Here is a 57,671-nt window from a genome sequence, read left to right as displayed (position 1 = left end):
GTTCACTGTCCTGAACAGCGTTATTAATGTATTTATTCAGGATACCGCTCGACGCAAGCGAGAAGAAAGTGTCGGGGCATTCAATTTTATTGATGCGCAAGTCGAATCCTATCGCCGACAGCTGGAAATAGCCGAAGAAAAATTGAAGCAGTTTCGCGCCCAGAATACCGACGGCACGGAAGCGCAGGTGACCAGTCGCATCAACCAGCTGCGTAACGATATTGAGACCTTGCGCCTGGAGATCCAGGAATCCCAGTCCCGGATTGAAACCATCACCAAGCAGTTGAGCGAAGAAAATCAATACCAGGTGGCTCGCGGTGAAGTGGATCGTCTGCGTGATCGTCGCCGGGAGCTGAGCCGTCAATTGGATCAGCTTCGGTTGCAGTATCAGGAAAGTTACCCGGACGTGATCTCCCTTCGTCAACAAATACAAGACCTTGATGAAGAAATTGCCGCTACCGAGTTCTCCGGTGGCGCATACGGCAACGCACAAACGGTGGAAAATCCACTGTATGAAGAACTGCGCAAACAGCAGTCTGTGGCGGAAGTCAGTCTCACCGCTCAACAGCGTCGCATGGAGTCGTTGGAAGCCATGTTGCAACGGGAATACGAACGCGCCGAGCGAGTGGCTACCAATCAGGCTGAGCTGTCGGAGCTGACAAGGGATTTGGATGTTACCCGCAATGTTTACAACGAAATGCTGGAACGTAAAGAGTCCGCCCGCTTGTCAATGACGCTGGATATCGAAGGGCAGGGGGTGAACTATCGTATTCAGGATCCGGCGACGTTCCCGCTTGAGCCGTCCGGGCTGCGGTTTGTCCATTTCGCCTCAGCGGGTCCGTTTCTGGGTATTCTGGCGCCGCTTGGGTTGCTGCTTATCTTCGTGCTGCTCGATCCCCATGTGCGCTCGGCGCGGACCTTGCAGGAACAGTTGCCGGAGAGGGTGGAACTGATTGGGGTGATTCCCCATTACCATACGCCCCTGACGGCGCGGCTGCTGCGCAAAGATATGCTGATATTATTCACGCTGTCGGTTCTGGCAATGGCGGGCTATGCGGCGCTGGCCTACGTCTGGTATGGGGTGAAAAACTGATGGAGACTCGGTATGAGCGATAATCACAGGGCACCCGGTCAGCCGGACAACAAGCTTCAGGAGGTGACCTTGAGAACGGTCGCTGACAAAAACGAAACGATGAAAGAGGACCGAGATCAGGACCCGCTGATCAAAAGTGCGGTGGCGGAGCACCGTAAGCGAGAACAGATCAAAGGCATGGCCACCCCGGTTATCTGGAACCGGGATGAGCTTGACGAGAAAAAAGTCATCTATACCGGTATGCGCCAGCGCGAACTGTTGAATGCCTTCCGGGAAGTGCGAATTCGCATTCTGCAAAAAAGTAAAACCGATAACGTGGTCGCTATGGTGTCGTCGCTCGCGGAGGGTGGAGGAGGCAGCTTTGTGGCCTTTAATCTGGCAGCGACCTTCGCGCTGGACCGGCACAAAACGGCGTTATATGTCGACTGCAACCCCTACAACTCGACGGCGGAGCAGTTTATCGTATCGCCCATGGATGCCGGCCTGACCCAATATCTGAACGACTATACCGTACCCCTGAAAAAAATAATCTACCCAACCGGCATTGAACGTCTGCGAGTGATTCCCTCGGGAACGGGCAGCGAGTCAGCGGCGGAGTTCTTTAATTCCCGGCGCATGGAGGTGCTGATCTCCGAAATCAAAGCCCGTTATCCGGATCGTTTTATCGTGCTTGATGCACCGTCGGTTCAGTCTTCAACCGAGGCACGTATTTTGTCGCAATACTGTGACCACGCCCTTCTGGTGGTGCCTTTCGGAAAAAGTACGCCTTCGGACATTCTGTCGGGAATCGACGCCGTAGGACGGGATAAGTTCTCTGGGCTGATTTTCAACCACTGATCCTCTGTGGGAGGTCACCATGTCAGTGCCCCAAAAGTCGTTGCTCGGTAAAATCTGTGCCCCTTCCGTTCGGTTGATGACGGGCGTGCTGCCTGTGTTGAGCTCCGTTATACCGGTCGCTGCGGTTGCTGCCAGTGACTGGGAAGCTGGCATTGATGTGCGCACCGCCTACAGCGACAACGCCAACCGTTCCGATTCGGACCCTCTCTCCGAGCGACAGGATGAAGTGGAACTTCAGCTCGGCGGCCAGTACAGCAACCGCTGGTTGAACGTCAGTGCCAACTATCGAGCGATGGAGCGTCGTTATACGGAAGGCTCTCAACCAGATCGAAGCCTTCTCGTCGGCAACAGCGAATTGCTGCTGGGGCGTCAGGACCAGCCATTTGACCTGCTGGTGTCTCATAGCCGACGCACCGTACTAAACGCCCCGGATGAGATTGACCTGCTGCGCAATAATGACGAAAGAACGATTCTGTCGGCGCTACCCAGCGCCCGTTGGCGACCCACCGACACCGATTTATTGATGCTGAGAGGTCATTTCTCTGACATTGAATACCGTTACCGGGCCGACCGTGACGCCACGCGCGAGGGCGGCAGTATTGTCTGGCGGCGGGACCTCTCGCCAGTGGACTCTTTAAGTCTGACGGGCCAGCAAATGGCGGTTCGTTTCGACGCCATCCCTTCGGCCGACTATGACTACCGTGCGGTGAACGTGGGTTTTGAATCGACGTTGCGTCTCTTATCTTACCGTGTGCAAGTCGGGGTGAATGAGAGCGACTCTGCTCAGGGCGAGAACCTCTCCAGTCCCGCCTATTCACTGGAGGTTGAGTGGGGGCAGGGGCCGGGGACCTGGGAGTTCAATGCGCAGCGTTTCATTACGGATAATTCGGCGGGTAGCGGTAACCGGGGCGACCTTGACGACTTTAACCCGGGGGATTCGCTCACAGACCGGATCGACCAGTTGGAGCGCACCCGTGCCGAAGTGCGCTGGACGCACGAAACCCTATGCCAGCGTTGCCGCCTGGACATCTCGGCTTTCTGGCAAAGTGATGATTACCGCAGAGAAGCTGAGGATAAGGATGAAACAGGTATTCAGGTGGCCGGAGCCTACGATGTTAGCCCCCGTGCCTCTGTGACGTTGAGCTGGGAGGTCCGGGAACACAACTTTGATCCATCCACCGCCCGGACGGACTATCAGGTTCAACGCTGGCGGTTCCGGTATGATTACCGCTTCGCGGGGGGGCTGAGGGCTGGCCTGTTTGCCACCTTCCACGACCGCCAGTCGGATACCGGTTTTCGTGAATACGACGAGCTGTCGGGGGGTGTACGGCTCGGCTACCAATTCTAAATCGGCGCTCAATGGATCCCATATAACCGTAACTTATAGAGCGAGTGCTGAGTAAGCGTTTCAATACACACACTTTTTGCGCGGCAACGCAAAAATTATAAAAAAACTTTTTCTTAGGCATGATCCAGCATAAATAAGGTGGTACAAGGACGTAAAATTTATCGACTCAACGATAAATATTCTAGACGTCGCCTTTTTAGCTGAGTAAGACATCATGCCTCATTTCCTTTCTCGCGGCACTTCACGGCGCACTTTCCGGGTCGCCGTGGCCATTCCCTTTCTGACCGTTATTCTTGGGTTAACAGCCTGTGGTGGCGGGGGCGGCGGTGACTCTCAACTGAACAATCGAGCCCCTGGCGCTTCGGGAGGCGGAACCCCGACATCGTCAGAGTCTACGACCGGCGAGCAAACCACGGAAAATGGTGCAGGGCCATCCGGCTCGTCGGGAAACGGGGTGACTGAAACGCCCTCTGGAGGTTCGGCTCGCCCGATCGACAAGTCCGGCTCAGAGGCTGATGACACTGTTGCACTGCCTGTTGAACTTCCTGACCTGCCGGTTTCTGAGGTGGCGGGCCTGGTTTTGCTGGAGTGGGATCGGCCGGATCAGCGAGAAAATGGTGACTACCTTGAGGGCGACGAAATTGGTGGCTATGAATTACGCTATCATCAGGTGGGTGACGATAAAGCCCGGGTCATTCTCCTGGATGATCCCTATCAAGAACGTATAGAGCTGGCGGATCTTGTCGGTCGTTATCAGTTCAGTATTGCGGTATTTGATACCGATGGCCTTTACAGCAAGTTTGTGCCGCTCTCCCCCGTGTCGAATCTGTTGTAAAGCGCTGTTTAACCCTGCCACCGGTAATCCTCCCGTTTGCGGCACTCAGTCTGACGTGTCGCAAACGCCGCCTCTGAACATCCTTCTCTCGTTGATTTGTCAAAATAATCGGCATGTTTCAAGGCATGCTGCCTAGGCGTATACTTCGTCGATACCCTCCTTGATAAAGTCAACTACCTGACGGGACCGCCATGCCGACAAAGCTGCTCAGCCTATTCATTACGTCGCTGCTTCTTATAACAACGATGCTCGCCGGATGTGGGCGAGAAGGCGGGGAGCAGCAGGCACAAGACTATGTGCAGCGCGCCAACGCCTATCGAGAGCAGGGGCAGTACCGGGCGGCGATGATCGAAATCACCAATGCGATGAACAGTGCACCCGACAATGTGGCCTACCCGGTTGCGTTGGCGGAGATCTACAACACCCTGGGAGCAGGGCGACGAGCCTCGCAATTGCTTGAAGATTACGCCGAGGAGCATCCACAAGAAGTGGCGTTGCCTCTGGCGAAAGCCTACCTGCTGCAGAGAAAATTTTTGTCGGCACAGGACGTGCTTGAAGCGTTTGCACCTCAATCAGAACAGGATCGACAAAAACAGGCGCTGTACGAGGCTGATATTCAGCGGTTAAAAGGCAATCTGGAGGAGAGTACCCGTGCCTATCAGCGGTTGATCGAAGCGTATCCTGATAGCGAGCAGCCCGAATTCCGGCTGGCAGAAAACTATCTCTTGATGAACGATGCCGAGGCGGCCGAAGCTCTGCTTGCAACCTTGCGGGAAAAATATCCGAGACAGCCGGAACCTTTCCATCTCAGCGCTCTGCTGGCGTTGCAATCCAACAATCTGGACCTGGCAGAGAGGCGCTTGAGCGAAGCGCTCATGCATATTCAGGGAACGGATATTATGCTTCCCATTCGCTCCGTGGTGCTCGGTCTTCTTGTGGAAACACTCACGGCCCAGGGAAGAACCGCAGAGGCTCTGGTGTACCAAAAGGTACTGGCGAAGGAATCGCCCGGTTCGGTTGCGGCACAGCAGCGGCTCCAGGAGGCGGCGGCCAAAGCGGAAGCCGGCGAATTTGATGACGCTGAAGCTATTCTGACAGAGTTGCTGAAAGATAATCCCGACAGTCAGTCAGCTACTACGATGCTGGGTATGGTTAGCCTGGGTAAGGGTGACTTCCAGGCTGCCGAAGCCTTGCTCACTCGCAGTGTGGATGTCGAGACGGCCGAAGCCGATGTGATTCGGGCCACGGCGCTGGCGCAGGCGGAGAGTGGTAATGCGGAAATGGCATTAGGTACGCTGCGCCGCTCTCTCGAAGCCAGACCCGATAACACGGTGTTGCTGTCACTCTATGGCGTTCTGGCGTTGGAGCAGCCTGAGCTGGAAAGGGAAGGGTATCTGAGTATCCAAAAGGCGTTGGCTCAGGATCCTCAGCGCGGCGCCTTACGGTTGCTTCTGGCCCGCTACCACTTTCAGCGGGGTGAACCCGAGCAGGCAATGGGCCAGCTCCGCTCGGCGTTTCGCTATCAACCGGCCAACTGGGCGGTGACCAATGTCTATATGGACCGCCTTTTCTCAGAGCAGGCATTGGACGAAATCGCCAGTGCGGTTGAGACTCTCAAGCAAGCGGCACCCAAAGCCCCCGAGACGACCCTGTTTGAGGCCCAATATCACTTTCGCGATGATCGGCGTGAGCAGGCCATAGAGCAGTTGTCTGATCTTCTGAAAAAGGAGCCGGGTTTTGCCCGTGGCTACGGCGTACTGGCCCAGATGTTCTACGAGCAGGCGCGCTACCGACAAGCCCTGGACGCGGTGGAACAAGTCGTGGCTTTGGAACCGGGGAATGAGCAGGTGTTGCGCACAGGCGTGCAAATTATTGCCCGCGGAGAACTGGCCCCGTCGCCTCACGCCTGGCTGCAGGGCCTGGTAAACAAAACGCCGGAGGTGGCTCCCAGTGCCGTGGCGTTGCGGGCGATGCTCTATCGCGATGAAGGCCAGATAGAGGACGCCGTTTCGTTGATGGACCGCTATAACGGTGAACAAACCGACTACGTCCGTCAGGTAAAAGCCCTGGTGTATCGGGACGGCGCCAGGCAGCGTGCCGAAAACGGCGATCTGGATCGGGCACAGCGCTTGTTGGAAAAAGCGATTCAGGAATTTCCCACGAGTAAAAGTCTTAATTTGGATTTGGCCCGATTGGAGATACAGCGTGGCAACATTGAGCAGGCACGCATTTTACTGGACAGCTTGAAACAGGATTTTCCGAACGATGCTGACGTGATGTTAACCAGCGTTCAGGCGACTCGGAGGGCCTCCGGGGAAAGTGCGGCCTATCAAGAGCTGGAGGCGGCCTGGCAGGCGATCATCTCCAGTGATAAAACGTCCAGTGATGACATCGCTCTCGCGCTCCTGTCTTCCGCGCAAATCGTTAATGAGGACGCGGTCCCCGGGATTTTGGAGCGGTGGGAAACCGTGGCACCCCAAAGCCGCGCTCGTTTGCTCTTCCAGGCAGAGATTGCGCAGCGGAATGGAAATGACGATGTGGCCGTGCAAGCGTATGAAACGCTGTTGAGCCAAAACGCCAATGACCCCGTTGCTTTGAATAATCTCGCCTGGTTGTTAAAAGATGGGGACTTGACTAGAGCCACGGCGCTTGCAGAAAGGGCAGCAGAGCTTCAGCCAGATTCGGCGGCCATACTGGATACCTACGGGTGGTTGCTTCATTTGAGCGGCGACAGGGAGGCGGCATTGACGCAGCTCGAGAGAGCGGCCGATCTTGCGCCGGGAGTGGAAGACATCCAGAGAAATCTCGAACAGGTTCGGCAAAGCCAGTGAATAACCTGTTTGTCGGGCGAGTGTAAGTGTCGTCGAAAAAGCTTACATGGCCTCTTGAAGATAAGGTAATTTTAATCGTTAAGATATTGAATATTAAGGACTTTTTGTTGTTGGTATGGCTGTTGCTTTGACAGGGCAAGGCTAAGCATTAAACGCTGCCTCAAACGCGAGACTCATTGCAACTTCATACCTACTCAAAGGAAGGACATTATGAAAACTTTTGCTAAATCCGTATTGGCAGGTGGAGCCCTTCTCACTGCTGGTATGGTTCAAGCCGCTAACATTAGTATTGGTATCAGTTACGATCCGAACGCGGAAAGTAACTTTCAGTCCCTGTTGAATCCCTCTTATGTCACTGAGGATTTCAATAACCTGGGAGTCCAAGGTTCTGGAGCTTCATATTACGGTGGCGTTGGGCAAGCAAAGCAACAGCTGTCCTGGGAAGATTCCAGCCCTCAGTTTTTCACCAAGGTGGGCACTTTCACTTTGGTTCAGGCCGGACAGACCTACACACATCCGGACCTCGACCCAAATGATGGCAACAACCTGAAAATTGAAAGCTCGAACACTGGTGAGTTCTCTCGAGAAGAGCTGGCCAGTGACAGCCAGGATTTCTGGCTGGACAGCAACGACGCCCAGCAAGTGACCTGGGACTTTACCACCGGTGATGTCGCTGGCGGAAACTATAACGCCTTTGGTTTCTACGTCGCTGACCCGGCGGATGTTGCGGCTCAGTTGACTCTGACCTTCTCGGACGGCACCTATTCCGACGCCTTCACGATCCCCTTTGGCCAGTCCAATGGTAACGTGGGCTACGTAATGGTGAAATCCGATATGTCGATTGTCGGTGGTACCTTAACGTTCGACAACAGTGCCAGTAACGATGGCTGGGGCATTGACGACGTAACCGTTGGCAAATTGCCAGAGCCGGGCACCTTGCTGCTCATGGGTCTGGGTCTGTTGGGTCTGGGTGCTGCCCGTCGCAGAGCGGCTAAATAAGCTGTCTGGGCCCCCAGTGAAAAAGGCCAGCTTTTGCTGGCCTTTTTTATGGATAAGCCATGGAACTTTCATTGCTGGTGAGTCATGAAAGTTTGCAGTATCATCCCGAAAACTATCATGACGGTCAGTGGTCCAACCCCGAATGGATATCGAGTCATCAAAGAGACACTCTCTTCCCAGGCCTTTGAGCCGATTCCTCCCGATTTTTATCGCCTGTGTCTGGATAGGCCTGTTCGCCTTCACTTTCTCTGACTTATGGGATCGCTGGATTCGCTGGAGCAGTGAACTTGCTCACGGTATCCCCGTTATTGCAATCTTTCTCGTATTACTCTGGAGAACTGGAGGTTGGGAGCGCGACACCTGGATAAACCCGAGCGTTGAGACCGTCTTCAGCACGCTTGCTCTTGTGGCTTCTTCTCTACTCTGGTTTTCAGCCTACGCGGTCAATATCCAGCTCATTGAGCAGTTATCCTTACTGCTTGTCCTGGTATCGGTTTACGCCTTGATCTTTGGATGGAAAACGATTTTTCGTTATCGGTTTCTGTTGTTGTTCCCGGTATTTGCCATTCCTGTCTGGGGGAGCTTGAACGACCTGTTGCTGGAAGGGGCCAGTGCCGTCGTGGGCGAGCTGGTCCGACTGGTCGAAATGCCGGCGCTGATTCAAGGTAACAGCATCTTCATTCCCTACGGTCATATTGTCATTGCAGACGGCTGCTCAGGCCTTCGCTACTTTGTCGTAGCGCTGACCATCGCCTTCCTTATTGGTTACCTGAATGGCTACCGGGAAACCAAGCTGATTCTCACGTTGCTGGTCGCGGCCGTGCTCGGTTTGGTAACCAACTGGATCAGAATCTTCATCTTGATCGTTATAGGCTATAACACCCAAATGCAAAGCAGCCTGATGAACGATCATGAGACATTTGGCTGGATATTGTTTGGCCTGATTATTCTTCCAGCGATTTACTTTGCCCCGGTACGCCGAACACCGGTTCGGTCCAGCGAAGAAGGCATCCAGTCACCGCGCATCTCTGGACAGCGGGTATCCGCATCCGTGCTGTTGATGGCGATTGGGCCGCTTCTTGCCCTGGTGTTGCACTGGGCATTTGATGAGACTCTGGCTGCTCCTGAAAGGGTGGGCAGTGGTCAGCTACGGGCGATGCCTTTGCCGGTGAGTGCGCCGCAGGGCGGGACAGTCAGCGTTGAACGGCTGTCGAACAATGTCATCTACAGAACGGATGTGTACCATCGCCGAGGGTTGCAGCAAAAGCTTGTGCCTTATATTCCGCGGCTCTACGATCATCAGGACTGGCTGCTGGAGACAGAGCGGCTGGAAACGGTCGGTTCTCATACGCTGGTATTGCAGCTGTTTTCGGAAAAGTCGGGGCGGGATCACGTGGCACAACTGCAGTGGTTCAATGTGGGAGGCCACCTCACCGACAGCCGTGTAAAAGCCAAGCTCCTGCAGCTGCCGGCGACCTTAAAGAATCAGAATCAGTTTTCAATCAACACCTTACAGGTTCGTTGTGACTCAGTGAACTGTGAGCACGCCAGGGGCTATTTAATGAAGGCGGCTGCGACGCTGTTGAACCCTTGAGCGTTCGATGCTGTCGGTTAGCCGAGTACTTTGCGGATGGTCCGTAGGGTTTCCTCAGTGTGCTCGGGTTTCACGCTCTCATGCAATGGCAGTGTTAACAGACGTTCCGCAAAAGCGTCAGCGCTTGGCGTGGCCAACGGCTGTTTCAACTGATCCACATTGATGTTCGCCACGCTGGTCAAGCTGGCCCCGTAAAGCTGACTGGCGCCGAGCCCCTTCTTATTCAACTGGTAAAGCAGCTCGTCGCGTTGCTCTCGGCATGGGGTAAGCAATGGGTAGCGCAGCAACCGCGCGGGCGTACTGTCAATCTGCGACCCCAATTGATTTTTCCGGGCGAGATGTTTTCGGTAAAAATGCTCAACGGCCCGGGTTCTTGTCCAGTAGGCACGCACGTTACTCGACAGCAATGATCTCGGCCCTCTGGACATGGAGAGCATGGCGGTGTGCGGCTGATAACGTGTTTCGCCTAATTTTAACAGTGGATTTTTGGAAACCATTTGATAAAAAACGGGTTGCCTCAGACGGTTATAGGCAACGCACTTTCCGTAATATTGCCAGGTGCTTGCGGCTTTCTCGGCGTCAATGCAGACCTCGTGGTCGTGTTTTACAGCGGAAACCAGAAGCCCACCACCCATAAGGTTGACGGGTTTGCCCCTGGCGAACGAAAACACCTGGAAGTCTGCCGGTGTGCGATAGGGTGCGGAACTGGAGGGGAACCATTGAGCGTTATCTTCGATAAGCGCGATACTGTGTTGATTGGCGATCGAGCGCAAAGCATGGATCGGTTCCGACAAACCGAGAAAATTAATGGCAATGATGGCGATTGTGCGACTTGAGATTAGCGTCCGCAGCCTCGGCTGGTCGTAGTGGCAGCTGCCGTCCGCCAAATCAGCTAGAACGGGGGTGATGCCGGCGTACACTGCGGCCGCGACCAGGTCAGGGCAACAGTATGCCGGAATAATCACTTCGGGCGCCGGCGTCCCGGGGTGCTGGCGGCGGATGAGCGTCAGTGCTAACGCCAATGCCGAAGTGCCTGAGTCCAGCCAGTAGCGCTGTTTACCCGGGAACAACCTGTCGATGGCTTCATCCGGACCTTGATCGTCGTCCTGCCGGAGCACGATACGATCCCCGGCGGGAGGTAATACCCCCTTGATCAGCGAGCTGAAGGAGTCCATTTCGTCATTCTTTGGCCAGATATAAACTTAATCGATGCTTCGAAAATAGCGACATTCACCTGCACAAAAAAGTAAATGATTTTTACCAGGGCAGTTTGTCTAAGGCCCGGAAGGAAGTGCGCGGCAATCGCCACGGTATAGAAAGCCAGCTGGGCCCAAAAAGCCAAGGCATAAATGGCAGCGTGTGTGGATAACGCCGCGCTGGTCAGAAACGTTCCGATCAAGAACCAGGGAACCAGCCAGCGCATCACTTTGTGAGAAAAGGTCTGGACCGCAAATCCTCCCAGTCTAAAAGGGTTGAGAACTTCTTTGTGGCGCGATAACCCAACCATCCCTCTGAGTACCGTACGGACTTTCCGTTGATATTCTTTTTGAGCATCTTTCAGGTCTTTGTAATAGCCCAGTACGTCCGGGGCCGTAACGGCACGCTTTCCGGCTTTGGCGGTATTAAGGGCGGTGTTGAAGTCGCTGGGCGAGTGTATATCCCAGTTATCGCAGATCGTCTTGCGGACGGCAAAAAATGAGCCGCTTAAACCGACCAGACCGTAAAGCCGGGACTCCAGGCGACGCAGCCACATTTCATACTTAACGTAGGCCCCTTCGCCGGCCACTTTCCCATCCTGGCTGACAAAACGGTCTTCGCTGGAAACAGCACCAACCTCCTCGTCCTGGAAATAACGTTCGAGCTTTATCAGTGCTTCGTCGGGAATTTCTGTTGCCACGTCCGAGAAAACCAGAATGTCACCACTGGCAGAGTTGATTGCTTCGCGTTGCGCATTTTCTTTGCCGAGCCGTTCCGAAGCTCTGACGAGCTTCACTCCTTGAGTGATATACTCTGCGACAATTTCGTCAGTACCGTCATCGGAGCAGTCTGATGCGATGACCAGTTCGAGTTTATCCTGAGGGTATTTAAGCGCTAGCGTATTAATGATTTTTTTTCGAATGCGCTGTTCTTCATTGTAAGCCGTGACGATAACCGTTAGTTTTTGAGTGGGTTCCCGCTGCTCGGTGTCGACTTTCTTTCCAAAAATCACATTGCCAGCGCTGAGCAACAATGGATAAATGAAATAACTAAAGACCGCTCCAAAAGCCAGCAGCCAGAACCAGAACTCCAACATGATGGTGTCTCCTTGATGGGCGGTTAGCGCCAAGTCACAATGTGGTATATTAACTGACGCTGTTACGGACGTAAACGAGGCAACTGATGCAATCCGCGTCGCATAAATTGCGTGTGCTTCACATTATATCGGGCGACCTGTGGGCCGGTGCGGAAGTGCAGGCTTACACGTTGCTGAGCCAGCTGCAACCGCACTGCCAGCTGAAAGTGATACTGATGAATCAAGGTCGGTTGCATCAGGAATGTCAGTCCCTGGGGCTGGATGTGGAGGTTTACGACGAGAGCCAGTTGCGTGGTCCTCAGATTCTCTGGCGCCTTTATCGGGCCGTGCGACAGTTTCGGCCTCACATTATTCATACGCATCGCCAGAAAGAAAACATCCTCGGTACAGTAGCGGGCCGGCTGGCCGGGTGTAAGTGCAGCGTGCGCACCAGTCATGGCGCCCCCGAATTCGAATCAAAGGGGCTGCGCCGACTTCGGGTCAGCCTGGATCACTGGATAGGCCGCTTTGCGCAGAACAAAGTTATCGCGGTATCGGAGAATCTCGCCGAGAAACTGGAAGCCCTCTTTCCACGCGAACACATTGCAGTTATTCATAATGGTGTTGACCCAGAGCGCTTGGCCACTCAGGCTGCCGCATCGCCATTTTCGTCCGATCACTGCCATATTGGAATCGTCGGGAGACTGGAGCCGGTTAAGCGCGTCGACCTTTTTTTGGAAATGGTGAGCCGGTTGGGAGACCTGCCCGATAAATGCCAATTACAGTTTCACGTGATTGGTGACGGCAAACTTCGCTCGGCGCTGGAAGCGCAGTCGCAAACCCTTGGGCTAACGGACAAGGTATGGTTTCACGGCCACCGGGACGACATCCCGAGCTGTCTGGCCGGTCTGAATGCGCTGATTATGTGCTCCGATCATGAGGGCACTCCCATGGTGGCGTTGGAGGCCCTGGCGCTCGGCACACCGGTTATTGCGCATAATACCGGCGGCCTCTCGGAAATACTCAGCGGGCACCCCGAATGTCTGGTTGAGAACCATACCGCCCAGGGTTACGCAACGGCGGTTAAGGACTTGCTCCCCGGATTGTCGGACAAGCGTATAACCCTTCAGGAGCGATATACCGCGCGTCACAATGCAGAGACCACGCTGTCGCTTTACCGTAGCCTGTAAGCGTATTGCCTTCGGTCGTCAACCCTCGTCAAGGACATGTTCCCATGATGGTACAACATGAAACCCCAGTACCGGTCGTTTCAGTCATCATTACCACCAATAATCGTAAAGCCTGGGTGGTGGAGGCTTTAGAATCAGTGTTTGCCCAAACCTATAGTGATTACGAAGTGATCGTGGTGGACGATGGCTCAAAAGATGGTACCTTCGAACACCTTCAACAACGGTTTGGTGAACATATTCGCCTTTTTAAAACAGAGGGAACGAATTGCCCGACCGCGAGAAACTACGGCGCTGAACAAGCGCTGGGTCGATACTTGGCCTTTCTCGATGACGATGACCGCTGGTATCCGCAGAAACTCGAAAAGCAAGTAGCCTTTATGGAGGCGTCGGGCACACAAGTGGGTATGGTGGGAAGTGCGTGTGACCATATGAACAGAGAAGGACAACCTATTTGGAAGCCGGCCTACCCGGATGCCGAGCTGACTTACGAACGGGCGTGTATAAAGCCTAAACTGCCTGGTGCGATTTCCGGGTGTTTGATACGCACCGCGGTGTTTCGTGAGCTCGACGGATTTGATCTTGGTTTAACGCGCAATCAGGACCGTGATCTGTGGATACGGCTTACCCGTCGTTATCGAGTGCCGATGCTGCAGGAAGTGTTATCCACCGTGCGCATTCACGGCACGCAGCGCCGAGGCGTGAACACTGACACGATCGAGCAATGCCGCTTAATGGTAAACCAGCGCATTCCAGAGCGCCTCCTTCGCCGCAAGGCCGACGCCTGGACTTACTTTCATTTGTTTAATCTGAACTGGGATGATCGAAAGCCAAAAGCGATACAGTGCCTGCTGAAGTCATTCTGGGCTTATCCAGCACCTCTTCCAATACCCGAACAGCGAATCAAGATTGCGTTGCGTCGATTGTTGGGTCGACACTAAACGGTTGGGTTATCCGGACGCATTAGGTCGTAACCATGGTACTGCAAACACGCCCCGGCGATCTGGGTAACCGTCCGAATCTGCTCCGGGGACAGCCGCTCAATACTCACTTGGTTGAGGTCTCTCACGGAGTCATGACGCTCATGAATCTTAAAAGAATCGGAGTACGCGGACTCTGGAAACGGTGGCAGATCCAGAAACGCCGCTAATTGATTCAGTGTGGTTCTGGGATCGGCTGCCAGATCTTCGTACTTCACCCAGGTAAACCGCTTCAGGTGGGCGGCATCCTGCTGCAGGATTTCGTTGCTTCTGGCCCACTGATGGGCGGATCGTTCAATGGGCCAACCCTCTTTGATGTGCTTGGGGTCGCCCTTGCGGCTGATGCCTTCCGACACGGCATACCCATTACGCACCAGACCGATAAAATACGCGTTTTCAAAGTGCTTTTGGAACCAGCGGGTACGAGCAGCGTTGGGTGGAGACTTTTCCAGTAATACCTTTTTCGATAAATTCAGGCGCATGCCCCATTCCTTCTTTAAGCGAATGACATCGGGCCCGGCATCATTCTCCGTCAGGCGAAACAGATCTTCGCGGTCTACCCACATCCTCGGCAAGCCAATGTCGAAATCCTTTACAAACTGATCTGTAATAAAGTGGCCCTCGGTAGGGATACCGGAAATATCGGGATGGCGTGACATCAACTCTGACAGCAACGTTGTTCCCGAATTGTAGCAGCCCACAATAAACACCCATTTGTCTGGCCTGGGTACGGGCGTTATGGCAATTTTGCATTCACGCCAAATGTTTCCCAGGCTTTCCCGTAGTACGGAACGAAACCGTGTGCCTTGCATGCGTTGTCTCTCCTGGAGAATGATCAGGCCGGTGTGGGTGGCTGATAGTTAAATTGTTCGACAATAAATGATTCTCGCTGCGCCACCAGCGCAATCGTTTCCTCATCGTAATAATGGTCCATGGTGCGACGCGTGGAGACGTTGGTTTTCTGGGATTTCCCCTGTCGAATAAACTGTCGATCTTGTTCAGTCAGAGTAACACCGGCCCGCTGTAGCGCTTCGATAAGATCCTCTTCAAGTGCTTCGTTGCGCACGATAAACTGAGTGAGGCGCTCCTTTTTCCACACTGCGTTAAGGTGCTTGGGCTTTTCGAGTGTCGGAGATTGATACAGTTGATGCCGAAGCCGCGTAAACAGTTTGAAAAATCGGTAGGTTAGAACACCACTGTGCTGGGAAATCGGGCTGAATCCATAGCCTTCCCCAAGATCGTAGCGGCGTTCGGCACTCAAGATCAGCTTAAGCCAGGACCGGAAGCAATCGGGATCGCTACTGTCACGATAAGCGTCTTGCCACTGGCTGACCGGCTTGCTTGCATCGGACATCACCTGTGTCAGATACTGGCTGGGCGAGAGCCAGGTGCGACCCATTTCCTTGTTTAGTTGGCGCCAGTAATAAGCCCAGCCGAATCGACGTGTGACCTGGTGGTACACACTGCCGTTACCGTCGCACCCAAAACCCCACAGTGAGACATACCAGTCCCACGGGTTGCGAATCGACCCGAGTATAAAACGGTCGTAAAGTTCGGGGGGCACTACATTATGTTTGCCTTCCTGGTGACCGTTTAGGATGTCGTTCAAGCAACGGCCGATATGAGAACCGGCGGTTTTATGGAGCTCCACAAACACCAGGGGATCGGAGATGAACATGAACGGATGGCGTCCTTGGATCAGAGTAGTTTTGGTACTGAATTTTCGTTAGTATACTCACCTTTGGAAGGGAGTCGAGTGTGAAGTCCACTCTGCGAAAACTATACAGGCGGATGCTCTCAAATGAAAGCCGGTACTGGCTTTATAAAATGCGGCACCCGAAGCAGTTTGAGCACCTCAGAAAAGGCGTCAACCAACACCCTGAAGGCAACTTTTCGCTCAGAGGCTTTACCGAGCGCGAGGCCATATTCGTGCACATCACCAAATCGGCTGGAACGTCCGTAGCGCTCAGCTTGTTCGGTGAGCTTCCGTACCATTACACGGCCTGGCATTATCGTGTCATTTTCGGGCGCAAGGCATTCAACCGCTTTTTCAAATTTACGTTCGTCCGGAATCCCTGGGACAGGTTGTACTCGGCCTATCAGTATTTGAAAAATGGTGGGTGGGATGACAAGGATAGAGTCTGGGCCGAACGTCATTGGGGCGACATCACCAGCTTCGAGCAGTTTGTCACGGAATGGTTAACCCCGGAGCGACTGAGCAGCCATCTTCATTTACGTCCGCAAAGCTACTTTCTGAAAGACGCGCGAGGCAGGGTCATGGTGGATTATCTGGGCTACTTTGAACATCTGCCGGAAGATTTTGCCAGGATTGCGAAACATGTGAATCCGGAAGCGCGTCTGGCGCACACGAACGCTTCAAAACGGGGCGATTACCGGGACGTTTATAATCGGAAAATGATTCACAAAGTCGGAAAATTATACAGTGAGGATGTCGATAGTTTCGGCTACGGTTTCGATACAGTGCAGCGCCGCAAGGTAGTTGACCAGAAACTGGTGGGCGATAGTGAATAAGCACAGTCCAAAAAAGCATCATTCCAAAAAACCCGGTTTACTGCTGGTTGCCAACTGGGACTCTGATGTTGGCTATGCATGGTGGCTCATGGAGAGCTACTGGGCGATCTTGGCGAACGAATATCAAGGGCAGTTCGAAAGCATTCTGGCCTACCCCAGCATCTCGACACTGCCTCAAGCCGTAAAAGATGCGCCGATACTACCGGTGGTCGCGGATTTTTCCCGTTTCAGCGTACGTATGATAGTGGCCCAGCTGGCTTTCATCCGGCGCCGCCGTATCCGTATCGTCTACCTGTCCGACCGCGCGCCTCGTCACTGGGCCTATCTGCTCTATCGGCTGGCGGGGGTAAAACACATTGTTATTCATGATCATACCCCCGGGGTAAGGACTGCCCCGAAAGGTGTAAAACGACGCCTCAAAGCGTTCTTGAATCGTATTCCCGGTTATTCGGCGAATATTTGCATTGGCGCGACGCCATACATTAAAAAGCGCTTCATTGATGTCGGCTGCGTACCCCCTGAAAAGTGTTTTTCCGCCGACAATGGCATCCCGCTGACACTCCCGCCGACTGAGGACCTGTACCAACGCTTTGGTATCAACCGGGAAAAGCGCATCGTTGTAACCGCCGCACGGGCCAACCGTTACAAAGGCGCGCTTTTTGCTTTGGATGTGTTCGAGAAGCTTCAACAAGATGGCGGAGCCACTCCCTGGCATTATCTATACCTCGGAGATGGGCCAGACCGTCAAATGCTAATGGATGCAGCCAAAGAGAAAGGCCTTGATCAGCAAGTCAGCTTCCCCGGCAGAGTCGCTGGGGTGACCGCTCTGTTGCCTGGCGCCACCCTGGCGTTTCATCCTTCAAAAGGGGAGGTGGGGTATTCGTTATCCATTCTGGAGTACATGCTGTGCGGATTACCGGTGGTGGTGCCCGATAACCCGTCGGTCTGCGGTGCCACCGACCACGGAAAAACCGGACTTATTTACACTGAAAACGATGTGCTTGCCGCTGCCGAAGCGCTAAATCGCCTACTCAATGATGCGAAGCTATGCGCCCAGATGGGGGAGCAGGCGAAAAAAACGGTGGAAAGCCACTATTCTCTGACGCAAACGCATCGTAAACTGCTGGATATCTTCCATCGGCTGGTTCCGAAGGTGAACGGTCATGGCCCCTCCTAGATCCGGCAAAAAGCAAGCCGCCAAGCATATCGCCATCTACTCCGCTGGGTCGATCATTCGGCAGCTGGCGGGTTTTATCATGCTGCCGATCTACACCTCTTACCTGACGCCAGCGGACTATGGTGTGGTAGGTTTGCTGGTCGTGATGATCTCACTTTTCGAGCTGGTAATGGGTGCTCGCTTCGCACAGGCAGTACCTAAGTTCTATTATGAATCTGATGAAGCTGCGTGGCAGAACACCGTAGTTTCCACCGCTTTGCTGGTAACATTGTTCATTAGTGCAATCTCTACAATGTTGGTGGCTTTTTTTAGCAAATCTATTGCGCAGATTCTTTTTGGATCAGACGGCTATCAAATACATGTAGCGATCTACTGTGTTCTACTATTTACCAGTGCTATAGAAGCGTATGGCTTGGCCTTTCTAAGATTAAAAGAAAAGCCTGTGCTTTTCATGACCAACTCGATTGCCAAGCTGATACTTCAGTTGGCATTAAACATTCTTTTTGTAGTTCATTACGAATTAGGAGTAATGGGCGTTATTTACTCAGCGCTAATTTCTTCATGTGTTATTTCGCTATGGGTCGCAATCTATATTGTTTACCATGCAGGAATCATAGTTGATTTTTCCTTAACTAAGCGGCTTTTTAGGTTTAGTTGGCCTTTATGGTTAGCAGGTATAGCGGGGCTTTACGTCGCGTCATCGAACCGTTACTTTATTCGAATCTTCAGTGATCTTGAGCAGGTTGGTCTATATGAGTTGGCAACAAAATTTGCCATGGTTCTTCCTATGCTAATTTGGAACCCGTTTTCGCAATGGTGGCAGACGGAACGGTTTAAAATCTACCGTTCCGCAGATAAAGGAGTTTCGGTATTTCCCGTAGTTTTTGAGGCGATGGTAATTATAATGGTTATTGCTGCAGCCACCATTTCATTGTTTAGCGGATCACTTATCAAAGCGATGGCATCACCCGAGTTTCACTCAGCGTCTAGAGCGATCCCCATACTTGTGTTCGGAGTTCTACTGAGTAACCTAAGGTTTTTCTTTTTCTTCAGCTTCTTAGTGACAGAAAAAACCATAATAATAACCTATATAAAGTACTTTTCCGCAGTTTTGGCAACGCTGCTTTATGTTGGATTAATACCAAATTTTAAGTTCTTGGGTGCGGCAGTTGCTGTTCTTCTGGCAGAGTTCACTGTGCTTATCGTTTCAAGTACGCTTTCCAAGCGGTACTTCGATAATCAGATAAAGCTTAAAAAGTCACTTCTTGTTATCTCCTCTGTTCTGGCTTTGTTGGTGGTTGAACACTGGGTGGAAGCAAGCCTTCAAAGCCCTTCTCTCATAGTGTTAACTCAAGTCGCGGCACTTGTCATTATTTTAAGCATATGTGCGGTTATGGTGCTGACGACACCCGAACTAAAAAACGCACTAAAAGAAGTAGTTGTTTATTTTAAACAACGATTAAAAACTAAAAAGAAGCTGATCTAGCTGGATTTTCCGATCAAATGACTATACATATCTATTAATGATTGGCTCATAGACTCTAATGAAAATCTCTTTTCTACGTCATGCCTTGCATTGGACTGCCACGTTCTCCATTGCGCTGTGTTCTTAAAAACATACTTTATAGTTAATTCTAAGGACTCAGAGGATTGTGGCTCTACTAGAAATCCGGTATGTCCGTGAATGATGCATTCTGGTATGCCCCCTGATCTGGAGGCGATCACAAGCTTTCCTAAAGCTTGTGCTTCTTGGAGGACGATCCCTTGAGTTTCTGCCCATGCCCCAGGCTCTGTAAAACTGGGCAAAAGAACAACTTGAGTACTAGCTAAAAATTTAATCAATCTTGGGCCTGTTAAAGGACCTATTACTTTTACAAAAGCACCCAAGTTCCTACTTTTTATGTAACTTTCAATCTTATCTTTATAAAGGCCAGCTCCAATTATTTGATAGTCTACGTTAAAGCCAACTTTATTAAGTGACTCTATGGCGTCAATGGCATAAAGGTGACCTTTTAAGCGATCCAGGCGGCCTACAGTGGAAACTGTAAAATGATGGTCGTCTGGTGCAATAGCTGGATAGAATGGGAACTCCTCTATGTTAATCCCTTGATTGATAACTTTAATGGGCGTGGCTGTATGTGTGATCTCTATCAGCTGTTTTCTAGCAAAATCTGTGTTGACAACTATCATATCAACCGCATTGAAATATTGTTTCCTTGCCGCTTGTGTTAAATCTGCTATGCCTTCCGGAGGCAATCCGTGGAAAGTGGCGATTATGGGTTTTCCATAAGTTTTTAATGCGGGTAATAGCAAGTATCCTGCTTTGTCTGAATGACAATGTGCCACGTCGTAGCTTTCTATACTTAAGACAGATATATAAAGTAGCGACTTCACCGCCTCTTTAACTGAAGCTGAATACTTAAAGCAATTGTAAATATAACGGTATGTTGCTCGGTTTAATAGATTTTTTAGAAGGTAAAGGGTTGAGCCCTTTAAAAGCGCTTTGAACGGCTGCCCTTTCCATTCAGCCCTAGCTTTCAATGTAAAAACCTTAGGGTGGCATGGGTTTTCTTCGTCGTAGAGTGAGCCAACCTTTACTGTATGGCCACTTTGCTCGAGCCCTTCTAAATAATTAATGAACCATGTTTGCAGGAGCGTAGGATACTTTGCAGATATGGCAAAAACTTCCATAAAATATATTCCATATTCCTTAACGTTATATGTGAATTTGTACCTTACTTTGTAGAGCATTATATAAGTAATCGGTTTAATTCCAAATTTATATTTGTAATGAAACTGAGTCTTTCATATGACATTATACGGCTTTTATACTCTTAACTGATGTTCTAGGCTCTTTTATGTTCAAAAGTTTACAGCTCATGGCTTTTTCTTTAGCAATCCTGCTCAGCGTGTCTTCTCACGCGTTCACTATTAACATCTCCTCTGACGGTGCTCCTGAGGGAGAGGGTGTAGAGAACAGAGGCTGCTCGCTGTACGGTGAGCAGGCATTTACGAGTTCGGCGGGGAACACGTTGTATTCGCAAAAGAGAGCCTATAGTGGATCAAGATCAATGGAGTTAACCATCAAGAAAGGCGGGAAAGGATTTGGGGGGCTGGGTGGAATTATAAATTTTGAAAATTGCTCTGAGTTTGGAGGCAAGGTCCTGAGGCAAGGTGACGAGATATGGATAAGAACAAGGCTTCTTTTTCCTGAGGGCTTTGAATTCAATAAAAATGGTATGAATAAGTTTTTAAGAGTTCGTGTTTTTCGGGATGAGGGAGGAAGAAGAGTTAGCGAAGGGTACAATGACCTATACATCGATTCCCATAGTTATAAAACTAACTACCATCCATTTAACTTCATTTTTGAAGGTGCTCAAAGGTGGTTCAGAATTGGATCTAAAGAGCATTTTTTTGAGCCCGAAAAGTGGAAGACCATTGAGTTCTACTTAAAATTTGACAGCTCCAGCAAAAATGATGGTGGGGAAGCCGTGGTTCGTGTATGGGTTGATGGAAAATTAGTGGGCGAAACTTTTGATCGAAGGACTATGAATACGCCACAAAGCTATGCTCAGGCTCTATATTTCTTCACCTATTGGGACAATGAGGGAGCCCACAGAACACAGTCTTTCTACGCTGATGACCTGACAATAACAACAAGTACTCCCCCGCAACGAGATGAGTTTGGAAACCCGTACATAGGGTCGTCGCAATTGGGTCGTGAAATATCGCCTCCCTCTGCTCCTCGGCCTTTGGATTAACCTGTGAGTTCTTCGGAGGTCATCATTGACCTCCGGGTGAGCGCGATATAATTTTTGGTACCGTTATTCAGATGATTGTGCGCTTTCTTTGCGCAATCTGTTGAATAAATCTTGAATACCTTTTCCTTGGTTCATGGATGTGTCAATATACTGAACTTCAGGGGAATTCACTTTTGTGTAAATTTTGCTATTCACTTCATTTCCAAATCTGTTATTGATTATACTCCGAAGTCGTTCGGTTGTAATTTCTGGAGAAATGTTATCAATGGCCCACTCTCTGGGATGGTATTTAAGATACTCTTGTTTAAGAGTTAGAAATGAATTAGAAAGCCGTCCTTCACAGCTGAGAAGCCCCGTAAACTCATTTATGTAACTCTTGTTTACTCCAATATTATTATACAAACAGATAACGGGAAGGTTCAGGAACATAGATTCAAATAGAACTCTGTTACTCCCCTCTTTGAGTGAGAGCAAAATGCTAAATTTGCATTGAGATGCAAGGGCTACCAAATCCTTCTGCGGCATTCCAGGAATAATCTTCACATTATCCGAAAGTCCGATAGCGTTAATATACTTTTCGTAATCTTTTGTGTCAGTCTTTCCCCACGATGCACACACTATCACAGCCTTAAAATCTGGGCATATAGAAACTGTTTCTTTAAAAGATTCAATGGCCCGAAATACGCGTTTTATAGGATTTGAGTTAGCGATATACAGTGCGTCATACAGCTTTCCATATTTTAGGTTAGGGCTATCAAACTTAGAGTAGTCGACCCAGTTGCTGGCACCGATGTCAGGGACCGGAACTTTTGGGAAGATAGAATTTAAAAGAGCTCGGTCAGTTATTTCTGTTGCTTGTACAATGCAGTGATTCGCTCGTTTTATAAACTCGATAATGTCCGGGTCAGCGTACCCTGACCAACTCGGTTCCAGAACAAAAAGATAACGCTCATTCAATATGCCCCATAATTCGTGTTTTAAGAAAAAAGTGAATGTATGGGAAAAACTAAGCAGGATAACGCCTTTTCTGAACTTGTTTTCAGTCTTCTCTGGATTACTTAAAATAATGGCTCGGGAAAAAGCGTCTTTCTCCGAACAGGGTTTTGATAAAAGACCCTCTAGGTTAATTCTTCCAGATAAGAAATTTTTGGAAAAATTGGAAATTGCATTAGGGCAGGCTTTGTAACGAATTGAGGTTAGAATAAGTTTTGCGTATAACTCTTTTCTTCCAATAAATAAAAAAATTCTTGATAGAATATAGAGAGCAACGGCTAAATTTGGGACTATTTTTGATTGTATATAAAATAAAGTGTACTCATAAGCTCTGCTTTTAAGAATCATAAATCTATCCTTTTTTATGTCGCTGAACAGCAGTTAATATTCTTTCTTTGCTTGTCGAGCTAAAGGCTTTGTGCCTTAAATTCTCAATCGAAATTTCCCTTTGAAGGGTCGGTAAGTTGTCCGCGATATGTCGCACTGCGTTTTCTATTAATAGATTGGTGTTCTTTGTGTATACAAATCCGTTTTTGAAAGTTTCTCTGTTAGCCGGAGTGTCAGAAATAAGGCATGGACGCTTCGCGGCGATAGATTCGTAAGCACCACAAACTAAACAGTTTTCTCGAGTGGTGAGATCTATGCTGGCTATGCAGTTTAATAGATAGTGCAGATATGTTTCTTCGTCTACAAATCCTAAGAGCTTTATATTGGCAGAAATATCTTTGGCATCTTGATGTTTTAAAACTTTTTTGTAGTTTCCAGTTACTAGAAGTTTGTAAGTTTCCCCCAGTCTGGAGAACGCCTCGATAACTTCTGAGAAAGGTTCATCGTTAGCCCAGCTGCATATAAAAAGAAAATAATCTTCATTTTCTGGTCGAAAATTTCTTTCTTCGTCAAAGGGTATGTTGGGGATTGGGTCTGTAGCAACGATTGGTGATCCGCCATGCTCTTCTACAATCCTAGCTAAGGAGGCGTTGGTGACGATTACGTGATCAGGTTTTCTCAGAAGGTAAGCCGATACTAGCTTCACAATCCTGTTTCCTGAACTTAGAGAATCTATAGCAGAGTTGTGCGCATCTACAAACAGCTGATACCGCATAAGTTTTCTGGCGATAGTGGCAATCAACGCGAGAGCCATTGAAGGGTTTTGTACAAAAATAACGGTTGGTTTCTTTTTCACTAAAAGAAAGATGGTGCGAAAAATTAAAATAGTATAGCGTAGATACCCACTTTTTTTGGTGATTAATTCATATAGAGGAACCTCTAGAAGTTTTGCCATGCTTCTATTTCTGGTTTGAATCTCCCACGTTATCCATAGTGCATTCAAATCTTTCGTGGTGACGGTGCTATGATTCAATGTTGAGGCTCCATGGTTAACTATGTATTTCTGGGGCGAAATGAATTTTGCAGCGATACAAGTAAAGCAAGGCCAATCCACATAAATGGATAGTATCCGACAGTTACGAACTGACCGGCAACAACAAATCCAATGAATCCTACATATAAACCTTTGTAGATTGAATTGGAGATGGGGTCGCTATAAGACTTTCTATTTCTGAAAAATCTAGCCATTAATACAAGGTAAATTGATAATCCGATAAGGCCTGCGTCAGTTCCTATTTGAATAAATATATTGTGAGGAAGTTCCGCGTTTCTATAGAGCATATCGTCTCTATAATTTGATTCGTAGTATGGAATGAAATTCCAGTAACCCACACCCAGATAAGGGTGGTCTTTGATCATTTCGATTCCATTTTCCCAGTATAGAAGCCGTTGTTGGGATGTTTGGTCGTCTCCAATAGTTGTGAAACGGTCTTTTTGTTCTTGAGGAAGGAATGTCATTCCCAAATAGATTAGTATCGCCACAAAAGCCAATGTTTTAACTTTGAAGATCTTCCTGTAAAACATTACCGCAATCTGAACTAGCAGGGCGATTTGTGCTCCTCTGGAGCTGGCGCCAAGTATCGTCATTACAGGGGTTACAAAGAACAAAATCAGAATTATCTTTTCCCAGACTCTGACCCTGTCCTTTAGAGACTGGTACAGATAGAATCCCAAAGGAAAAAAAACAAGCATCTGGATGCTTAGCTCTCCTGAATTTTGAAAAAAGCCAGGCGGTCCTGTAATGCCCCATCCGGCGAAACCGAAGCCTCTGCTTACCCATACATGTGCGCCGTGGAGGGAAAGTTTGAAGCTTGCGAAACAAAATAAAAGGAAAAAAATATAAAATCTTGAGGGTGTGTTAACAATATTGATTATGAGAAAGTAAATAATAATCCAAGTGTAGATAAATTCTAGCCGCTCAAATGAAATGGCTGGCCAGTACGCATTTATGCTTGATATCACTATAACAATTAAGAAAATAATCATCCATTTGTTGACTGGATCTGATACCCATTTTCTGTTTTTGTCAAATGCAAGGCCTACAAACGAAAGTACTATGAACAAAAATGTCCAGGGAAGAATATCTATTGAGTTGTATATTGATTGAGGTCTTACGTACTCAAAGAAGAGGTATCCACAAATCATCCAGAAAGAAAAACCCTCTTTCCAGAATTGTTGCCAGAGTGACTTTACTTTAATAGCGTAGAGGGGATCGGAACCTGCCATAATTACTGAGATACCCTTAGGACCAGTTCTTTGGTTGCACTAGCAACGTAACGTTCGCACTTTTCAAAAAAAACATCGTTTGTGTTATATGGGTCGTGGATGTAAGGTTTATATGGCGTGATCCATATTCCGGATAAAGTGATGATGCTGCTTTTCAAAAACATTTTACTTAGAGCGCGGGCCTGTTGCGGCTCCATTCCTACTAGAAGGTCTCCGGGCTCGGCGATGTAGTTTGATATATTTTTAGTATTATGCCCCTCAAGATCTAAGCCTATTGATTTGGCAAATTCAATAGCTCTTGGGTCTGCTTTATCCCCTCCGCGACAATGTAAACCGTACGAGTCTGAACGAAAGCCTAAACTTTCTGAAACTTTTTCCGCTAATGGGCTCCGGCATATATTTCCTGAACAAACAAATATTATCCTTTCTATAGATGAGTAATTTATTCGCTTGTAGCTATTGTAGTAGCCTAAATGATAAAGGATGCTGTGCCCAATATGACGAGCTAAACCTTTCTTTGAGCCAAAACGATCTTTGATTGGAAAGCCGCCAGTGTTGAGCACTATTTAATTACCTTTTCTGTATATAAAATAAAGTCGTTATACTGACATTTGTACTGGTCTAGAAGAGATGACATTGAAAATGACCTTTGTACATGTAGCTTTCCTTGGTTGGCCAAGTCAGTTCTTGATTGCGAATCGTTAACCAAGTGTAGAATGGCGTTAGATAACGCAGATGGCGATAAGGGTTGAACAAGTACCCCGTTCTTTCCGTCGATAATTATTTCTTCTGGTCCTCCACATCGTGTTGCGATTACGGCCAGGCCGCTTGCCATTGCTTCAATCGTGGCAATGGAAAATCCCTCTGAGGTAGAGGAGAGGACAAACATGTCCATTTGTCCGAGAAAGTCTGGGGTGTTTGGATGAAAGCCAATAAAATGAATATGTGACTCCAGCCCGCCTTGTTCTATCTGCTTTTCAAGGCTACTCATTAGCTCAGCTTTCTGGTGGCCCGCAATGATGAAGTGAATATGGGGGCTGTTGGGGCACAAGATTTCTGCTGTATCTACAAGAACATGGTAAGCCTTGGCAGGCCGGACGTTACCTAGACAACCGATTAGAAACGCATCATCGCCAAGCCCTAAGAGGCTTCTGATCTGACGGCTATGGCTCTTCCCATAGCGGCTTGTTTCGACACCATTGTGAATGACTTTAATTCGATTTTTATCGAATAGTTTTCTTTCGGAGATATGGTCAGCAAGCTGTTGACTGACCGCTACCAGACGATCAACACCCCAGCGCATGATCCGGTTTTTCAGATAGACGTGTCGCTCATTGGGGTTGATGTCCACTTGCCCGTGAAGAGTGGCCACCAACGGAATGCGTGTCAAAATCGACAAGATCGAATAGGTAAGCGTCGATCCGAGCAAGTGAGCCTGAATGAGTTTGACGTTCATACGCTTGAGTCGTCGAAACAGTTCCCAGTAATAACGTATGGAAAGAAATCCGCTCGGCTTGACGATAGCGTAGGGTATCCGTCTTGCTTTTAGCTGATCTTCCACCCAGCCCGGTCCTTTAATGATGGCAAAGTTGTTAAATCCTTCGACAGTCAGGTGCTGGGCCAAATCCAAAAACACCGTTTCAGCGCCCCCCGGCCCGGTTGTATCAATTGCATGTAAAATCGTGGGCGTTTGGTTTATCATCCTGGGTGTCCTGTCGAGTGCGCGCCGAGGCTTAATCTACTATAAAAGGTAGGTAGCTACCAGTAATCGGGGTGAATCGGCAGCCATTTATCGGGTGGTAAAAGTACCCAGGCTTCAGGGAATGTAATACCGTCGTGAAAAAGTCAGCGCTTGTTTTAGACGCTGCCCAGCGCAGCGCTTTGGCGGCTACCCGATCATTGGGACGCGCAGGTTTGCGGGTGACGACTGCGGAATCGACACCCCAGGCGCTGGCCGGGCATTCCCGCTATACGGCAAAGCATATTCAAAGCCCTTGCGCATTGACTGCACCGCAGGCGTATGTGGAGTGGCTTTTGGCTTTGCTGAAAGAGGAGCACTTTGATCTTGTGCTGCCGGTTACTGAGGTGACCAGCCAGCTGTTGCTCAGCGTTAAGGATAAGCCCCCTGAATTGAGCATGCCTTTCGCCCGTTATGAGACGGTCATGGCTCTGGCGGACAAAGGGCAGTTGATGAGACGGGCGGCGACGTTGGGTATTCCGCATCCGGAAACCGAGTGGTTTGAAAATGCCTCGGCGTTGATTGTTTCCCGTATCACCTATCCGGTGGTACTCAAGCCTTGTCTGTCGAAAATTTTCACAGGTAAGAAGTGGATTGCGACGCGCGTCAGGGTGCTTCACTCGGAACAGGAGTTGCGGCGGGAGCTCGAACGATCGCCCTACCTGCACCAGTATTCGTTCATGCTGCAGAGTTTTGTCGAGGGCAGTGGTGCTGGCATTTTTTGCTTGTATGATCATGGACAGCCCGTGACTTACTTTGCCCACCGAAGGGTGAGGGAAAAGCCACCGGAAGGCGGCGTTAGCGTTTTGAGTGAAAGTGTCGCTATTGACCCGCTCATGCGCGACTACGCCACAAAACTACTGGATGACGTGGGATGGCATGGTGTTGCGATGGTGGAATTCAGGGTCGGCCTTGATGGAACGCCTTTTTTAATGGAGGTCAACACCCGGTTTTGGGGCTCGTTGCAGCTGGCGGTAGATGCCGGCGTCGACTTTCCGTTGTTGTTGTGGCAAATCCACGGTGGCGACAACCCCGGAAAAGCTTTCAATTATCGCCAGGGGCAGCGACTGCGTTGGCTTCTGGGAGACCTGGATAGTTTGTACCTGTATTTACGGGGTACGCACACGATGACCGACAAAGTTCGCCGGCTGCTCGCTTTTCTGACCCCGAGGCTGGTTGGTGTCAGGCATGAGGTCAATCGGTGGGATGATTTGAAACCAGCCTGGTTTGAGCTGAAGTGTTACTGGAAAGATTTGACGGGTCGGTGAGGGAGGCAAGACGTGAACAAATTTCTTAAACAAGCCCTCAAGCCCCTGTTGGTATCGTCGGCGAGTCGCTGGGGCACTCATCGTAGACCCTCCTCGGAGCCGAGGCTGTGGGTCTTGATGTATCACCGGGTCTTGCCGGTGGATGATCCACGCTACCACCAGGAGGAACCAGGGATGCGTGTGACTCCGGAAACGCTGGGTATGCATCTGGAGGAGCTCAAACGTCACTTTGATATCGTCTCTTTAACATCGTGGGTGAAGGCGCACCAGCAAGGAAAGCAATTGCCCCGGCACGCCTGCGCGATCACGTTTGACGACGGATGGCTTGATAATTTCGAGTACGCGTTGCCATTGCTGAAAGCACATCGCGTGCCGGCTACGCTTTTTGCCGTGGCTGAAAAAATTGGCACGGACTTTCAGTTCTGGCCAAACATTGTGGCAGCGCTTTTATTGGAGGGCGCTGGTCATCAAATGGTCGAAGACAGGGTGTTGGGCGTGCCCGGTATCGATCAAACGGGTCGCTCTCCGGAGCGAATTGCCGCGTGCATTAAAAAGCTTAAGGTGTATACCGACCGGCAGATTTTCGACGCATTGGATAACATGCATTGGCGGCAGAGGCTTTCAACACCCATGTCGCCAGCACTGATGAGCTGGGCGCAGCTTCGCGAGATGCAAGCGTCGGGGTGGGTGGATATAGGTTCGCACACCTGTACCCACCAACGCCTGACGACCGCTTTATCGTCGTCGGAGCTGGAGCGTGAAATCGTGGAGAGCCGTGTTCGGCTGGAGCGGGAACTCGGCACATCGGTTAATTTATTCTGTTTCCCGAATGGAGACTACAGCGCGCAAGCACTCTCTCTGGTTAAGGCCCATTATGATGCGGCAGTGACGACCCAAAAAGGCATTAACAGACCGCGCTCGAATGGCTTGCACGAGCTGGTCAGGGTAGGTGTTCACAACGACATCTCGGATACGCGCCGTCGGTTCAACGCCCGACTCTCAGGGTGGCTGTAGGCCTGTGGTGCATCGTATGAGCCGATGGGTGCAACGAGTGGCGGAAAGCAGCCGTTTTCACCGCTGGCTGGTGCAGGCGACCGGGCCCTACGCTACGGTTTTTACGCTGCACCGTCCCAAGCCTGAGGATGGTCTGTTCAATGGCATTTCGGAAACGTTGTTGAAGCGCTGTCTGGAGTACGCCCACCGGGCAGGCTATGAGTTTGTTTCCATCGACGAGCTGGTTAAACGCGCGTTGTGCGGCGATTCTGCCGGTCACCGGATGGTATGTATTACTCTTGATGACGGTTACGCCGATCAGTTGACCCGTTTCGTTCCGCTGCTGCTGGAGTACGATGCCAAACCCACGCTTTTTGTTATCTCGGATTTTGCGGATGATCGGGACTGGCCGTGGGATGCGCAACTGGCTTATGCCATCAAACGTTGCGATAAAACCCCTTTGAGGCTGGAGACGGGTGATTTTCGGCGTGTGCTGGATCTTTCCACGAAAGCGGCGCAAATTGCGGCTCGTCGTACGATTGTTCAGTATGCCAAGACCTTGCCGTATGAGCAGTTGGCCGCATTTGTAGCGAGCGTGGCGACGGCTTGTGAGGTTGCTATTCCTGCCAGAGCGCCAGAAGGCTACCGCCCCGCGACCTGGGACAGGCTCAGAGAATGGGAGCAGAAAGGGCTGCGAGTCGGGTCTCACAATCGGTCACATCATATCCTGAACGCTTTGCCTCCAGACCGGGTAAGTGCAGAGCTTGCTCACTCCCTGGCGCGCCTTCGTTTGGAAATCAAGTCTCCTTCCAGTGTGTTCTGCTACCCCTCTGGAACGGCAAGAGACTTTTCGCCACTGCATGAACCGCTGGTGGAAACGGCTGGGTATGACTCGGCTATTACGACGTTATCGCGGGTGGCTTACTTTCGGGATATTCGCCGGAATCCCTATCGAATCTCCCGCATCGGCTTTCCGGAAACAGTAACGCAGTTTGCGCGCTATGCCTCATGGATGGAGGCGTTGCGCAGCAAAGCCCCCTTTTAATGTCAACGAAGGAATCTATCGTAATGTGCAACCATGAGGTGTGTGCTTGAGTCGCTCGAAGACAGACATCAAAGCCTTCCTGATAGCACCGGAAAAATGGCTGGCCGAGCAGCAAGTGAGCGGATCCAGCCATGAAGCGCTGCAGGCCTGCGCGTTGGCGAACGCCATACAGTCCGAAAAACAGGCTCTGAAGCGCGAAAAAGCTCGTAAAGCAGAAGTGGCTAAAGACTTTAAAACGGTTGCACCAGGGTCCCGCGAACATGATCAGCTCGTCGAAAATATGCGGGTGGCCTCCGACGCCTTCAAAGAGGTGGAGCGGCGATTGAAGGAAACAGAACGGGCCTTGCAGGAGGCGCTTGCCGCTCTGGTGGTCGATGAAATAACGCCACCTCCCTTGTTTCATATTCCGTCGAGTACCTCTGCTGCCGAGCCGTTTAAAGTCAGGGAACTGGCTGAGGGGGAATATCAGGCTTGGTCGGCGTTCGTACGCTCGCTTGAGAATGTGCCTAACTACTGTCTGCCCGCATGGAGTGGCATTATTGAAGAGGCATTTTCTCACCCCACTCGCGTATGGATTGCGGTATCCAATGATGGCCGCATCCTCGGCGGGGTCCCCTTGACGATACTCAACAGTCGTTTGTTTGGACGCTTTGCGGTTTCGGTGCCGTTTTTCAATTACGGCGGCGTACTGACCCGGTACAAGAATGTGGCTTACGGGATTCTGGAGCACCTAAAGGGGGTGCGCGAGCAAGAAGCGTGGAAGCATATTGAAATAAGGACCATGCAGCCGGGTTTAGCGCTGCCTTCGCTCAGCCGAAAGGTGTCGATGATTCTTCCGTTACCCTCCAATACCCCTGAAATGGACCGACGGCTGGGGGCAAAGGTCCGCGCCCAGTGCAAAAAAGCGGAGGCTGTTGAGCCCAGGATACGAATTGGCGGGCTGGCGCTTTTGGATGATTTTTACCGGGTGTTCTCGATCAATATGCGAGATCTGGGAACGCCGGTGTACAGCAAAGTGTGGTTCAGAACGATTTTGTCCCGCCCAGCGGTGCGCGCGTCACTGGCGGTCGTGTATGTGCAGGACAAACCTGTGTCGGCGGGTTTTTTGCTGGGCCATAATCGTATGCTGGAGATTCCCTGGGCGTCTACAGTTCGTTCGGCCAATGCGATGGACTGCAACATGTGGATGTACCGGCAAATTCTTGATTACGCGATAACCGAGGGATATTACTTTTTTGATTTTGGACGTTCTACCATGGAAGCGGGGACTTACCGGTTCAAGAAACAATGGGGAGCTGTGCCTTTCGAACACCACTGGTACTACATCCTACCAGAAGGAGGAGAGGTGCCTGCTATTAACCCGGATAACCCGAAATATCAACTGGCCATCGCTGTATGGAAAAGGCTCCCTGTCTGGGTGACGCGCCTGGTCGGACCGTCTCTCGTTAAATACATTCCTTAGACTGTCGCGAATGCCTGTCACGAAGGCCGGGTAGCCAGAGAATTGACAAACCTTCGGTACTCAGCCGCTCTTCGCTTAATATGCTGTTTTGACGTTCTGCCCCGGCTCAGACAGCTTTTATGGGAGGCGTAAAGCAGGTTGAGCAGTACCCGACGCTCCGGGGCCAGGTGCCGACAGTGAAACGCTTCGGTGTTCTCGAAAAACAACGTTCCGGCTTCACCGATAATGGGTGTTATCCGAGCGCCAAAACGGATATCGGCGTCGCCGTGGCTTAAGACACCCCTGAAAATATCTCGCAGCCGAATGTCGAGGTGGCTCCCTTTGATGACGGTATGATGTGCCGATTGTCGGCTGACGTTCGTGAGATACACGAAGACGTTGACGGACTCCCAGCCGGCATAGTCGAAATGAAAAGTGTTCTGGCTGCTGGCGTTCGCTCCCTCGGTCACCGAGAGCGTTGCTTCCAAAAGCACCGGCTCGCTTTTCAAGTAGTGTCGAAGCACGGATGTTATGGCCGAGTCCTCGGAAAGCTGGCGGATGTCTTCATCGATATGGTGCATCAATTTGTAGTGGTTAACAGGCAGATTCCGAGTCCGGTTTTTAAGGCGATCAATCAGTGGGTGCTTGATACAGCCCGCTACAACTACGCTCTCGCTTCTCAGAATACGAGCAAAGCGCTGTGGATTTATCGCTGGCAGCAAAACTGAATCTGTAGCTTGAAACGTGAGCGGTGGGCGAATCGCTTGAATGAGACGTTTTGCGACCGTTCGCCAGGGCCCGAAATGAATGAGGAGTCTGATCAGCCGAAAACCCGCTGTCAGTCGGGTGGCACGCAAGAGCTGCCGGAGTGTGACCGCGATGGTATCTGATAACGCAAAGCGGTCAGGCGGGAGAGGAGAGCGATCAGCCATGGATACACCCTTTTAGTCATTCTGATGAACGGCATTGTGCCGATCTCATTGTCGGCTGTCCATTATCACGCTGTAAAACTGTTCGACATCACGCAAGCGGTTTGCGCATTTTATAGACCACTTTAAGTAGCGGGCTCCGCACAACCCGGAGAGAAACCAGAGTGCTCGTGACGTTGGCAAGGGAGGATTTGTATTGGGTATGCTTACCTGAACCTGCCATAAAGTCATAGCAGTTTATATTCTGGTGGCTGGCGGCTTCGATCTGATAACCCAGGTGGAGAGTGCCTAGCGATACATCACGGCTCACACTGTCTGTGTAACCTGACTGAATGTTATAGCAACGGTCATGAGCAACAATATCCAGCACGACCGAGACAGGTTCGCCAGACAGGCTCATGACAGACAGGTCAATCTTATGCCCACTCGCGGCTAAGCCGGTAAGCAGCGCCTCCATAAATTCAAGATTGCGACCGCTGTAGCAGGGTTTACCCCAGCGCCTTTTGTGGAAGCGGTTCAGCAATTCAAAAAAACGGTGCTGATCCGGCCAAAGGTTTTCCAAAGAAACGGTGCCCAATTGCGCCAGTCGCTTTCGTCGGTGGTAGAGGCGTCGACGCGTATTGCCGCTGAGCGTCGCCAAATAGTCTTGAAAGCCAATGCCGTCCAGATCCACGCTGTAGGCCGTGTCTTGTTCCGCGGTGTACACGGTAAAACGGTGAGCGTCGGCAAACTGTTGTACACGGTCGTGGTCAGGGGAATGCTGGCAGACGTCCGGGATGGTGAATTGGTGCCAGGGCGTGGCCAGGGAGGCCAATAGGGTGGCATCGGTTAGGCAGGCATACTCGGCACGAATGCTCCTGGTGGCTGGCGAGGAGGCCCCAACCAGGGTCGCAGAGCGTGCGGGCAATAATCCTTTAAGCCGTTGTGTGTAAGTATAGAAGCCCCCTGGATACACGGTGATCGCAGGGTGGCTGGAAAAGGCTTTAAGCCAGGCCTGGTTCCAGGCGTCGGAATAAAACAGGCTGGCTCGTTGGTGAGAGGGGAACACTCCCGGGTTACGGCTCGAGGGTCGCACAACCATTATGGTTGCCCAACGGGATATCGTGCTTTTTGATCAGGTCGTAAAATGTGGGTCGGGTGATGCCGAGCAGTTTGGCGGCCGCGGAGATATTGTTGTCGGTCATGGCGACCGCTCTCAGGATGGCGTGCTTTTCAGCTTCCTGGCGGACCTGACGCAGATTAAATGAGAGGTCATTGCCATCGATGACCAGATCGAGGTCGTCGCGCGTAATGTGCTTTCCGTCGGCCATAATGACGGCGCGCTTGATCTTGTTTTCCATTTCCCGAATGTTGCCTGGCCAGCTGTAACTCTCAATGGCCTCCACGGCGTCCGGCGTAAATCCTTTGATTTTCTGCTTGTGTTCCTTGGCGAATTTCAGCATGAAGTGCCTGGCCAGTAAAACGTTGTCGCCCTGGCGCTGGCGCAGCGGGGGAATGCGAATGGTGACTTCGCTGATGCGGTAGAACAGGTCTTCACGAAAAGACCCGTCATCGACCATTTGCTGAAGGTCTTTATTCGTGGCGCAAATAACACGCACGTCCACGGGGATTTCCTCCCGACCGCCGACCCGCTCAATGACACGCTCCTGAAGAAAGCGCAGCAATTTGGATTGCAGGTTGAGCGGCATGTCGCCTATTTCATCAAGAAACAGAGTTCCTTCATGGGCGGTTTCTACCTTGCCCAACGTTTGCTTGGCGGCACCAGTGAACGAGCCCTTTTCATAACCGAATAGCTCGCTTTCGATCAGGTTCTCGGGAACGGCAGCGCAATTGATCGCAATAAACCGTTTTTGGCGGCGTGGGCTCAGCTGGTGAATAGAGCGAGCCATGACTTCTTTTCCGGTACCGCTTTCACCCAGCAAAGTGCAGGTCACATTAGTGGGCGACACCTTTTCCAGCATGCGGCATATTTTCAGCATCGTGGGGTCATGGGTTACCAGTCCCTCCAGCGGTGTCTGCTGAAGGCGGATGAGCCGGCGGTTTTCCTCTTCCAGCTCATAAATATTGAAGGCGCGCTGAACAATCAAATCCAGAGTCTGGGGGTCGACCGGTTTTTCGTAGTAGTCGTAGGCGCCCATGGCAATGGCGCGAATGGCATTTTCATGGTCGGTCTTGCCGGTCATCACGATAATTTTGCTGGTGGGTGACATCCGGATAATGTCCTGAATGCACTTGAAGCCCTCGTCCACACCGTCCTGATCCGGTGGTAGGCCAAGGTCCTGAATGATCACAACGGACTCGTGAAGCCTGAGGGCGGCAATGGCATCCTGGCGGTTTTCTGCAAACACGGTGTCGTAGTCGTCAAAGTGCCATCGAAGCTGGCTTTGCAGACCGCGGTCATCTTCAATGATCAGGAGAGTACGGTTGTTCTTGCTCATAGTTCCATTAGCCTTTGCGTTGCGGCAGCATTTCCCCTTCTCTGGCTCGTTTCATAACCGCAAGAGGTTAGCCTGATGTTACGGGGAGTGTGACCGTTACGGTAGTACCTTCGCCCACAGCGCTGGCCACATTGAGTGTCCCGTGTAGTTCATTAATATACTCTCGGGACAGGTATACGCCAATACCCATGCCCTTGCCGGACTTTGTGGTTTCAAAAGGCTTAAAGAGCCGGTTATGAATGAAATCCCAGTCCATGCCGCTGCCATTATCTTTGATAACAATGACGGCGATCTTTTGGTGGTTCTGAAGTGTAACATGAACTCGTCCTTCATCCGGTGTTGCTTCCAGTGCGTTCTTGATGAAGTGGGTAAATGTCATGACCAGGCGAACCTCGTCGGCATCAATAAAACATGGGGCTTCGCTGATGTCGGCGGTGAGCATCGGCTTCTGTCGCCAGCATTCGGCGACGGCTTTTTTTACAACTTCGTTCAGGGAAAGATGACTGACCATTTCTTTTCCATCGGTACGCAACTTTCTCAGCAGGTTGTTCATGCGATCCACAGAGTTACTGATCGTTTTTATCGCGTCATCAATGAACTCTGGATTGTCCTTGTGCTTTTCGGCGTTGCGGACGACCAGTGCCTGTTGCGCGATGAGGTTGTTGAGGTCGTGAATAATAAATGCGACCAGCTTATTGTAGGTATCAAACTGTCGTCCCTCGGCCAGTTGCTCTGCCTGTTGATGACGTTTCAGGTAGCTTGCCAGCTGGCGGCCCATCGTTTTCAGAAGGTCGAGGTCTTCCCAGGTTAACGTGCTGTCCCCCCGGGGTTTGGTCAGCGCCATAAAGCCCACTAGCTCATCGCCGACGATCAGCGGGAACAGCAGCCACAGGTCGGGAATGTTTCTGGTCCAGGCCGGCAAATGTTCGTTGAACTGGCTAAGTGCCTGATTGTCACCGCTCTCGGGAAAGAAGACCCACTCGGACTGTAAAAAAGTCTGACAGAAAACGCTATCTACCGGTTCTTCCCGCAAATCCACACGAGTACCGAGCCCGCTTTGGTAAACCGGTTCGTAGAAACCCTGTTTGCGAATCCATATAGCGCCGCCGGTCGTTCGGGTTACGGAAGCCACGGCGAAAAAAGCACGCTCATTGACTTCGCTGGCGTCTGCCGGTTGTGCTAAATAATTAATAAGGCGAAGCCATTCGCTTCGGTAGTCGTATTTGTGCCGGAATAAATGTTTATTGATCAGCACCGAGAGGCGTGAGCGAATGGTGGTAGAGAGGAAAATCGTGGTGATCAGGAGCACGGCTCCGATCAGAATGAGGCTGTAAAGAACGGTTCCCCAACTGCCGCCGTATAACCTGACGTAATAACCGCCCAGCGCCAATATGATGATTAATATGCCCACCCCGACTAACGATGTGGTGTAAAACGCGATCGGGCGGGAAAGGGTGAGTTCGGCCGGACGATCAGTACGCTGCAGCAACAAAAGGCCCCCGAGGGCCATGAACAGGCAGGTGGCGATGGAGACGGCCGCTCTGGATTGCCAGAGTGAAGGGTCCACTTGTTGGAAAATCAATGCATGTGTGAACAGGTAGATATCAAATAAAAGCAAGGCGGCAAGGTTCAGGCACAGGAGTTTGACTTGACGATCATTGGCGGCTGCATAACGAAACAGCTGCTCGAGGCTGACTAGAGCCACTACGGCCAGAGAGAGTGCCAGCCACGCTTTCAGAGCCAGTGGAATAGGAAATGAAATCAGCGCCGAGAGCAGAGCAAGCCCCGTGATGGGCCAGCCAATAATGAACAGTACTTTGAGGCTGGTGGGAAAACCGTTGCGTGAGACACTGGCCCGAAGGGTGAGGTAAACCGCCAGCACCCAGATATTGAAGTGCAAACATTCAATAAAGAACGTCCACTGGTTCATTGGCCATAATTGGCGTGCGCCGCCTGCAATGATTAAGAGGTTCACCGCATGTACGGCAGAGGGGAGCGCAAAAACAGCGGTCTTCTGCTCTTTAAAGAACTGATAGGTATAGGTCAGGGTCAGCAGCGCAGCCACCACGGCGGCGCTGAAATAGGCCATAAAGGTAACGTTGTCATAGCCCATACAAGGTGGACACCCGCTGGTTGATTGACATCGAGCATATCACAGCCAGGTGAGAGCCAATGCGCGATTCATGGAAACGGTGGTTAGTGGCGCCATTGTACTGAGTGCGCCGGGGTGGTTCCAGTTTGGTGCGATACGGATCGTACCATGTTCCAAATTGGTGCGAAGACACTTTTCCCTGTTAGTGCGAAAGCTTTTTAGCAGTCTCAACTTATTGATTTTAAAGATTTTTACCTTGTTGGCCTGCTCTGTGCACTGTGGAGGTTCAGGCCGGCATTACTCTGCTGTATTTTTTATTCACAATCCATAAAGACGGGGAACTTGCAATGGAAGAAAATATTTTTCATTTGCAGTATGCGATTGATACGTTTTACTTTCTAATCTGTGGCGCGTTGGTCATGTGGATGGCCGCGGGCTTTTCGATGTTGGAATCGGGTCTGGTACGCGCCAAGAACACCACGGAAATTCTGACCAAGAATGTCGCGTTGTTCTCAATTTCATGCATCATGTACCTGGTATGTGGTTACGCCATTATGTATGGCGGTGGCTTCTTCCTGTCCGGTATTCAGGACGTGGATGTCGCCTCGACCTTAGGCGAATTCGCTGATCGCGGCGATATCGCGGGCGATTCCATCTATTCCGGTGCGTCTGATTTCTTCTTTCAGGTCGTGTTTGTGGCGACGGCAATGTCCATCGTTTCCGGTGCTGTTGCCGAGCGTATGAAACTGTGGGCGTTCCTGGCTTTCGCGGTCGTCATGACGGGTTTCATTTATCCGATGGAAGGTTCCTGGACCTGGAACGGTGCTGATGTCTTTGGCATGTACAATCTGGGTGATCTGGGCTTTTCTGACTTCGCTGGTTCCGGCATTGTGCATATGGCCGGTGCGGCCGCCGCTCTGGCTGGTGTGATTCTGCTGGGTGCCCGTAAAGGCAAATATGGTCCGAACGGTGAAGTTCGCGCGATTCCCGGTGCAAACCTGCCGCTGGCGACGCTGGGTATGTTTATCCTGTGGATGGGCTGGTTTGGCTTTAACGGCGGGTCGGTTTTGAAGCTGGGTGATGTGGCCAGTGCCAACTCCGTCGCCATGGTGTTTTTGAACACGAATACCGCTGCCGCTGGCGGCCTGGTTGCAGCCTTGTTGCTGAGCCGCATCATGTTTGGCAAGGCGGACCTGACCATGGCCATTAACGGCGCACTGGCCGGACTGGTGGCGATCACCGCCGAGCCGTCAACGCCGAGCGCACTGGGTGCGACCATTATTGGTGCTATCGGTGGTCTGATCGTGGTGTTCTCCATTGTGGCCCTGGACAAGCTGAAGATTGATGATCCGGTCGGTGCAATCTCTGTGCACGGTTCCGTGGGCATCTGGGGCTTGCTGGCTGTGCCGATCACCAACGGTGATGTGTCCTTCGTGGGTCAGATTGTGGGTGGATTGACCATCTTTGTCTGGGTCTTCGTAGTCAGTCTGATTGTCTGGGCCATTATCAAGGCGATCCTCGGGCTGCGCGTCAGTGAAGATGAAGAGTACGAAGGTGTGGACATCTCCGAGTGTGGTATGGAAGCCTACCCGGAATTCGTCAGCAACAAGTAAAGACCGCCCAGGGGCACTTGTTGCCCCTGGTGTTTAAGCCACCTCGCTTTCGGGTGGCGGGAGATGACCAAAACTGGTGTAATGTGTCGTTAGTGTTTTCGGTCTCTCAAACGTAACCGTCACTCGTAAGTCGCTTTAATAAAGGAACTCACAATGAAACTGATCACTGCTGTAGTAAAACCGTTTAAGTTGGACGATGTGCGCACGGCGCTGTCCGAGGTTGGGGTTCAGGGGATGACGGTCACCGAGGTCAAGGGTTTTGGCCGTCAGAAGGGCCACACCGAGCTGTACCGCGGTGCCGAGTACGTGGTGGACTTTCTGCCCAAGGTGAAAGTGGAACTGGCTGTTGACGATGCCCTGGTGGAGCAAGCGGTTGAGGCGATTACCAAAGCCGCCCAAACCGGCAAGATCGGCGATGGCAAGATCTTCATCACTCCGCTGGAAGAGATCATCCGTATCCGCACCGGTGAAACAGGTCCGGATGCCATCTGATCCTGTTCCTCTTGGAGAATCGCAAAACCGGCGCCTTTGGGCGCCGGTTTTGTTTTGGGAGCAGGTTGGCTTGGCTGCCTTACAGTCGGTCTCGGGTGATAGCCTGAACCTCTGGACGAAGCTGTCCGATGTATTGGCGCTGTCGAATCACCATAAAGGCCGGGAGCACCACAACCATAATAATGGCCCCCGTCGTGGGGCGGGAAATGCTCAGCGCCGGGCCGGCGATCAGGGCGATAAACAATGCTACCGCCGTAATACACACCAGGCTGACCACATTGCGACGCCAGTGGTACAGCTTTCTTTCGGGCGCATAAGCCCGCTCGTGCGCGCGCTGTAAAATCGAGCTACGCTCGGTGTCGCTCAAGCCATTCAATTCAGGAAAGTGCTTGCTCAACAACTGGACATTCATGGTATGGCCTGTTTATTAATAACGGGGTGGGGCGATTTGCCGTAAATTTTACCGGCGTTGGCGGGCAGAGGTAAACCGCCGCACCGCTTTGTGAATCGGATAATAACCAAAGTTATAGTAGCTTGCGCTCTTAAGCTGAAAAAAGCCTAAAAATACCTTCAAAATGTCATGACGTCGTCTTCCTCTTGAGCTATAAATGCCGTGAAAACGGGCATAAATGGTGAGCACTTTACTCACGGTGTATGGCCCGGATCGGTGTGACGCTGGCTTGTGTTAGAGGTGGCTTTATGTCTGGTCAATATCCTGTCAATGACGATGACGTTGAAGATGTTCTCGAGGATGATGAGGAGTTAGCTGACGACGATTCCGTGGAGGATGAGGACGCTGATGTGTCCTACTCCAGCGGAGGGAAACAAGAGGGGTATGAGGACTTCAGTGTTGCGGCCCGGGAGCGTATGAGAGAAGAGCTGGCCCGGCAGGTGGAAGACTTTTTATCGAGAGGGGGTCACATTAATGAGATTCCCTCTACGATGAGTTTTACCCGTCCCAAAAAGCCCGTCTCCGATTACGGTGACCGCATGATGTAGAGCACGGCTATCCCGAGGCGCTGTGGCTTAGCCTCGGGATAGCGCAATAGGAAGGGGCTGGTCGGGTTAGCCGTTGCGAGCTTTGAAAACCCGGATAGCCTCGTTGAACTCTGCCGCAAACTCTTCTAACGCAGTGATTTCGCGGCGTTTCTCGCCCCCGCTCATGCGCGCACAGCCAAGGTACTCCTCCATAGCCTTTACATAGGCTTTTACGTCGTTGTTGGCCTTGACCATTTGCGCCGTCTCTGCCGAGTTCGGGTCCGGAATCGCGGGCTTGCCGTCCGGAGGACTGCAAGCCAGTGCGAAACCAGGGGCTGCCAAAGCAGTGCAAAGCGTAGCGAGGAGTATGGAGTTCTTCATGATGCCTTTTCTCTCTGTTATGTCGGTTCTGAAGAGTGTGTGGTTTGTCCTTGGCTAGAGTTTGAAGCGCCCCACCAGACTGGTGAGTTTCTCCGCCATTTCCGCGAGGCTGCTGGTATTGGAATTGATCCGGCTGGAACTCTCCGCCGTGCTGACAGCGACCTGCGAAATACTGTCGATATTGCCTTCAATTTGTTGCGTGGCTGAGCTTTGCTCTTCTGAAGCCACGGCCACCTGATTGGTACGGTCGCGGATGACACTGACCAGCTCAGTGATGTCTTCCAGTGAACTGGTCGCCTCTCCGGCTTTTGTCACCGAGGCCTCGGCTTGCGTCGTGCCCTCGGCCATCATCTCCACCGCTTCTTTGGCGCCAACTTGCAAGCGCTCGATCATTTCCTGAATTTCCGTGGTAGAGCTTTGGGTGCGCGAGGCAAGGGTGCGAACTTCGTCAGCCACTACGGCGAAGCCCCGGCCCTGTTCGCCCGCTCGTGCTGCTTCAATCGCGGCATTCAGGGCGAGGAGGTTGGTCTGTTCGGCTACGCCGCGAATCACATCCAGTACGGACCCGATGCTGACAGTTTCTTTGTTCAGGCGGTCAATCACGTCGGAAGCGCGGCGAATCTCGGCGGCCAGATTTTCGATTTGATGGGTCGTGGCGTTCACCACATTCTTGCCGCTACTGGCGGATTGGTCGGCCTGGAGCGCTTTTTCCGCGGTCTCGCTAACGCTTTCGGTAACGTCCTGCACCACGTTGGCCATTTGCTTGATGGCCACGACCACCTGCTCGATTTCAGACTGCTGGTTTTTAATGGCTCGCTCATTCTCGTTGGAAAGCTGGGAGACCATGTGGGCGTTCTCGCTCACCTCCTGAGAGGTTGTGGCCACACTGGAGATGATGCTGTGCAGCCTTTCCACAAAGGTGTTGAAGCAAGTGGCCAGCTCCGCGATTTCATCGCTGCCACTGACCGGCAGACGACGGGTCAGGTCTCCCTCGCCCTCGGAAATATCGCGCAAGGCACGAACCACTTGATTGACGGGCTTGGTAATGCTGGCCTGAACGAAGAAAGCAATAGAGGCAGCCACGATGCTGATAATGATGATCAAGACAACGGCGTCGCGCACGGCCTCGCCGATAATATCAGTCAGTTCGCTCATGTCCACGCGGGCCGAAATAACACCGATCTGGGTATTTCCGTCCCGAATGGCTTCGGTGATGATGATGTCGGAGCCATCGTAGACGGTGCCAGTCGCCCGGGGTGAGCTGGGAATGCTGGAGGGCAAGTCGCTGGACCGGCTCTGTTCGCCGCGCACATACCAGGCAAAAGGAGTGCTGCCGGTGTAAATCACCGCATTGGTGATTCGCTCGCTGGCTTCCAGCGCCTCAAGCGAAGCTGATACCGTGGCGGTGTCGTTAAAGCTGATGGCCCCGATATTCGATGTACCCAGCACGCGGGTAAGCGTTCGGGTATCCTCAATAATGGTCTCTTCGGTGGTGGCCAGGCCCGAACGAGCGGTGACCACTGTTGTTACAATCACTGCCAAAACACAAGTGACCGTAACGCTCAGGAGAATTTTCCACTTTAGCGATAGATTATTCACGATACCCTCTTTCTTTATATCCTGCTGGCCGACTCACTGCTCTGGGCACGTGGGGTCCGTGGCATATTTCTTTGCATTTTGCCACAGCTTGCCCACTCAGACACGGCATGAGCTAGAAAAAAATGTGATAAAAATTCTGGATTCCACCCATTTTGAGTATAGCGAGGCGGTTTTTTAGTCCCGAGTAGAGGCCCCGGTAAGGGCGTCCGTCGCTGTTTCTCTTTTCCTACATAAGGTTAGCGGCGTTAATGTCTGATTCTTGAGAAGAAAAGCGCGAAGAAGGCACGGGTCGAGGGAAAGTAGCCCGTGCCAGAAGGGGGGTGATTTTACTTAACTTTCAGGCCTTTCCCGCTGGCCGCCCACATCAGGCCACCGTAGACGTGCTCCAGGAAGAGCGCGTCTTCATACGTCGCAGGCACATGGCCCAGCGCCGTATAGAAGGCGCGACCGCCGTCGTATTCGTGGTACCAGGCCATGGGTCGAAAATCCATATCCTGGCTTTCCTTGTCGCCCCACTTGGCGTAAGGGTCATAGCTGTCCGGGTCTACGGCCAGAATATAGTTCAGCGTATCGATGCGCTCGGTGCCAAATTCGTAGAACTCATCGGTCCACCAGAAGTTGTCGGGCATACGCTCCAGTCCTGGGAAATGCCGATCCAGCACCTCCATTTCAGCGGTCTGGTTAACGGGGTGAATATGGAATGTCCGGCCCACCATTTGGGTGTACCAGTCCCAGTCATACTCGGTATCGGCGGCGCTGTGTACGCCGACGAAGCCTTTGCCGGACTGGATAAACCGTTCCATCGCCCCTTGCTGCTTGTCATTCAGAATGTTACCCGTGGTGAGGAGAAAGAAAATGACATCGTATTGCTTGAGGTTGTCGTCATTAAAGACGTTGGCGTCTTCATGCCAATCCAGGCTGAATTGGTGTTTCTGTGCCATTTTACGCATGGCGGTGACGCCTTCGTTGATGGCTTTGTGATGAAACCCATCGGTCTTGGTGAACAGCAATACTTTGAACTGGCCCTGGGCGAGAGCGCCGACGGGTGCCAGCAGAACGCCGATCAGACACGCGGCGGTGAGCAGGTACTTCTTGAACATTGCCTTATTCTCCGGGTGTGAGGTTATAGTTAATGTGACGCTATTGTGCCCTGCCGATCCGGTGATTGGAAGCACTTTGCCCTCAGGGAGCCCGGTTCGTGCCTTGTATCAACGCGGGTTCAGCAGGGGAGATTTCAGCGTTTTGGAGGGGCGCCCCATCACGTCAGCCACCATATCTTTAAGCTCGTCGGTGCTGACATCGCGGGCCTGAATCATTTGACGTGTCACGTCATCCAGTGAGCGCTGGCCTCCTGTCACCTCCCGGATTTCCCGGTCCAACTCGTCAAAAAGCAGCACCGCCCTGGCGGTCACCTTTGAGGCGGAATGCTCAGTGCGCAGGCTGTCGATCTCACTAGACCAGTCTTTCAGCCAGTCCATAATCCACTGGCGGCGGGCTTCGGTAAAAGCCCCGGCGCGATACATCAGCTCTACGGCGTAGAACTCGGCCAGGCCTTCCACCAGCCAGTCACTTTGATCGTGGCTGTCGATACGGGTAACCACATGCACCAGTTCGTGAACAACCGTACTGGTGCCGTTGCCGCTCACCATGGGTCGATCACTGTGCAAAAACAACGCGTTGGGGCCGGACAGGGCGCCCCGCCACATCGGGTCATCGGCGCCGACCACCGCGAATTTGGGAGGCGTTTGACCAAAAGCCTGCTCGAATTCTGGCCACACATTGGTGATCAGGCTGACCACATCCATCAGGCGCATCGGATCGCCAGCCGGTTTACTGACCACCAACGTCGTATCGCCCAACTGTTCTTCGCGAGTGCTCAGCTTGCCGGCGATCATCCAGCCTGTGGGGCGATCAAAGCGGCGTTCGGGATTGTCTATTCGAAAGCGGCGATCGTCGAGTTTCTCCCAGCCGGTCACCACGTCGGTCCATGTTTCGGGCAAGCGAAAGGTGAGATAAGCCTCCGCCCGAGCATCGCCTCGGGCGCTCACCCGGGCGGCGGGAATGATATCGTCGCCGCGGAACAGCGCCCAGTCTGGTGTCATTCGGGCATCGTACTCGCCGGGGTCACGCTCGTGGGAGATCTTTACGTGAAAGCTCAAGCGCGCGTCCTCCTCGGGGGGCGTCCAAACCGCACGACTTCTTTCGATCTCCAGTTCGCCGTTGCCTTCAAAATCGGAGTAGCGGCCTGAGCTGATATTAAAATCCAGCGTTTCCAGGCGTCCACCGTGGTCACTCTCGATCACTACTTCCGCCTGGTCCTGCTCGGGAAGGAGCGTCACGGTGTAGTGCAGCGGGTAGAGGTCGTCGCTGGCGTGTGCGGTGATCGACACGACGAGTATGAACAACAATAAAATCAGTGGGCGCATCCTAAAGCGCTTCCTCAATTCCCAGTTGATCCCACAGTGCATCCACGCGCTGTTTCACCGCCGGATCCTGGATAATCGGACTGCCCCATTCCCGATCGGTTTCGCCCGGCCATTTGCTGGTCGCATCCAACCCCATCTTGGAGCCGAGGCCGGACACCGGTGAAGCAAAATCGAGATAATCAATCGGCGTGTTGTCCACCAGCACGGTATCGCGGCTGGGGTCCATGCGAGTAGTGATGGCCCAGATGACGTCCTTCCAGTCCCGTGGGTTGACATCCGCATCGGTCACAATCACAAACTTGGTGTACATGAATTGGCGCAGGAACGACCAGACACCCATCATTACCCGCTTGGCATGACCGGCATACTGTTTGTTCATCGTCACAACGGCCATGCGATAGGAGCAGCCTTCAGGCGGCAGGTAAAAATCCACGATTTCCGGAAACTGTTTGCGGAGGATGGGCACGAACACTTCGTTCAGGGCCACTCCGAGAACGGCCGGTTCGTCCGGTGGCCGACCCGTGTAAGTGCTGTGATAGATCGGGTCTTTTCGATGGGTAATACGATCTATCGTGAAAACCGGGAAACGGTCCACCTCATTGTAATAGCCGGTGTGATCGCCAAAGGGACCTTCGTCCGCCATATCCTCCGGGGCGATATGGCCTTCGAGAATAAATTCGGCGGAAGCGGGCACCTGCAATGTATTGCCAAGGCTTTGTACGACCTCGGTCTTGTCGCCGCGCAAGAGCCCGGCGAATGCATATTCCGACAAGGTATCCGGCACCGGAGTGACGGCGCCGAGAATGGTCGCCGGGTCGGCCCCCAGTGCAACAGAAACGGGGAAAGGTTCGCCGGGGTGGGCCTTTTGCCATTCGCGGAAATCCAGGGCACCGCCGCGATGGGTTAGCCAGCGCATGATTAATCGGTTTCTGCCGATTTTCTGCATGCGGTAAATTCCCAGATTCTGGCGCTCTTTCTCGGGTCCCCGGGTAATCACCAGCGGCCAGGTGACCAAGGGGCCAGCGTCGCCGGGCCAACAGGTCTGGATGGGCAAACGATCCAGATCCACTTGATCCCCTTCCAGTACCACGTTCTGACACGGCGCTTTGCGAACCACCTTGGGGCCCATATTCAGCACTTGCTTGAAAACCGGCAGTTTCTCCCAGGCATCTTTGAAGCCTTTGGGCGGTTCCGGTTCTTTCAAGAACGCCAGGAGTTTACCCACTTCACGCAGTGCTTCTACCGACTCTTCGCCCATGCCCAAGGCGACGCGTTCCGGGGTGCCAAACAGGTTGCCCAGCACCGGAATATCGTAGCCTTTAGGGTTTTCGAACAGCAGCGCTGGCCCCCCGGCTCGCAACGTGCGATCACAAATCTCGGTCATCTCCAGATTTGGATCCACTTCGGCGGTAATGCGCTTTAACTCACCGCGCTGTTCGAGTAAATGAATGAAGTCTCGGAGGTCGCGGTATCTCATAACCGCTTACTTACGCTTCATGGACAGGAAGAATTCATCGTTGGTTTTGAAATCCTTCAGCTTGTCTACGAGGAACTCGGTCGCGGCGACATCTTCCATGTCGTTGAGCAGGCGCCGCAGAATCCAGGAGCGCTGCATTTCGTCTTCTTTCATCAACAGGTCTTCACGGCGTGTGCCGGAACGGCGTACGTTGATGGCCGGGTAAATGCGCTTCTCCGCCACCTTGCGGTCCAGATGCAGCTCCAGGTTGCCGGTGCCTTTAAACTCTTCGTAAATGACTTCGTCCATTTTCGAGCCGGTGTCTACCAATGCAGTGGCGACGATGGTCAAGCTACCGCCTTCTTCGATATTCCGGGCCGCGCCAAAGAAGCGCTTGGGGCGTTCCAGAGCGTGGGCGTCTACACCACCGGTCAGCACTTTACCGGATGAGGGGATAACGGTGTTGTAGGCGCGAGCCAGGCGGGTGATGGAGTCGAGTAGAATAATGACATCCTTTTTGTGCTCGACCAGGCGCTTGGCGCGCTCAATAACCATGTCGGCAACCTGCACGTGACGGGCGGGCGGCTCGTCGAAGGTGGAGGCAACGACCTCTCCGCGCACGGAGCGCTGCATTTCGGTCACTTCTTCCGGACGTTCATCGATCAACAGTACGATCAAGTGGCATTCCGGGTTGTTGCGGGTAATCGCCTGGGCAATATTCTGCATCATCAGGGTCTTACCGGCTTTCGGTGGTGCTACGATCAGCCCGCGCTGGCCTTTGCCAATGGGGGAAATCAGGTCGATGACACGAGGCGTCAGATCTTCGGTAGAGCCGTTGCCGGCCTCGAGGCGCAGGCGTTCGTCGGGGAAAAGCGGGGTAAGGTTTTCAAAAAGGATTTTGTTGCGAGAGCTTTCGGGCTTGTCAAAGTTGATTTCGTTGACCTTGAGCAGCGCAAAATAACGCTCGCCTTCCTTCGGGGGTCTGATCTTGCCGGAAATAGTGTCGCCCGTGCGAAGGTTAAATCGGCGAATCTGGCTGGGGGAAACATAGATATCATCGGGACCCGCCAGATAAGAGCTGTCGGCCGAGCGCAAAAAGCCAAAGCCATCCTGCAGAATTTCCAATACGCCGTCGCCGTAGATGTCTTCACCGCTTTTGGCGTGGCGCTTGAGGATGTTGAAAATGATGTCCTGCTTGCGTGAACGGGCCATGCTTTCCAGCCCCATTTCCCGCGCGATATCAATCAATTCTTCGATGGGTTTGGTTTTCAGGTCGGTTAAATTCATACAGTGAGACTTTGTTGTGAAGGTTAGTGGTAGTTGAAACGTCAGGAGTATATGGCCAGTATCGGGCTGTGGTGCGAGGCCGAGTGGCCACTGACAGGTCGTCGCTTCTATTTACGGTTAATGATTAGTCTTAATGATTAGCATTCAGTGGCTAGTCGTTTACCAGATTACGAGCTACGACTGCTTTTGGACGATCCAGTTCGTTCTAATGCGCAAATTGTGTCTGTTCGCACGAGGGTGATCAGGATGGACCAACGATATCTTACCCGATCTCCTGCTCACTGATGGCCAGCGTGGCTGTGCCACTTGGGAAATCCACAGGGAGGGCGAACGGAAGCTTGGTGGAAATCAACCGGATAATGTTGATTTTCCTTGACCGCCCCGTGATCTGGTTAGCTTCCCCAGTCATCGCGTCCTCTCATCTCGGCAGTGCGGGGATGAGGGTTTCTCGCGACGGCAATCGGGAGCTGACTCAGGGCAGGGCATCTAACAGATTAGAGAGTATAGCGGTAAAAAACAGACAGTGCAAAGCCTCCCCGGCGAACCGGGCCGTCCCCGCTGTTGAGCGGGGTGGCCGGGCTCGGGAAGCACGTAACGGGAAGCACTTTAAAGAGCGGCGTTGACAAATTCTGTCAGTTGTTGCTTGGACAGAGCGCCGACCTTGGTGGAGTCGGGCTCGCCGTTCTTGAAGATGATCAGCGTTGGGATGCCGCGGATGTTGAACTTGCCGGGAATACCCTTGTTGGCATCGACATCCATTTTGGTAATCTTGATTTTGTCGCCATGGGTGCCGGCCAGTTCGTCCAGAATCGGAGCAATCATCTTGCACGGTCCGCACCAGGCCGCCCAGAAATCGACCAGAACCGGTTTGTCGGACTTGAGGACTTCCTCTTCGAAGTTGTCATCGGTGACGTGTACAATCGCGTCGCTACTCATAAAGCAGTGTCTCCTGATCGATCTCGTGAGTGAAGCGGCGTCGGCCATAAATGGCAGGCCGGACCCGTTCGCGGTATGTGCCCGCATAATAAGGATTGCCTGCAAGGCAGACAAGGGGCAAAAACCAATGGCGCCCATAAAGAGTGGCTATATCGCGGCCTTCGCCAGTAGTTGCTGTAAATATTGTGGGGGGCTTTTGCCCGATTTCAATGGGGCCTTAACCGCCAAGTCGTGCAAGCGCGTCGATCAGTATTTGGGATGCAGGGTTTTTACGCCCTCCTGGCAGCCCAGTAGCAAAACATCGGCCCCTCGCTGGGCGAAGAGTCCATTGGTGACGACGCCGGCAATCTGATTGATTTGCGCCTCCAGTTTTTTGGGGTCCAGAATCTCCAGGTGGTGAACATCCAGAATGACGTTGCCGTTGTCGGTGACCACCCCTTCGCGATACACCGGATCCCCGCCGAGCTTGACCAGTTCGCGAGCCACGTAAGAGCGAGCCATGGGGATAACTTCCACAGGCAATGGAAATTGGCCCAGCACATCGACCCATTTGCTCTCATCCGCGATGCACACGAACTCTCGGGACACCGCTGTGACGATTTTCTCCCGGGTGAGGGCGGCACCACCGCCCTTGATGAGCTCCAGCTGGGCGTTGCTTTCGTCGGCGCCATCGACGTACACGAGTAGCTCATCCACCTGGTTCAGGTCAAACACCTCAATGCCCAGTTTTTGCAGTCGCTCGGCGGACGCATCGGAGCTGGCGACCGCGCCTGCAAAATCCTCCTTCAAGGGGCCGAGTGCATCGATGAAGCAGTTGGCGGTCGAGCCAGTGCCCACACCGATAATGCTGTCGCGCTGAAGTTTGGGGGCAATATAATCGGCGGCTGCCTGGCCGACGGCACACTTGAGTTCATCCTGGTTCATGATTACCTCGCAATGCTTCCGGGAAATGGGTGGGCTGGGGGTCAGCGCCGGGTTGGTTATTCGATGTCGGCATTATACGCGATGGGTGCCAGCGGACCGCAAATTGTTTACCATGAGCGCTTTTCCACGCATCATCTTTGGTAGTTCGCCGTTATGCCCGACTCCTATATCAAGCGCATTCTCAATGCCCGTATCTACGACCTCGCGGTGGAGACCCCGCTCGATCCGGCACCGTTGTTATCCCAGCGCACCGGCAATCAGGTACTGCTCAAGCGTGAAGATTTGCAGCCGGTATTCTCGTTCAAGATTCGCGGCGCGTACAACAAGCTGTTGCAGCTGACCGAGGAGCAGCGCGAGAAGGGCGTAATTGCCGCGTCGGCCGGCAACCACGCCCAAGGGCTGGCAATGGGAGCGAAGCATCTGGGGGTGAAAGCTACCATCGTCATGCCGCGCACCACCCCGCCGATCAAAGTGGACGCCGTGCGCGCGCGCGGCGCCCGGGTGGTGCTGCACGGGGACAGCTATGATGAGGCCTCCGCTCACGCCCAGAAGCTAATTGAAGAGAAAGGGCTGACCTATATTCACCCGTTTGACGACCCGGATGTGATCGCCGGACAAGGAACGGTGGCCATGGAGATACTGCGCCAGTACCCGGGGCACATTGATGCGATTTTTGTGGCCGTCGGCGGTGGCGGGTTGGGAGCCGGCGTGGCGGCCTACGTGAAATATGTGCGACCGGATGTGAAGGTGTATGCGGTGGAGTCCGAAGAGTCGGCTTGCCTTAAGGCCGCGATGGAGAAAAATCGCCGAGTGAGGCTGCCGCAAGTGGGAATATTCGCGGATGGAGTGGCGGTGGCCCAGATCGGCAAGGAAACCTACCGGGTGCTGAAGAAAACCATCGACGGCGTGATCACCGTCAATACGGATGAGATTTGCGCGGGTATCAAGGATATTTTCGAGGATACGCGCTCCATTGCCGAGCCAGCGGGTGGTGTCAGCGTCGCCGGCCTGAAAAAGTATGTGGCGGAACATGGCCTGACTGGGCAGACGTTGATCGCCATCGATTCCGGTGCCAATATCAATTTTGATCGCCTGCGCTATATTTCCGAACGTACAGAAATCGGTGAACAACGTGAAGCCATTCTGGCGGTCACCATTCCAGAGCGCCCCGGGGCCTACAAGGATTTCTGCAAGGCGCTGGGCAAGCGGAACATTACCGAGTTTAATTATCGCTACGCCGACAGTCGTGAGGCCAAGATTTTCGTGGGGGTGCAAGTCGGCAACGGCGGTGCCGACCGGGAGGAGCTGGTCAAAGCGTTGAGAGAGCAGGGCTACGATACGGTGGATATGACCGACAACGAGGTGGCCAGAATGCACATTCGCCATATGGTGGGTGGGCATGCCCCGAATGTGGGTGAAGAAATGGTTTTTCGTTTCGAATTCCCCGAGCGGCCCGGGGCCTTGTATACCTTCTTGAGCCGTATGGCCGGGCACTGGAATATCTCCATGTTCCACTACCGCAATCACGGGGCGGCTTTTGGTCGCGTGCTGGTGGGTATGCAGGTGCCGGAGAAAGAGCGGGCTCAGGTGCGCAAATACCTGGACGATATCGGCTACCCCTATTGGGATGAAACGGACAACCAGGCCTACCAGTTCTTCCTGAGTTAGTCTCGTTCCCACGTATCGAGCCAGCCGTGCCCGATACGTGGAGTCCTCCCGGCACCAAAATCCCTGAACTCCCATTGACCTGATCGGTTCTAAAACCTCAAAAATCCCTTCTGAAACAGTCAGTTTCGACGCTTATCTCGCAAAAAGTGTGAAAGCTGACGCAGAAACTACTGAAAAATGGGTCTTTTCGCAGATATTGTCTTGAACTGCCAGGAAAATCGGCTATTCTTGGCACTGTTGCGGGCAACTATTCGATAAGAACGATGCGGCAACAAGGGACAAAGATGTGGAGGGATGCGCCCCTCTTTAGCACCTGAAGGTTTAGCCAGAAGAAATGAAAGCCGATATTGTGACATTAGTGATTATTGTGTTTTGCGTTGGGGTATTAATCAGTGCGCTGGATATTGGCCGCTGGTTTGATCAGGAAGACTCGCGCCCGGCGGTTGTGCTGCAAGAAACCAATAATTCCTGATCCGTGATGACGGTGCCCACGGGCACATCCCAAGGCTCGCAGGGCAGAGCGGGCACTTCCTGGCAGGCGTGGGCGAGGCCGATTAACTCCGGTCCACGGCGCCCTTTGCCCTGAAGGGCTTCACGATTCTTGAAGGCAAATGTACAGTCGTAAAAGCCTCCTCCCATGCCGAGCCTCCCACCGTCTCGATCAAAACCCACCAGCGGTGTCAGCACCACGTTGAGAAAACGGGCGGGCATTCGCCGAAACACGTGCGGGTCGGGTTCGGGAATACCGAAGCGGTTGGGGGTGAGCGCAGCGCCTGGAAGCCACTCCACAAACCACAAGCGTCGAGGTTGCGTCGGGTGCAGCACCGGCAGGTAACAGTGCTTGCCGGACCGCCATACCGACTCTGCCAGCAGGCGTGGGTCCACTTCACCATTATTGGGCCAGTACAAGGCGATATGTCGGCTGCGTACCCAGGTCGGCAGACGGCGAAGACGTTGCCCGATGGCGTCGGCGGCGTGTTGCTGTTGCTCAGGGGTCAGTGCCTGGCGGCGCGCGCGAAGTCGCCGTCGCAGTGTGCGTTTGTCCGGCGCAGGAAAGTCGGTCACGGTGCTCAAGTCAGAACGTGTTCCACAATGGCTGGCGCGTTGGTGTGGCCAGCGAGGGACAGGAAAGGAGAACCCCGGGGTGCCGCTGTCAATTGGGCCTTGAACCCTAAGGCTCAAGGTGGCGAGGCTCGCGGTCCATCAGGCTTCCCGACGTGCGGTAATGCTCAACAGGACCTACAGAGCAGCGCCTGTACTGCGGTTATCGGCTCAAGGACGTGTTGACTGGCGAACACCCCAGGGCGTGAAATCAGTATAACCCGGAATCCGGGTGACAGTGCAACTGCCCTGTTAGAGGATTGGGCGTCGGGCGGTAGAGAAGCCGGTTAACAGGCCGTTTTATTCGAAACGAGCCAGACTGCGATCAATTTTATCGTGCAGACGCTGCAACTCTTCGACGTCCAGATCCAGGGGTGCCTGCCGGGGTTCGCGTCGGGACTGCAGTAGCTCATGGCTGAGATTCAGGGCGGCCATAACGGCGATGCGCTCCAGACCGATGACCGACCCGCTGCGTTTTATGGAGCGCATCCGCTCATCAAGCAGCTCAGCGGACTCCTGCAAGGCAGCGCGTTCTTCGCGGGGGCAGGCGACCTGATACTCTTTATCCAGGATTTTGACAAAAACCGTTTCGGTACTCACGCATCGGACTCCAGGCTCTTAAGACGGGTAATCATGGCTTCCACCCGGCCCCGGGCCAGTTCGTTTTTTTCAATCAACCGAACCCGCTCCCGCTGCCAGTCACCAGCTTTGGCCCGTAGTGCTTCGTTCTCCTGCTGCAGGCGTTCGCACACCTGAATCAGGCGATCCATCTTCGCTTCCAGGGCTTCCAGCTGTTCATCGGACATGATTTCGGGGACCGGGTTCAGTGTGCGTGTTGCAGCTACTATATTGCGGCTCGGGCGGGGGGTCAATCGGGGCAGTCACACATCGTGCAGAGCCTTGCAGCACGGACGTCCGGGCCGGTTTCATGTTAGCATGTAGCTTCCGCGAAAGAGGTGCCCATGACCACAGAAACCCCCAATACCGCTGCCAATATCACGGTTAGCCACGAACAATTAAACGCGCTGTTGCAGCCGCTGGGCATTTTGATCAATCCCTCCGAATTGCAGGGTTTACTCTGCGGTAAATTTTGCGGAGGCGCCAATCCGGATGAGACCGACTGGTTACTCGAAGCGGTGGAAGAGCTGGATTTTGTTCAGGCCCCGAGCCTGGAAGTGCGTACCGCGCTGGCGCAATTGTACGGCCAAACCCGGGAGCAACTGCGCCGGCAGGAGTTCGCGCTGCAGCCGTTGCTGCCCTCGGACGAAAGCGCAATCACGCAGCGGGTGCACTGCCTCGGGCAGTGGTGTCACGGCTTTCTGGTGGGGTTCGGCAGTGCCGGACACGCCGGAGACAGCGATCTGTCCAGTGAGGCGCGCGAGGTGCTTGAAGACCTGGCGGCGATTGCGCAGGTGGATATCGATGATGAAGAGTCCGCGCGAGAAGCTGAACAAGACTACGCCGAGGTGGTGGAGTACGTACGTATGGCCGCGCTGTCGCTGTTAATGGAATTTGGTGCGGCGGCACTGACCGCACCCCCCTCCGATGATGGCGCACCACCGGATGCCGCGCCGCCCACGGTCCACTGATATTACCAACAGGTTAACGAGCATTCGCACAACTGAGTGAGCGACGGATTTTACAAAAGCATTGAGGGTCACGCATGAAAATCACCCGACAGGAATTCGCCCGTCGGCGCAAAACGCTGATGGAGGTGATGGAACCCAACAGCATCGCTATTGTTCCCGCGGCCCCGGAACGCCCCCGCAGTCGTGATACCGAATACCCCTACCGGCAGGACAGCGACTTCCATTACCTGAGTGGTTTCCCGGAGCCGGGTGCGGTGCTGGTGCTGATTCCGGGCAGAGAGCACGGGGAGTATGTATTGTTTTGTCGCGACCGAGACCCCGCCCGTGAGATATGGGACGGGTATCGCGCCGGGCCTGAGGGCGCCTGCCGGGATTACGGCGCGGACGATGCGTTCCCCATCGACGATATCGATGACATACTGACCGGCTTGCTCGAAGGGCGCGAGCGCGTGTACTACGCCATGGGCAAGGACCGGGAGTTTGACCGGCAGGTGATGGACTGGGTGAACAGTATACGGGCTCGCGTTCGTTCTGGGGCCACGCCGCCCGGTGAGTTCCTGGATCTGAATCACTTCCTGCACGACCAGCGCTTGATCAAAAGTGCCGCCGAGCTGCGCCTGATGCGCCATGCCGGCGAAATTTCCGCCCGTGCTCACAAGCGAGCCATGCACTTCTGTCAGCCTGGCGTCATGGAATATCAGCTGGAAGCCGAAATCCATCACGAGTTCGCCATGGCCGGTGCGCGCTTTCCCGCGTACAGCACGATTGTCGGCGGAGGTGCCAATGGCTGCATACTGCACTACATCGAAAACAGCAGCGCCTTGAAAGACGGCGATCTGGTGTTGATTGATGCCGGTTGTGAGTACGACATTTATGCGGCCGATATCACCCGAACGTTTCCGGTGAACGGACGCTTTTCTACCGAGCAGCGCGCGCTGTATGACTGGGTACTGAAAGCCCAGAAGGCGGCCATTGCTGAAGTGCGGCCGGGCAACCATTGGAACCGGCCCCACGAAATATCGGTGCGAGTGTTAACCGAGGGGCTGGTGGCGCTGGGGCTGTTGCAGGGCGAGGTGGATGCTCTGGTTGAAAATGAGGCTTACCGCGAGTTTTACATGCACCGGGTAGGCCATTGGCTCGGTTTGGACGTACACGATGTGGGCGATTACAAAATCGACGGGCAGTGGCGCCTGCTGGAGCCCGGTATGGTGATGACGATTGAGCCCGGCCTGTATATTGCGCCGGATAACGAACGAGTGCCCAAAAAATGGCGCGGCATCGGCATTCGTATTGAAGATGATGTCGCAGTTACCCGCGATGGCTGTGACGTGTTGACGGCGGATGTGCCCAAAGAAGCCGATGACATTGAAGCCTTGATGGCGGGCAGCGAACCCGCAGGTTGAATGTGAGCGGTGGACGCTCGGCTCCTTGAGTTTAGCGTTGAGCCCAGTGTCTGTTATCTGTTATAGGAGACGCGATGACCAAATCGCCCGATACCCGTGTTCCTGATTATGACATCGCTATTGTAGGGGCAGGGATGGTGGGTTCCGCGTTGGCCGCGTTGCTCAGCGCCAGCGGTGCAGGTTGGAAGGTAGTACTGCTCGACCGCTATCCGTTAACGCCCGCGGCGGAAGGGCGTGAAGAGCGTTATGAAGCCGGGCGGGACCATCGGGCCACGGCGTTGTCCGCTGGCAGCGTGGAAATTCTGAAGCGGGCGGGACTCTGGTCCGAACTGGCCGTACACGCCACGACCATTCAGCAGGTGCATGTCTCGGATCGCGGACACCTGGGCGGGGCTTTGCTCAACGCCGTGGATCAGGGGTGCGATGGGCTGGGGTACGTACTGGAAAATGCCTGGCTGCTGCCTTGCCTGCAGCGTGCGGGGTGTCAGGGGGCGCAGCGAGTGCTGGCGCCGGTCATGGTAACGGCGCTGGAACAAGGCCGCTCCTTCACGCGTTTGCATTTGTCGAATCCGTCGGAGAGTTCGTCGGAGGAAGACGCGCCGCCATCCAGCCTCAGTGCGCGACTGGTGGTGCTGGCCGACGGCGGTGCTTCCGATTTACCTCGCCAGCTGGGGATTAACGCGGTTCGGCAAAACTATGGGCAATGTGCGCTCATTACCCGTGTGACCTTTGAAAGAGCGCATCAGTACCGGGCTTTCGAACGGTTTACCGAAGACGGCCCCCTGGCGCTGTTGCCGCTGGGTGAGAAAGCCTCGGCCCGCACCGCTGCGCTGGTGTGGACCCTGCCGCCGGCACGAGCCGAACAGATGGTGGGTGCGTCGGCCCCTGAATTTCTCGCCGCACTGCAGGAAACGTTTGGCTGGCGCCTGGGGCGTTTTACCGAGGTGGGGGAACGCCAGAGCTGGCCGCTGAGTCTGGTCAGGGCGGAAGAACAAATTCGCTCGCGACTGGTGTTGCTTGGCAATAGCGCTCATTACCTGCACCCGGTGGCTGGTCAGGGGTTCAACCTGTCGCTGCGTGATGCGACCGCGTTATCGGCGTCGCTGTCGCGGGCCAGGAGCGACAGCCAAGACCCGGGTGGCCTGGCGTTGTTGCATGCCTATCAGCAGAGAAGACATCGCGATCAATGGACAACGATTCACTTGAGTGACCGGCTGGTGCGGATTTTTACCAGTCGTCGGCCGCTGGATATGGCGCTGCGGCATATCGGTCTGGCGGGTCTCGATTGGCTGCCGGGCGTTAAACCGCTGTTTGCCGCCCAGACCATGGGACTGCTCGGCAGCCCGGGCCGAGCGGTCAATACAGAGGAGAGCCACCCATGAGTGTGGAAACATCCGGCGGCACACCGAGTACCCGGCATTACGACCTGATCATTGTCGGCGCTGGCCAGGTGGGTGCTACGCTGGCTTTACAGTTGGCACCGCTGTTGGAGCGTCAAGGCCTGCGAATGGCATTGGTGGAAGCGGATGATCGCGATCAGCCCACCTTTCATGCCGAACAGTTTGACCCCCGGGTGGTGGCGCTTACCCCGGCGTCTCAGCAACTCTACCAGCGCCTGGGATTGTGGCGGCACATCGAAAAAGAACGTGTCTGTCCCTACCGGGAGATGCACGTCTGGGACGGGGAAGGCAGTGGTCGGATTGGCTTTAGTGCCGACGAACTCGGTAGTGAGGCTCTGGGCCATATTGTGGAAGTGAGTGTGCTGGTACGTCACATTCGTCAGGCGTTGACGTATCAGTCCGGTGTGGATCTGCTCAGTCCCGCTGTGGTCCGGGGATTGGACCGCGTTGAATCGGGCACGGCATCGGCCAGCGACTTGCCGCGACCCCTTTCTTCAGCGCCCCTGCAGCGTCTTACGCTGGAAGATGGCCGCAAGGTCAGTGCGCCGCTGGTGGTGGCCGCCGATGGCGTTGAGTCCCGTGTTCGTGAGCTGGCAGGCTTCGCGGTGCGTGAATGGTCCTACGATCAAAAAGCGATTGTGACCACGGTGCGCACGGAACGTCCGCATGGCTACACCGCTCGCCAGCGGTTTATGCGCACCGGTCCGGTGGCTCTGTTGCCCTTGCGCTGGCGTAGAGAGACACAGACGCCCGGGCCTTGGGATGCGCATTATTGTTCCATCGTCTGGTCGGCTGATGCCGACCTGGCGGATGAACTGATGGCGTTGGATGACGCTGGCTTTCGGGCGCGACTGGGGCGTGAGACCGAATACGCCTTGGGCGAAATCACCGATGTGGATCGCCGTCATGCGATTGCACTGGCCCAGCGTCACGCTCGCGATTATGTGCGTCCCGGTGTGGCACTGGTTGGCGATGCGGCGCACCGTATTCACCCGCTGGCGGGGCAAGGCGTCAATCTGGGGTTGAAGGATGTGATGGCGCTGGCGACTGAAATCGAGCGCGCACTGAATCGGGGCTTACCGCTTGGAGAAGTTTCCATCGTGCGTCGCTATCAGCGTCAGCGTTTGGGGGACAATCTGGGCATGATGGCCACCATGGAAGGGTTCAAACAGTTATTCGGCAGCCATGCACCCGCTGCAATTATGGCTCGCAATCTGGGGTTGCGCGGTGTAAATGCCTTGGCGCCGGTCAAAAATACATTAGCTCGAAAAGCGATGGGAGTTTAATTGGTTATGAATATTAACCCGCACCTGGAATTATCGAATCTGCTCAAGGAGCTGGGCGTCAAGCCGGGAGACACGCTCATGGTGCACGCGTCGCTACGATCACTGGGCGAGGCGATGCCTGCGGATATTGTGATTG

General features: G+C 53.1%; 52 protein-coding genes and 1 other RNA gene (2 of these 53 cut by a window edge). 26 read left to right on the top strand and 27 right to left on the bottom strand.

Annotated elements, in window-relative coordinates; all coding sequences use genetic code 11:
• The 7 genes from ACQCLF_RS04700 to ACQCLF_RS04670 all read left to right on the top strand — a co-directional run.
• Positions 1-1,093: the 3' portion of an XrtA system polysaccharide chain length determinant gene (locus ACQCLF_RS04700; protein WP_426985124.1), read on the top strand. Its footprint begins 422 nt before the window's first position; only the last 1,093 of its 1,515 coding nucleotides appear in the window; the start codon falls outside the window, past its left edge; it ends in the stop codon at positions 1,091-1,093.
• A 12-nt stretch (positions 1,094-1,105) separates the two neighbouring features.
• Positions 1,106-1,930: a CpsD/CapB family tyrosine-protein kinase gene (locus ACQCLF_RS04695; RefSeq protein WP_426985123.1), complete on the top strand. Its 825-nt coding sequence runs from the start codon at positions 1,106-1,108 to the stop codon at positions 1,928-1,930.
• Positions 1,931-1,949: 19 nt separating this feature from the next.
• Positions 1,950-3,278 carry a hypothetical protein gene (locus ACQCLF_RS04690; protein WP_426985122.1) on the top strand — a complete coding sequence of 443 codons (1,329 nt, stop codon included), beginning with the start codon at positions 1,950-1,952 and terminating at the stop codon, positions 3,276-3,278.
• Positions 3,279-3,492: 214 nt separating this feature from the next.
• A complete protein-coding gene (locus tag ACQCLF_RS04685; RefSeq protein WP_426985121.1) occupies positions 3,493-4,113 on the top strand; it encodes a hypothetical protein in 621 nt (206 codons plus the stop codon).
• Between the two features lie 191 nt (positions 4,114-4,304).
• Entirely contained in the window at positions 4,305-6,944 is a 2,640-nt protein-coding gene (locus tag ACQCLF_RS04680; RefSeq protein ID WP_426985120.1) for a tetratricopeptide repeat protein, read from the top strand.
• A gap of 210 nt (positions 6,945-7,154) precedes the next feature.
• Entirely contained in the window at positions 7,155-7,943 is a 789-nt protein-coding gene (locus tag ACQCLF_RS04675) for a PEP-CTERM sorting domain-containing protein (RefSeq protein WP_426985119.1), read from the top strand.
• Positions 7,944-8,085: 142 nt separating this feature from the next.
• The gene (locus ACQCLF_RS04670) at positions 8,086-9,537 is read left to right on the top strand and encodes an exosortase/archaeosortase family protein (protein ID WP_426985118.1); all 1,452 of its coding nucleotides are present in this window, start codon (positions 8,086-8,088) and stop codon (positions 9,535-9,537) included.
• A gap of 17 nt (positions 9,538-9,554) precedes the next feature.
• On the opposite strand, the gene ACQCLF_RS04665 is transcribed toward ACQCLF_RS04670, so the two are convergent.
• A complete protein-coding gene (locus tag ACQCLF_RS04665) occupies positions 9,555-10,712 on the bottom strand; it encodes a DegT/DnrJ/EryC1/StrS family aminotransferase (RefSeq protein ID WP_426985117.1) in 1,158 nt (385 codons plus the stop codon).
• Positions 10,691-11,830: a glycosyltransferase family 2 protein gene (locus tag ACQCLF_RS04660; protein ID WP_426985116.1), complete on the bottom strand. Its 1,140-nt coding sequence runs from the start codon at positions 11,828-11,830 to the stop codon at positions 10,691-10,693. The genes ACQCLF_RS04665 and ACQCLF_RS04660 overlap by 22 nt, the downstream gene beginning before the upstream one ends.
• 86 nt (positions 11,831-11,916) lie before the next feature.
• Between ACQCLF_RS04660 and ACQCLF_RS04655 the strand changes: the two genes are divergently transcribed.
• Positions 11,917-12,999 carry a glycosyltransferase gene (locus ACQCLF_RS04655; RefSeq protein WP_426985115.1) on the top strand — a complete coding sequence of 361 codons (1,083 nt, stop codon included), beginning with the start codon at positions 11,917-11,919 and terminating at the stop codon, positions 12,997-12,999.
• Positions 13,000-13,043: 44 nt separating this feature from the next.
• Positions 13,044-13,937 carry a glycosyltransferase family 2 protein gene (locus tag ACQCLF_RS04650; RefSeq protein ID WP_426985114.1) on the top strand — a complete coding sequence of 298 codons (894 nt, stop codon included), beginning with the start codon at positions 13,044-13,046 and terminating at the stop codon, positions 13,935-13,937.
• On the opposite strand, the gene ACQCLF_RS04645 is transcribed toward ACQCLF_RS04650, so the two are convergent.
• Positions 13,934-14,788 (bottom strand): sulfotransferase family protein, encoded by an 855-nt coding sequence (locus ACQCLF_RS04645; RefSeq protein WP_426985113.1) that lies wholly within the window; start codon positions 14,786-14,788, stop codon positions 13,934-13,936. The two genes, ACQCLF_RS04650 and ACQCLF_RS04645, sit on opposite strands and share 4 nt — an antisense overlap.
• A 23-nt stretch (positions 14,789-14,811) precedes the next feature.
• On the bottom strand, positions 14,812-15,654 hold the full coding sequence (locus ACQCLF_RS04640; protein ID WP_426985112.1) for a hypothetical protein: 843 nt from the start codon (positions 15,652-15,654) through the stop codon (positions 14,812-14,814).
• Between the two features lie 149 nt (positions 15,655-15,803).
• Between ACQCLF_RS04640 and ACQCLF_RS04635 the strand changes: the two genes are divergently transcribed.
• The 3 genes from ACQCLF_RS04635 to ACQCLF_RS04625 are packed head-to-tail and all read left to right on the top strand — an operon-like array spanning position 15,804 to position 19,171.
• On the top strand, positions 15,804-16,508 hold the full coding sequence (locus tag ACQCLF_RS04635) for a sulfotransferase family 2 domain-containing protein (RefSeq protein ID WP_426985111.1): 705 nt from the start codon (positions 15,804-15,806) through the stop codon (positions 16,506-16,508).
• Positions 16,501-17,685 carry a glycosyltransferase family 4 protein gene (locus tag ACQCLF_RS04630; protein ID WP_426985110.1) on the top strand — a complete coding sequence of 395 codons (1,185 nt, stop codon included), beginning with the start codon at positions 16,501-16,503 and terminating at the stop codon, positions 17,683-17,685. Before ACQCLF_RS04635 ends, ACQCLF_RS04630 begins: the two co-directional genes overlap by 8 nt.
• Positions 17,672-19,171, top strand: coding sequence for a lipopolysaccharide biosynthesis protein (locus tag ACQCLF_RS04625; RefSeq protein WP_426985109.1), 1,500 nt, complete (start codon positions 17,672-17,674; stop codon positions 19,169-19,171). The genes ACQCLF_RS04630 and ACQCLF_RS04625 overlap by 14 nt, the downstream gene beginning before the upstream one ends.
• Here the strand turns inward: ACQCLF_RS04625 and ACQCLF_RS04620 are convergent.
• Entirely contained in the window at positions 19,168-20,376 is a 1,209-nt protein-coding gene (locus tag ACQCLF_RS04620) for a glycosyltransferase family 4 protein (RefSeq protein ID WP_426985108.1), read from the bottom strand. The genes ACQCLF_RS04625 and ACQCLF_RS04620 overlap by 4 nt on opposite strands.
• Positions 20,377-20,543: 167 nt before the next feature.
• On the opposite strand from ACQCLF_RS04620, the gene ACQCLF_RS04615 reads away from it, so the two are divergent.
• Complete coding sequence (locus ACQCLF_RS04615) at positions 20,544-21,446, top strand: hypothetical protein (RefSeq protein WP_426985107.1); 903 nt, start codon at positions 20,544-20,546, stop codon at positions 21,444-21,446.
• Between the two features lie 63 nt (positions 21,447-21,509).
• Here ACQCLF_RS04615 and ACQCLF_RS04610 read toward each other — a convergent pair whose 3' ends face one another.
• The 5 genes from ACQCLF_RS04610 to ACQCLF_RS04590 form a co-directional block, all read right to left on the bottom strand.
• Entirely contained in the window at positions 21,510-22,787 is a 1,278-nt protein-coding gene (locus tag ACQCLF_RS04610; protein WP_426985106.1) for a glycosyltransferase, read from the bottom strand.
• A 4-nt stretch (positions 22,788-22,791) separates the two neighbouring features.
• On the bottom strand, positions 22,792-23,721 hold the full coding sequence (locus ACQCLF_RS04605; protein ID WP_426985105.1) for a glycosyltransferase: 930 nt from the start codon (positions 23,719-23,721) through the stop codon (positions 22,792-22,794).
• A 98-nt stretch (positions 23,722-23,819) separates the two neighbouring features.
• A complete protein-coding gene (locus ACQCLF_RS04600) occupies positions 23,820-25,052 on the bottom strand; it encodes an O-antigen ligase family protein (protein ID WP_426985104.1) in 1,233 nt (410 codons plus the stop codon).
• A gap of 2 nt (positions 25,053-25,054) precedes the next feature.
• On the bottom strand, positions 25,055-25,615 hold the full coding sequence (locus ACQCLF_RS04595) for a low molecular weight phosphatase family protein (protein WP_426985103.1): 561 nt from the start codon (positions 25,613-25,615) through the stop codon (positions 25,055-25,057).
• Positions 25,615-26,754: a glycosyltransferase family 4 protein gene (locus tag ACQCLF_RS04590; RefSeq protein ID WP_426985102.1), complete on the bottom strand. Its 1,140-nt coding sequence runs from the start codon at positions 26,752-26,754 to the stop codon at positions 25,615-25,617. The genes ACQCLF_RS04595 and ACQCLF_RS04590 overlap by 1 nt, the downstream gene beginning before the upstream one ends.
• Before the next feature lie 218 nt (positions 26,755-26,972).
• On the opposite strand from ACQCLF_RS04590, the gene ACQCLF_RS04585 reads away from it, so the two are divergent.
• From ACQCLF_RS04585 to ACQCLF_RS04570, 4 genes are read left to right on the top strand one after another with little or no spacing between them, the layout of a single operon-like run.
• Positions 26,973-28,058, top strand: coding sequence for an ATP-grasp domain-containing protein (locus ACQCLF_RS04585; RefSeq protein ID WP_426985101.1), 1,086 nt, complete (start codon positions 26,973-26,975; stop codon positions 28,056-28,058).
• Positions 28,059-28,070: 12 nt separating this feature from the next.
• Positions 28,071-29,072 carry a polysaccharide deacetylase family protein gene (locus ACQCLF_RS04580; protein ID WP_426985100.1) on the top strand — a complete coding sequence of 334 codons (1,002 nt, stop codon included), beginning with the start codon at positions 28,071-28,073 and terminating at the stop codon, positions 29,070-29,072.
• 16 nt (positions 29,073-29,088) lie between these two features.
• On the top strand, positions 29,089-30,096 hold the full coding sequence (locus tag ACQCLF_RS04575) for a polysaccharide deacetylase family protein (RefSeq protein ID WP_426985099.1): 1,008 nt from the start codon (positions 29,089-29,091) through the stop codon (positions 30,094-30,096).
• Positions 30,097-30,142: 46 nt separating this feature from the next.
• Positions 30,143-31,558: a FemAB family XrtA/PEP-CTERM system-associated protein gene (locus ACQCLF_RS04570; RefSeq protein ID WP_426985098.1), complete on the top strand. Its 1,416-nt coding sequence runs from the start codon at positions 30,143-30,145 to the stop codon at positions 31,556-31,558.
• A 17-nt stretch (positions 31,559-31,575) separates the two neighbouring features.
• Here ACQCLF_RS04570 and ACQCLF_RS04565 read toward each other — a convergent pair whose 3' ends face one another.
• The 4 genes from ACQCLF_RS04565 to prsK all read right to left on the bottom strand — a co-directional run bounded on the left by ACQCLF_RS04565 (position 31,576) and on the right by prsK (position 37,017).
• Entirely contained in the window at positions 31,576-32,259 is a 684-nt protein-coding gene (locus ACQCLF_RS04565) for a hypothetical protein (protein ID WP_426985097.1), read from the bottom strand.
• A 298-nt stretch (positions 32,260-32,557) separates the two neighbouring features.
• On the bottom strand, positions 32,558-33,547 hold the full coding sequence (locus ACQCLF_RS04560; RefSeq protein WP_426985096.1) for a GNAT family N-acetyltransferase: 990 nt from the start codon (positions 33,545-33,547) through the stop codon (positions 32,558-32,560).
• Positions 33,522-34,904, bottom strand: a complete 1,383-nt coding sequence (prsR, locus tag ACQCLF_RS04555; protein WP_426985095.1) for a PEP-CTERM-box response regulator transcription factor — start codon at positions 34,902-34,904, stop codon at positions 33,522-33,524. Before prsR ends, ACQCLF_RS04560 begins: the two co-directional genes overlap by 26 nt.
• Positions 34,905-34,971: 67 nt before the next feature.
• On the bottom strand, positions 34,972-37,017 hold the full coding sequence (gene prsK / locus ACQCLF_RS04550) for an XrtA/PEP-CTERM system histidine kinase PrsK (protein ID WP_426985094.1): 2,046 nt from the start codon (positions 37,015-37,017) through the stop codon (positions 34,972-34,974).
• Between the two features lie 326 nt (positions 37,018-37,343).
• Here prsK and ACQCLF_RS04545 point away from each other — a divergent pair, with 326 nt between their 5' ends.
• Both ACQCLF_RS04545 and ACQCLF_RS04540 read left to right on the top strand, forming a co-directional pair.
• On the top strand, positions 37,344-38,609 hold the full coding sequence (locus ACQCLF_RS04545) for an ammonium transporter (protein WP_426985093.1): 1,266 nt from the start codon (positions 37,344-37,346) through the stop codon (positions 38,607-38,609).
• A 153-nt stretch (positions 38,610-38,762) separates the two neighbouring features.
• A complete protein-coding gene (locus ACQCLF_RS04540; RefSeq protein ID WP_426985092.1) occupies positions 38,763-39,101 on the top strand; it encodes a P-II family nitrogen regulator in 339 nt (112 codons plus the stop codon).
• 79 nt (positions 39,102-39,180) lie between these two features.
• On the opposite strand, the gene ACQCLF_RS04535 is transcribed toward ACQCLF_RS04540, so the two are convergent.
• A complete protein-coding gene (locus ACQCLF_RS04535) occupies positions 39,181-39,513 on the bottom strand; it encodes a hypothetical protein (protein WP_426985091.1) in 333 nt (110 codons plus the stop codon).
• A 287-nt stretch (positions 39,514-39,800) separates the two neighbouring features.
• Here ACQCLF_RS04535 and ACQCLF_RS04530 point away from each other — a divergent pair, with 287 nt between their 5' ends.
• Positions 39,801-40,100 (top strand): hypothetical protein, encoded by a 300-nt coding sequence (locus tag ACQCLF_RS04530; protein WP_426985090.1) that lies wholly within the window; start codon positions 39,801-39,803, stop codon positions 40,098-40,100.
• Positions 40,101-40,166: 66 nt separating this feature from the next.
• On the opposite strand, the gene ACQCLF_RS04525 is transcribed toward ACQCLF_RS04530, so the two are convergent.
• The 8 genes from ACQCLF_RS04525 to rpiA form a co-directional block, all read right to left on the bottom strand.
• Entirely contained in the window at positions 40,167-40,460 is a 294-nt protein-coding gene (locus ACQCLF_RS04525; protein WP_426985089.1) for a hypothetical protein, read from the bottom strand.
• A 54-nt stretch (positions 40,461-40,514) separates the two neighbouring features.
• Positions 40,515-42,059: a methyl-accepting chemotaxis protein gene (locus ACQCLF_RS04520; RefSeq protein WP_426985088.1), complete on the bottom strand. Its 1,545-nt coding sequence runs from the start codon at positions 42,057-42,059 to the stop codon at positions 40,515-40,517.
• A gap of 326 nt (positions 42,060-42,385) precedes the next feature.
• Positions 42,386-43,159, bottom strand: a complete 774-nt coding sequence (locus tag ACQCLF_RS04515) for a ThuA domain-containing protein (RefSeq protein WP_426985087.1) — start codon at positions 43,157-43,159, stop codon at positions 42,386-42,388.
• A gap of 108 nt (positions 43,160-43,267) precedes the next feature.
• Positions 43,268-44,485 carry a hypothetical protein gene (locus ACQCLF_RS04510; RefSeq protein ID WP_426985086.1) on the bottom strand — a complete coding sequence of 406 codons (1,218 nt, stop codon included), beginning with the start codon at positions 44,483-44,485 and terminating at the stop codon, positions 43,268-43,270.
• A 1-nt stretch (position 44,486) separates the two neighbouring features.
• On the bottom strand, positions 44,487-45,962 hold the full coding sequence (gene ubiD / locus ACQCLF_RS04505; protein WP_426985085.1) for a 4-hydroxy-3-polyprenylbenzoate decarboxylase: 1,476 nt from the start codon (positions 45,960-45,962) through the stop codon (positions 44,487-44,489).
• Between the two features lie 6 nt (positions 45,963-45,968).
• Positions 45,969-47,228 carry a transcription termination factor Rho gene (gene rho / locus ACQCLF_RS04500; RefSeq protein WP_426985084.1) on the bottom strand — a complete coding sequence of 420 codons (1,260 nt, stop codon included), beginning with the start codon at positions 47,226-47,228 and terminating at the stop codon, positions 45,969-45,971.
• A gap of 606 nt (positions 47,229-47,834) precedes the next feature.
• Positions 47,835-48,164: a thioredoxin TrxA gene (gene trxA / locus ACQCLF_RS04495; protein ID WP_426985083.1), complete on the bottom strand. Its 330-nt coding sequence runs from the start codon at positions 48,162-48,164 to the stop codon at positions 47,835-47,837.
• Positions 48,165-48,410: 246 nt separating this feature from the next.
• Positions 48,411-49,088 (bottom strand): ribose-5-phosphate isomerase RpiA, encoded by a 678-nt coding sequence (gene rpiA, locus ACQCLF_RS04490; RefSeq protein WP_426985082.1) that lies wholly within the window; start codon positions 49,086-49,088, stop codon positions 48,411-48,413.
• 153 nt (positions 49,089-49,241) lie between these two features.
• On the opposite strand from rpiA, the gene ilvA reads away from it, so the two are divergent.
• Positions 49,242-50,756: a threonine ammonia-lyase, biosynthetic gene (ilvA, locus tag ACQCLF_RS04485; RefSeq protein ID WP_426985081.1), complete on the top strand. Its 1,515-nt coding sequence runs from the start codon at positions 49,242-49,244 to the stop codon at positions 50,754-50,756.
• A 420-nt stretch (positions 50,757-51,176) separates the two neighbouring features.
• Here ilvA and ACQCLF_RS04480 read toward each other — a convergent pair whose 3' ends face one another.
• The 4 genes from ACQCLF_RS04480 to ACQCLF_RS04465 all read right to left on the bottom strand — a co-directional run bounded on the left by ACQCLF_RS04480 (position 51,177) and on the right by ACQCLF_RS04465 (position 52,663).
• On the bottom strand, positions 51,177-51,821 hold the full coding sequence (locus ACQCLF_RS04480) for a 5-formyltetrahydrofolate cyclo-ligase (RefSeq protein WP_426985235.1): 645 nt from the start codon (positions 51,819-51,821) through the stop codon (positions 51,177-51,179).
• Between the two features lie 67 nt (positions 51,822-51,888).
• Positions 51,889-52,065, bottom strand: a non-coding RNA gene (gene ssrS, locus ACQCLF_RS04475) — 6S RNA.
• Between the two features lie 92 nt (positions 52,066-52,157).
• The gene (locus tag ACQCLF_RS04470; protein WP_426985080.1) at positions 52,158-52,457 is read right to left on the bottom strand and encodes a cell division protein ZapA; all 300 of its coding nucleotides are present in this window, start codon (positions 52,455-52,457) and stop codon (positions 52,158-52,160) included.
• Positions 52,454-52,663, bottom strand: coding sequence for a TIGR02449 family protein (locus tag ACQCLF_RS04465; protein WP_426985079.1), 210 nt, complete (start codon positions 52,661-52,663; stop codon positions 52,454-52,456). The genes ACQCLF_RS04470 and ACQCLF_RS04465 overlap by 4 nt, the downstream gene beginning before the upstream one ends.
• A 156-nt stretch (positions 52,664-52,819) precedes the next feature.
• Here ACQCLF_RS04465 and ACQCLF_RS04460 point away from each other — a divergent pair, with 156 nt between their 5' ends.
• The 5 genes from ACQCLF_RS04460 to ACQCLF_RS04440 form a co-directional block, all read left to right on the top strand.
• Positions 52,820-53,446, top strand: coding sequence for a UPF0149 family protein (locus tag ACQCLF_RS04460; protein ID WP_426985078.1), 627 nt, complete (start codon positions 52,820-52,822; stop codon positions 53,444-53,446).
• A 74-nt stretch (positions 53,447-53,520) separates the two neighbouring features.
• A complete protein-coding gene (gene pepP / locus ACQCLF_RS04455) occupies positions 53,521-54,849 on the top strand; it encodes a Xaa-Pro aminopeptidase (RefSeq protein ID WP_426985077.1) in 1,329 nt (442 codons plus the stop codon).
• A gap of 74 nt (positions 54,850-54,923) precedes the next feature.
• Positions 54,924-56,231 (top strand): 2-octaprenyl-6-methoxyphenyl hydroxylase, encoded by a 1,308-nt coding sequence (ubiH, locus tag ACQCLF_RS04450; RefSeq protein WP_426985076.1) that lies wholly within the window; start codon positions 54,924-54,926, stop codon positions 56,229-56,231.
• Positions 56,228-57,535 carry a UbiH/UbiF/VisC/COQ6 family ubiquinone biosynthesis hydroxylase gene (locus ACQCLF_RS04445; protein WP_426985075.1) on the top strand — a complete coding sequence of 436 codons (1,308 nt, stop codon included), beginning with the start codon at positions 56,228-56,230 and terminating at the stop codon, positions 57,533-57,535. Before ubiH ends, ACQCLF_RS04445 begins: the two co-directional genes overlap by 4 nt.
• A 6-nt stretch (positions 57,536-57,541) precedes the next feature.
• Positions 57,542-57,671, top strand: the start of a protein-coding gene (locus ACQCLF_RS04440; protein WP_426985074.1) for an AAC(3) family N-acetyltransferase. It continues 629 nt past the right edge of the window; only the first 130 of its 759 coding nucleotides appear in the window; it begins with the start codon at positions 57,542-57,544; its stop codon lies beyond the right edge, outside the window.

It is taken from the genome of Marinimicrobium sp. ARAG 43.8 (genome assembly GCF_050113635.1).
Lineage (GTDB): Bacteria > Pseudomonadota > Gammaproteobacteria > Pseudomonadales > Cellvibrionaceae > Marinimicrobium.
This window is presented reverse-complemented; position numbering and strand designations above follow the sequence as displayed.

Bases quoted from the DNA above. Each gene is read 5' to 3' on its own strand.
- ACQCLF_RS04695 (WP_426985123.1), top strand. From the start codon at position 1,106: ATGAGCGATAATCACAGGGCACCCGGTCAGCCGGACAACAAGCTTCAG.
- ACQCLF_RS04690 (WP_426985122.1), top strand. From the start codon at position 1,950: ATGTCAGTGCCCCAAAAGTCGTTGCTCGGTAAAATCTGTGCCCCTTCC.
- ACQCLF_RS04685 (WP_426985121.1), top strand. From the start codon at position 3,493: ATGCCTCATTTCCTTTCTCGCGGCACTTCACGGCGCACTTTCCGGGTC.
- ACQCLF_RS04680 (WP_426985120.1), top strand. From the start codon at position 4,305: ATGCCGACAAAGCTGCTCAGCCTATTCATTACGTCGCTGCTTCTTATA.
- ACQCLF_RS04675 (WP_426985119.1), top strand. From the start codon at position 7,155: ATGAAAACTTTTGCTAAATCCGTATTGGCAGGTGGAGCCCTTCTCACT.
- ACQCLF_RS04670 (WP_426985118.1), top strand. From the start codon at position 8,086: ATGGATATCGAGTCATCAAAGAGACACTCTCTTCCCAGGCCTTTGAGC.
- ACQCLF_RS04665 (WP_426985117.1), bottom strand. From the start codon at position 10,712: ATGGACTCCTTCAGCTCGCTGATCAAGGGGGTATTACCTCCCGCCGGG.
- ACQCLF_RS04660 (WP_426985116.1), bottom strand. From the start codon at position 11,830: ATGTTGGAGTTCTGGTTCTGGCTGCTGGCTTTTGGAGCGGTCTTTAGT.
- ACQCLF_RS04655 (WP_426985115.1), top strand. From the start codon at position 11,917: ATGCAATCCGCGTCGCATAAATTGCGTGTGCTTCACATTATATCGGGC.
- ACQCLF_RS04650 (WP_426985114.1), top strand. From the start codon at position 13,044: ATGATGGTACAACATGAAACCCCAGTACCGGTCGTTTCAGTCATCATT.
- ACQCLF_RS04645 (WP_426985113.1), bottom strand. From the start codon at position 14,788: ATGCAAGGCACACGGTTTCGTTCCGTACTACGGGAAAGCCTGGGAAAC.
- ACQCLF_RS04640 (WP_426985112.1), bottom strand. From the start codon at position 15,654: ATGTTCATCTCCGATCCCCTGGTGTTTGTGGAGCTCCATAAAACCGCC.
- ACQCLF_RS04635 (WP_426985111.1), top strand. From the start codon at position 15,804: ATGCGGCACCCGAAGCAGTTTGAGCACCTCAGAAAAGGCGTCAACCAA.
- ACQCLF_RS04625 (WP_426985109.1), top strand. From the start codon at position 17,672: ATGGCCCCTCCTAGATCCGGCAAAAAGCAAGCCGCCAAGCATATCGCC.
- ACQCLF_RS04620 (WP_426985108.1), bottom strand. From the start codon at position 20,376: ATGGAAGTTTTTGCCATATCTGCAAAGTATCCTACGCTCCTGCAAACA.
- ACQCLF_RS04615 (WP_426985107.1), top strand. From the start codon at position 20,544: ATGTTCAAAAGTTTACAGCTCATGGCTTTTTCTTTAGCAATCCTGCTC.
- ACQCLF_RS04610 (WP_426985106.1), bottom strand. From the start codon at position 22,787: ATGATTCTTAAAAGCAGAGCTTATGAGTACACTTTATTTTATATACAA.
- ACQCLF_RS04605 (WP_426985105.1), bottom strand. From the start codon at position 23,721: ATGGCAAAACTTCTAGAGGTTCCTCTATATGAATTAATCACCAAAAAA.
- ACQCLF_RS04600 (WP_426985104.1), bottom strand. From the start codon at position 25,052: ATGGCAGGTTCCGATCCCCTCTACGCTATTAAAGTAAAGTCACTCTGG.
- ACQCLF_RS04590 (WP_426985102.1), bottom strand. From the start codon at position 26,754: ATGATAAACCAAACGCCCACGATTTTACATGCAATTGATACAACCGGG.
- ACQCLF_RS04575 (WP_426985099.1), top strand. From the start codon at position 29,089: ATGAGCCGATGGGTGCAACGAGTGGCGGAAAGCAGCCGTTTTCACCGC.
- ACQCLF_RS04560 (WP_426985096.1), bottom strand. From the start codon at position 33,547: ATGGTTGTGCGACCCTCGAGCCGTAACCCGGGAGTGTTCCCCTCTCAC.
- prsR (WP_426985095.1), bottom strand. From the start codon at position 34,904: ATGAGCAAGAACAACCGTACTCTCCTGATCATTGAAGATGACCGCGGT.
- prsK (WP_426985094.1), bottom strand. From the start codon at position 37,017: ATGGGCTATGACAACGTTACCTTTATGGCCTATTTCAGCGCCGCCGTG.
- ACQCLF_RS04545 (WP_426985093.1), top strand. From the start codon at position 37,344: ATGGAAGAAAATATTTTTCATTTGCAGTATGCGATTGATACGTTTTAC.
- ACQCLF_RS04540 (WP_426985092.1), top strand. From the start codon at position 38,763: ATGAAACTGATCACTGCTGTAGTAAAACCGTTTAAGTTGGACGATGTG.
- ACQCLF_RS04535 (WP_426985091.1), bottom strand. From the start codon at position 39,513: ATGAATGTCCAGTTGTTGAGCAAGCACTTTCCTGAATTGAATGGCTTG.
- ACQCLF_RS04530 (WP_426985090.1), top strand. From the start codon at position 39,801: ATGTCTGGTCAATATCCTGTCAATGACGATGACGTTGAAGATGTTCTC.
- ACQCLF_RS04525 (WP_426985089.1), bottom strand. From the start codon at position 40,460: ATGAAGAACTCCATACTCCTCGCTACGCTTTGCACTGCTTTGGCAGCC.
- ACQCLF_RS04515 (WP_426985087.1), bottom strand. From the start codon at position 43,159: ATGTTCAAGAAGTACCTGCTCACCGCCGCGTGTCTGATCGGCGTTCTG.
- ACQCLF_RS04510 (WP_426985086.1), bottom strand. From the start codon at position 44,485: ATGCGCCCACTGATTTTATTGTTGTTCATACTCGTCGTGTCGATCACC.
- ubiD (WP_426985085.1), bottom strand. From the start codon at position 45,962: ATGAGATACCGCGACCTCCGAGACTTCATTCATTTACTCGAACAGCGC.
- rho (WP_426985084.1), bottom strand. From the start codon at position 47,228: ATGAATTTAACCGACCTGAAAACCAAACCCATCGAAGAATTGATTGAT.
- trxA (WP_426985083.1), bottom strand. From the start codon at position 48,164: ATGAGTAGCGACGCGATTGTACACGTCACCGATGACAACTTCGAAGAG.
- rpiA (WP_426985082.1), bottom strand. From the start codon at position 49,088: ATGAACCAGGATGAACTCAAGTGTGCCGTCGGCCAGGCAGCCGCCGAT.
- ilvA (WP_426985081.1), top strand. From the start codon at position 49,242: ATGCCCGACTCCTATATCAAGCGCATTCTCAATGCCCGTATCTACGAC.
- ACQCLF_RS04465 (WP_426985079.1), bottom strand. From the start codon at position 52,663: ATGTCCGATGAACAGCTGGAAGCCCTGGAAGCGAAGATGGATCGCCTG.
- ACQCLF_RS04460 (WP_426985078.1), top strand. From the start codon at position 52,820: ATGACCACAGAAACCCCCAATACCGCTGCCAATATCACGGTTAGCCAC.
- pepP (WP_426985077.1), top strand. From the start codon at position 53,521: ATGAAAATCACCCGACAGGAATTCGCCCGTCGGCGCAAAACGCTGATG.
- ubiH (WP_426985076.1), top strand. From the start codon at position 54,924: ATGACCAAATCGCCCGATACCCGTGTTCCTGATTATGACATCGCTATT.
- ACQCLF_RS04445 (WP_426985075.1), top strand. From the start codon at position 56,228: ATGAGTGTGGAAACATCCGGCGGCACACCGAGTACCCGGCATTACGAC.